We start from the raw sequence: 56,316 nt of genomic DNA on the forward strand, positions 1-56,316 counted from the left end.
TTCGGCGGGTGGCTTTGACGGCCGCATCGATTTCGGCCATGCCCTCATCAGGAGGAACGTCTTCAAACCCCTGTGCCAGGCGCTGGCTGAGTGCATCGAAGCGGCCCTGCATGCGCCGGATGCGCGCGAACAGGCGTGCGTCCACCAGCGCGGCGATGGGCTTGCCATCCTTGTTGATGACGATGCTGTCGCTGCGGTAGTGCACCTGGTTGAGCATGTCGCCCAGGTTCTGGCGGAAGGTCACGGCACTGGTTTCGGTGATCATGGCGAACTCCTCAAGAGAGGATCATTATGACCATATTGGTCATAATGATCAAATACTGAGCCACTTCAAGCCAGCCCGAACCGCTCCGCGCTCGCCCGTTCCCAGTACAGCGTGAACACCGCGTGCTGCGCGGCCAGGTCGGTGAGCAGGGCGCCCGGTGGCGTGCTGGGCAGCAGGTTGGCGAGCAGGCGCACTTCGTTCTCGCTCACGCGGCGCACCAGGTGGTGCGAGGTGATCTGGCGCGGGTGCTGCAGGCCGGCGGCCTGCACCAGTTCCTGCAGGGCCTTGAGCGTTTGCTGGTGGAAGTTGAACACGCGCTCGGCCTTGTCCGGCACCACCAGCGCCTGCTGGCGCACCGGGTCCTGCGTGGTCACGCCGGTGGGGCACTGGCCGGTGTGGCAGCTCTGCGCCTGGATGCAGCCCAGCGCGAACATGAAGCCGCGCGCGCTGTTGCACCAGTCCGCACCGATGGCCATGGCGCGCACGATGTCGAAGGCGCTCACCACCTTGCCCGCGCAGCCGATCCTGATGTGTTCGCGCAGGTTCACGCCCACCAGCGTGTTGTGCACCAGGCGCAGGCCTTCCTGCAGCGGCGCGCCCACGTGGTCGGTGAATTCCAGCGGTGCCGCGCCGGTGCCACCTTCGGCGCCGTCGACCACGATGAAGTCGGGGCGCACACCGGTCTCCAGCATCGCCTTGACGATGGCGAACCACTCCCAGGGGTGGCCGATGCAGAGCTTGAAGCCCACCGGCTTGCCACCCGAAAGTTCGCGCAGCTGGGCGATGAAGTGCATCAGCTCGATGGGCGTGTCAAACGCGCTGTGCGACGAGGGCGACACGCAGTCGATGCCCACCGGCACGCCGCGCGCGGCGGCGATCTCGGGCGTCACCTTCGGCCCGGGCAGCACGCCACCGTGGCCCGGCTTGGCGCCCTGGCTGAGCTTGATCTCGATCATCTTCACCTGCGGGTCCCGCGCATTCGCCTGGAAGCGCTCGGGGCTGAAGCGGCCGGTTTCGTCGCGGCACCCGAAGTAGCCCGAGCCGATCTCCCAGATCAGGTCGCCGCCGTGCAGCCGGTGCCAGTCGGAAATGGAGCCCTCGCCCGTGTCGTGCGCGAAGCCGCCGCGCTTCGCCCCGGCGTTGAGCGCCTGGACGGCGTTGGCCGAGAGCGCGCCGAAGCTCATGGCCGAGATGTTGAAGACGCTGGCGTCATAGGGCTGGGTGCAGGCGTCACCGCCGATGAGCACGCGAAAGTCGTGCGTGGCCAGCACACTGGGCTGCATCGAGTGGTTGAGCCACTCGTGGCCGTCGGCATTCATGTTCACCTGCGAACCGAAGGGACGCTTGTCGGTCTCGCCCTTGGCGCGCGCGTAGGCCAGGCTGCGCTGGCTGCGCGAGAACGGCGTGGCCTCGGTGTCGCTCTCCAGAAAGTACTGCCGGATCTCGGGCCGGATCTTCTCCAGCATGAAGCGCAGGTGGCCGATCACCGGGTAGTTGCGCAGCACCGAGCTCTTGGTCTGGCGCACATCCCACAGGCCCAGCAGCGAGAGGCCCGCGAACAGCAGGAACATGAACCCGGCTTCCCCAACGATCACCCAGGTGAACAGGCTCAGCAGCGCGCCCAGCACGCACAGCGCGAACACCGTGTAGCGCACGGGGTAGAGGGCGTTGAGGCGTTCGAGCATGCGGGCTTTCTGAAGGGGTGGCGGGAATACACTGCGGGGCATCATAGAACCCGGGCCCCACTGGCACATGACACCCACCGACAACCCCTCCGACACCCCTGCCGCCGCTGGCGCGCTGGACCACGAAGACTACGACGCGCTCGACACCATCCTGGACGACCTGCGCACCCGCGGCGAAGACGTGCCGCAATGGGAATTCTGCGAAGGCGCGATGGCCGCGCTGCTGTGCACGCGCCGCCCCATCGAGCCCGCCGAATGGCTGCCCGTGCTGCTGGGCACCGGCCCGCTGCCCACCGCGCCGCAGGACGACGGCACGCACTTCGCCAACACCGCGCAGTACGAGCGCTTCATGGCCCTGTGGGCACGCCGCCAGGCCGAGGTGACCGCCTCTCTGGCCGCTGCGGTGGACACGCTGGAAGACGAACGCAGCTACCACCCCGAACTGATGGATGTGCGCGGCGCCGTGGCCGCGCTGCCCGAGGCCGAGCGCGCCGACTTCAAGGACCAGGAACTGCCCGCCTACGCCCAGGTGTGGGCGCTGGGCTTCATGTTCGTGGTGGAGAACTGGGGCGAGGACTGGGAGCCCCCACGCGACAAGGAAACCGCAGCCTGGATCGACGAGGCGCTGGACCACGTGGTCACCCTGACCGAGGACGACACCGGCGCGCCCACCGTGAACATGCACGCCGAAGACGGCCCACCCAGCGTGAGCGACGACCGCCTCAACGCCTTCGGCGCCGCGATCTGGGCGGTCTACGACCTGCACCAGATCGGCAAGAGCCTGGGCCCGCGCGTGGAACCGGTGCGCAAGGGCGCCACGCCCGGGCGGAACGATCCTTGCCCTTGCGGGAGCGGGAAGAAGTACAAGAAGTGCCATGGGGCGTGATGGGTAGCCCCATATTCAGTACCTGCCGATACAGAAGGAGCAGCGCGTTCAGTGCCTGCCGGTGCGTGGTGGGCGCCACCCGCTTCTCGGTTGCAAGCATGCTGAGAAAATCTTCCACCTCGGCCTGCCCCATCTCGCGCGGATACCGGAAGCCGCCGCCACTGCGGGCCTTCCACAATACAAACGCTTTGGCCCAATAGACGTACACCTTTGCGGTCTGTAGGCTGTAGTGCAGGTAGCGAACCCGTTCACGCACCTGATCCAGCAGCTTGACGGACCGGGGAGGGACTCAGTCGGGTTTGTCGGATCTGCTTAGCGAAACACGATCATGGGAAAGAACGTAGTCATCGCAGTGCTGCTCTTGGCTGTTGTCTGGCTGGCAGCGACAGTCGCTCGCCTGGAGAATTTCCACTACGCGAGTGCAGTCGGTATGTGCGGTGAGTTCAACACACAGGACCCAATTCAAAACGCCAAGCGTCATAGCTGCTTGCATACCATCGAAACAAGGAGCAGTCCTCTTTGGCACCTGCTCTATGCCCTGCGCGGAGAGTAAACACAAGCAGGGCCACATGCGCACGGAATCGTTCACCATTAACCAGCGCCTAACTGGGCGGTCAAGCGGACGCCAACACAGGCCATGCCTTCGGCATTCTCATGGCCTGTGTTGGTGCCCTACGCACCTTCGGTGCTCCGGCGCCGCTTACTTTGGGTAGGCCTCACGAAAGACGTCATGCGCACCGCAACCATAATTGCCACGCTGTTTTGCCTGAGCGCTTCTTCTGCTGGTGCTACCGAGCAGTCCTCTAAAGAGCTGGCCTCTTTGGGCCTGACCACATGGTCTGCATTCGAGTGCACAAGCTGGGCGAGTGTGATGAAGGACGAGAAGCAGACTGAACGCCTCTTTGAGCTCGGGCTGTCCAGCGGTCGTCAATTCATTGAGTCGGTTCGTGCCGGCAAAGTCACGAGGGAAGACATATCCGCCGAGGTTCCCATTGGCCTGGTCATGCTTCTGCAGGGCCCATCCACGGACTTCATTCTCGGCCGCATCTTCGAGAGTGTGCAAGAGTACGCGCTTAAGGAAGTGGTGAAGTCCAAGGATGGAGTCAATGAAAAGCCAGTACAGGCCGTCATTGCGAGTAACATGTTTCGCGCCGCGAACTGCTCACTGCTGCGAGGTCGCTGAGCGGAGCAACGCGAGGCCTAACCCCTCGTATACGGACCCTCCCTCAACAGCAAGGGACTGACCGATTGGGGTTCACCGGGTAGAGCGCCTGCAGTGGTATATCCGGCATCTGGAGTGGGATCGTCAATGTCCCGTGCCTCTCCCGGTCCCTCAGTTCATCCGTTGACAGCATGACCCCAATCCATGTGCGCACCGCGACCGCAGAAGACATCGAGCGCCTCCCTGCCATCGAGCAAAGCGCCGCCGCACGATTCCCTTCGAACGACCTGCCCACCCACTGCGCTCAGACCACCCCGGTTGAGGAACTCCGCCAGGGGCTTGCGGCGAAGACGCTGTGGGTCGCGGAGGAGGGCACAACTGCGCAGGTGATCGGCTTCATGCTGTGCCGTGTGGAGGGGAGCAGCCTCCACATTGCGGAGATGGACGTGTTGCCGGACCGCGCAGGTCGCGGTGTCGGGAGCCAGCTTCTCGAGGCGGCGTTTGCGGCGGCCATCAGGATGGGGCTTCGCTCGGTGACGCTGACCACGTTCGAACACCTGGCCTGGAACGCTCCCTTCTACGCGCGGCGCGGCTTTCAGCCGGTGGCCCATCTGTCCGACTTTCCCCACCTCGGCGTGGCGCTCCAGGCGGAAGCGGCGATGGGTCTGCAGCGGCGGGTGGCCATGGTCTGGCATCCGGTCTGAGCTTTTTGCTCGAAGGCTGATTGACGGCTGAACATTCATTCGCTTAAGATCGCGCCCTCATGAAGCCCAAGGACGACGACAAGCTGCAGGCGATTGCCCGCGCCACGCTGGCGCTGGTGGAGCGCGTCGGCCTGAGCGGGTTGACCATGGCCGGCATCGCGCGCGAGGCGGGCCTGGCCACCGGCACGCTGTACGTCTACCACCGCTCCAAGGAAGACCTGCTCAACGCGCTGTACGAGCAGGTCAAGGGCGCGCTGGTGGCGCTGATCGACACCGGCATCGACCCCGCGACGCCGTTTCGCACCCGCTTCCAGCGGAACTGGACGCGGCTGTTGCGCCACCGCCTGGCGCACGGCCCGGAGGCGGTGTTCATGGACCAGTACTACAACTCGCCCTGGTTCAGCGAGGCGTCGCGCCAGTTTTCGGCGCGCTTTGCCGCTGGCTGCCTGGGCTTTTTCGACGAGGCGCGGGCGCAGCAGATCGTGAAGGACGTGCCGACCATGCTGCTGGCCGCGAGTTTCTTCGGCTCGGTGCGCGACACCGCCAGCCTGCTGCGCAGTGGCGACCTGCCCGACACCGAGGCAGCGCTGGCGCAGGCTTTCGGGATGTGCTGGGATGGGATCAAGGCCTGAAGGCATGTCCCTCCGCGCACCGCTTACCTTTCCAATTGAATGAATGTTCATTCGCCCAACAGCCCCGTTTCCCCACCCACCACAGGAGAAAACACCCATGCCGACCACGCTCAACATCAACGGCAAGGACGTGCGCGTCGATGCCGACGATTCCACCCCCATCCTCTGGGCCCTGCGCGACACGCTGGGCATGACGGGCACCAAGTTCGGCTGCGGCGTGGCCCTGTGCGGCGCCTGCACCGTGCACATGAACGGCGCGGCCATCCGTTCCTGCGTCACGCCGATCTCGGCCGCGGCCGGCCAGAAGATCACCACCATCGAAGCGCTGGAAACCGACCGCGTCGGCAAGGCGGTGCACCAGGCCTGGGTCCGGGCCGACGTGGCGCAGTGCGGCTACTGCCAGAGCGGCCAGATCATGAGCGCGACCGCGCTGCTCAAGGCCAACAACAAGCCGAGTGACGAAGACATCGACGCCGCCATGGCCGGCAACATCTGCCGCTGCGGCACTTACGCGCGCGTGCGCATCGCCATCAAGGACGCGGCCCGCACGCTGGCCTGAAGGAGAACACCATGCACCTGCAACACCACACGGCCGACGAGATCCTGGCCCACCTGCCGCCCGCGCTGGCGCACCGCCTGCGCGATGACGACCCCGGCACCGCCGCCGACGGCCATGGCGGGCTCGCGCGCCGCAGCTTCCTCAAGCTCGCCACGGCCTCCGGCTTCGCGCTCGGGGCCTACCCCATGCTTGCCCAGGCGCAGGACGGCAAAGCCGCTCCGGCGGCCGCCGGCCTCAAGGCCTTCCAGCAACCCGCCGCCTTCGTGAAGATCGCGCGCGACGGCGTGGTCACCGTTACCGTCAACCGGCTGGAGTTCGGCCAGGGCGTGCACACCGGCCTGGCCATGGTGCTGGCCGAGGAGCTCGATGCCGACTGGAGCCGCGTGCGCGCGGTGCACGGCGACGCCAACATGGCCTACGCCGACCCGGCCTTCGGCATGCACATCACCGGCGGCTCGACGTCGATGAAGCATTCCTATGCGCAGTACCGCGAACTCGGCGCGCGCACGCGCGCCATGCTGGTGGCGGCCGCCGCGAAGAAGTGGGGCGTGCCTGCCTCGTCGCTGGCCACCGCGCGCAGCGTCGTCATCGGCCCCGGCGGCCGGCGCCTGGGCTATGGCGCCCTGGCCGACGCCGCCATGCAGATGCCGGTGCCGGAACAGGTCGTTCTCAAGGACCCGAAGCGCTTCAAGCTGATCGGCCAGCCCGTGACGCGCCTGGACGCGCAGGCCAAGTCCAGCGGCAAGCAGGACTTCGGCATTGACGTGCGCCTGCCCGGCCTGCTCACGGCCGTGCTTGCGCACCCGCCGGTGTTCGGCAGCAAGCTCGCCGCGCTGGACGACAGCGCCGCGCGCGCCGTGCCCGGCGTGAAGGCCGTGCTGCGCGTGCCGCTGCACGACGGTGGCGAGGGCGTGGCCGTGGTGGCCGAGGGCTACTGGGCCGCGAAGCAGGGCCGCGACGCGCTCAAGCCGCAGTGGGACGACAGCGGCCGCGAGAAGGTGGACAGCGCGAAACAGCTCGCGAGCTACCGCGAACTCGCACGCAAGACGGGCCACGTCAAGCACGACGCCGACATGGCGCCGCTGGCCGGCGCACCGAACAGGATCAGCGCCGAGTTCGTCTTCCCCTACCTCGCGCACGCGCCCATGGAGCCACTGAACTGCACGGTGCAGATCACCGGCCAGGGCGCGGACGCGAAGGCGCAGCTCTGGGTCGGCACGCAGATGCCCGGCACCGACGCAGGCGCCGCCGCGCGCGTGCTCGGCATCAAGCCCGAGAACGTGACGATGCAGGTGCAGATGGCCGGTGGCGGCTTCGGCCGGCGCGCCATCCTCAGCAGCGACTACGTGGTCGAGGCCTGCAGCGTCGCCAGGGCGGCGCAGGCCGCGGGCCTGAGCGCGCCGGTGCGCACGCTGTGGAGCCGGGAAGACGATGTGCGCGGCGGCTACTACCGGCCCATGCACGTGCACCGGGCCGAGATCGGCTTCGACGCGCAGGGCAATGTGCTCGCGTGGGACCACGTCATCGTCGGCCAGTCCATCATGGCGGGCACCTTCTTCGAACCCATGATGGTCAAGAACGGTGTGGACGACACCGCCGTCGAAGGCATGGGCGAGCCCTACAAGGTGCCGATGCGCCTGTCGGCCCACCACCCGAAGCACAACGTGCCGGTGCTGTGGTGGCGCAGCGTGGGCTCCACCCACACCGGCTATGTGATGGAGACGCTGATCGACGACATCGCGCGCGCCACGAAGCAGGACCCGGTGGCCTACCGCATGAAGCTCATGGACGACAAGGCAGTTCGCCACCGCGCGGCGCTGCAGCTGGCGGTGGACAAAAGCGGTTATGGCAAGAAGACCCTGGAGGCCGGGCGCGCCTGGGGCGTGGCGGTGCACGAATCCTTCAGCACCGTGGTGGCCTACGTGGTGGAGGCATCGGTCGTCGACGGCACGCCCAAGCTGCACCAGGTCACGGCCGGCGTGCACTGCAACCTGGCGGTGAACCCGAAGAGCGTGGAGGCGCAGATGCAGGGCGGGGCGCTGATGGGCCTGTCCATGTGCCTGCCGGGCGCGGCCATCACGCTGAAGGACGGCGTGGTCGAGCAGGGCAACTTCAACGACTTCGTGGTGCCGCGCATCACCGATATGCCCGCCATCGCGGTGCACATCGTGCCCAGCGCGGACGCACCCACCGGCGTGGGCGAGCCGGGCGTGCCACCCCTGGCACCGGCGTTCGCCAACGCGATTGCCAGCCTCACCGGCAAGCCGCTGCGCGAGCTGCCGTTCAAGCTGGGGTGAGGGAGGCACCCCCCTGCGCCGCTGCGCGGCTTCCCCCCTCCGTGGCGCGCCTTCGGCGCTTCGAGGGGGGACGGCAGCTCGGGCCGGCGAAGCCGGACCCTTGATGCCTCTGGAGGGTGTTGTCTCGCTCCTCGGTGTGGGTTGTGTTTCGGTGCGGAAAAGCCGTGCCCGGTTTAGAACGTCGTGAGGTCGTACGGCCCGCCCTGTTCCAGCGCGCGCTGGTAGGCCGGCCGCTCGTGGATGCGGCGCAGCCAGTCGGCGAGCTTCGGGCGGTTCTTCAGCAGGCCGCGCGCAGCGGCGGCTTCGATGCCGAAGCTCATCTGCACGTCCGCCGCGCTGAACGAGCGCCCCACGAACCACGGGCCGTGTTCCGTCAGCTCGGCTTCGAGGTAGTCGAAATGCCGCTTGAGGTTGGGCGTGACCAGCAGGCCCTTGACCTGGGACGAGATCGCCTTGGCCACGGGCCGCACGATCAGCGGGCTCTTGCGCTCGATCTGGTCGAACACCAGCTGCAGCAGCAGCGGCGTGGCCAGCGAGCCTTCGGCGTAGTGCATCCAGTAGCGGTAGCGCAGGAAGGACGGCGTGCCGTGCTCGGGCGCGCACCGGCCTTCGCCGTACTGCTCCACGAGGTATTCCAGGATCGCGCCCGATTCGGCCACCGTGGCCTTGCCGTCGGTCACCACGGGCGACTTGCCCAGCGGGTGTACCTTGGTCAGCGAAGCCGGGGCCAGCATGGTCTTGCGGTCGCGCTCGTAGCGTTCGATCTGGTACGGCACGCCGAGCTCTTCGAGCAGCCAGAGCACGCGCTGCGAGCGCGAGTTGTTGAGGTGGTGGACGGTGAGCATCGTGGCGGCGCCTTTCGGTGGGAAGAACCCAAGTATGCGTGCGAGGAGGGCGGGTGGCGGATCGGTCAGGCCAGCGCAACCGGCACCGCCTGCGCGAGGAAGTCCCACACCTTGCGAATGCGCGGGTTGCTGCGGATCTCGCGGTGCACCGCCAGCCACACCGGCAGCGGCGGGATCGGCAGCATCGGCAGCAAGGACACCAGGTCGGGGTTGCGCCGCGCCACGTAGCGCGGCAGGAAGCCGACGCCCAGGCTCGCGTCCACCAGGGCCTGGTAGGCATTGAGGTCGTCGGTGCGCACGGCGAACTGTTCGCGCCCGACCCCATAGCCCATGGCCGCGAAGCCACGCACGATGTCGGTGTTGCGGTCGTCGCCCACCAGATCGTGCTGGAACAGGTCCTCGGGCACCCGCGGCGTGCCGCGCCGGCGCAGATAGTCGCGGTGCGCGTAGGTGCCGATGGCCACCTGCCCCACGCGCTTGCACAGCAGCGAAGCCTGGTCGGGTCGCACCATGCGCAACGCGATGTCGGCCTCGCGCTGCAGCAGGTTGCTCACCGCGTTGCTCGACACCAGTTCGATCTGGATGTCGGGCAGCGCCTGGCGCATCTGCAGCAACACCGGCGGCAGCAGCACACAGGTCACGGGCTGGCTGGCGCTGATGCGCACCGAGCCGCGCACCTCCTGCTGCGCGCCCGAGGCCTGGCGTGCCAGCTGGTCGGCCGCGCCGGCCATGGCGCGCGCCGCGCCGGCCAGCCGTTGCGCGTGTTCGGTGGGCACCAGGCCGCGGCCAGTGCGCTCGAACAGCAGCACACCCAGTTGCGTCTCCAGTTCGGCGATGTGCCGGCCCACGGTCGGTTGGGTGGTGGCGAGCGCCCGTGCGGCGGCCATCAGGCTGCCGCGGTCGAGCGCCGCGAGGAATGAGCGGATCAGCGCCCAGTTGAATTCACCGGTATGCATTTGTGCATGGCAGATGTTTGATGATCGTCAATTGTGTATGAGCGGGTGGCCTTCCACAATCCATCCCATGGCGCCGCGGTTCGGCGCGAACTGGAGAGATCCCATGCATGTCAGGACGCACGAAGTGGACCGCCGGCGCTTTATCCGGCTGATCGGCGGTGGCGCGATCGCGGCGGCCACCACCGGCGCACTGGGAGGCTGCAGCAGCGCGCTGCCACCTGAGGCCATCGCCGCCTGGCAGGGGCCGGGCGAGCAGGCCGATGTGCGGCGCTGGCTGGTGGGCCATGCGCTGCTCGCGCCGCATTCGCACAACCTGCAGTCCTGGCTGGTGGACCTGAGCGTGCCCGAAGAGATCACGCTGTTCATCGACCCTAACCGCCTGCTGCCCGAGACCGACCCGTTCTCGCGCCAGATGATGATGAGCCAGGGCACCTTCATCGAACTGCTGGATCTGTCCGCGCGCCAGAAGGGCTTGCGCGCCGAGATCGCGCTGTTCCCGCAGGGCGCCTTCGGCCCGACCACGCTGGACGCGCGGCCCACCGCGCGCATCCGTCTGCGACCCGACGCCACGGTGCAGACCGACCCGCTGTTCGCGCAGATCTTCCAGCGCCGCACCAACCGCGAGGCCTACGAGGCGCGCGAACCCGAGGCGGCGGCGCTGGCCGCCATCGCCGGCAGCGTGCAGCCCCATCCGTTCCGCGTGGGCTTTGTCGGCCACGCGCAGGCCAAGGCGCTGCGGGCGCACCGGCGCATCGCGAAGGAGGCCTGGCGCATCGAGCTGACGACGCCGCGCACCATCCTGGAGTCGTTCCATGTGTTGCGCGTGGGGCCGAAGGAGATTGCGCGCCACCGCGACGGCCTCTCTCTCAACGACCCGATGGTGCGCGCGCTCAACGCCGTGGGCCTGTTCGACCGCAGCGTCGCACCCGCCCCCGACAGCTTCGCGACCACCAGCCAGATCGAGGACTTCAACGCGAAGATCGACACCACGCCGGCGTTCTTCTGGCTGGTGACCGAGGGCAACGACCGCTTCACGCAGGTCAACGCGGGCCGCGCCTATGCGCGCGCGCAGCTGGCGGCGACGGCGGCGGGCTTGTCCATGCAGCCTTTGTCGCAGGCGCTGCAGGAGTACCCGGAGCAGGTTGTTCCCTACTCCGACATCCACCAACTGCTGGGGGCGCCCGCGCCGCGCTTCACGGTGCAGATGTGGGCCCGGCTGGGTTACGCGCCGGCCATCGAACCCTCGCCCCGGCGCGGGCTGGCCGCGCACATCCTGCCGGCGTGATCAGGCTTCGAGCTTGAATGCCGCCTCGGCCAGCGCCACGCCATTGACCAGCACCTCGATGCGGTGCGTGCCGGGGTAGAGCGTGCGCGTGGTCACGGGCTTGAGGCTGTGGCGCTTGTCCAGTGTGCGCGCCTCGCTGGCGCCGAGCGTGAGCTTCCAGCCCTTGAACACCTTGGGCGAGCTGCCGCCGTTGGCGCGAACGTGGTGCACCGCGTAGTCCACCACCAGTTGTTGCGGCTGGCGCGCGCTGGACTGCAGTTGCACGCGCAGGCCGATCTCGCCCCCCACGGCGGCACGCTTCGCCGACAGCGTCAGCGCCGCCTGGCCCTGGAGGCCGCTGGCCAGACCCCAGGCCGCCAGCGTGGGCGCGTGGCCGGCCTTGATGAGGCTGCGGCTGGCGTGGCGCAACAAGGCGCTGCGGGCGTCCGGCGCGCCCACCAGGTGCTCGCGCACCCAGGCCGCGACCAGGTCCGGGTGGTCCTTGGCGATGTCGTTGAGGTGGTTGGCCACGCTGCGGCGCACGTAGCTGCTGGGGTCGTCCTGCAGCGCGCGCAGCAGCGGCAGCGTGGGCGAGGGGTCGGCCACCAGGGCCTGCAGGCGCAGGCCCCAGGGCAGGCGCGGGCGGCTGCCTTCGCTCACCAGGCGGCGCACGTGCGCGCTCGGGTCGTTCTGCCACTGGCCCAGTGTGTCGAGTGACAGGCCGGGGTGTCGCTGGATGAAGGCGCGGATGGCGAACTCGGCGGTGAAGCGCTGCGTGACCGCATGCAGGCAGGCCAGGCCGCGCTGCGCATGCACCGCGTCGCGCACACCGCGCCGCGCGACGAACTCGCCCGCGGCCCACAACGCCCAGCCGGCGATGCCGCTGTCGGCCTGTGCCTCGCCCAGCTTCATCGGCTCGCCCTGCGCATCCAGCGCCAGCGGCGGTGCCAGGCTGGCCTCCAGGGTCTCGCAGGCGGCGTTGAAATCGTCGGGCAGCGTGGCTTCGAGCGCATCGGCCAGCTGCATGGCGCGCGCCTTGAACTCCAGGTTTTCAAGCCCGGTGGCGGCCTGCGCCTCGAAGCGTTTCTGATCGAAGCGCGGCCAGGCGCGCCGCAGGTGCCGGCCCGTGGTGGCGACGGTGTCGCGGTTGATGAGGTTCTTGAAGGGTTCCATGGGATTCAGGGATATGGCAGCCTTTGCAGCAGACCCGCCAGCGCGTGGCGCACCGTGGCCTGGCGCACGGCGGCGCGGTCGCCGTCGAAGCGCCGGTGTTCGCTGAACACGCCATCGGGCGTGGCCCAGCCGAACCAGACCGTGCCGACCGGCTTGTCGGCACTGCCGCCGGTGGGCCCGGCCACGCCGGTGACGGCCACGGCGAGCTGCGCGGGCGAATGCGCCAGCGCGCCCGATGCCATGGCGCGCGCCACCGGCTCGCTGACCGCGCCGTGCTGTTCGATCAGCGCCACCGGCACGCCCAGCAGCTCGTGCTTGGCGGCGTTGGAGTAGGTCACGAAGCCGCGCTCGAACCAGTCGCTGGAGCCCGACAGGTCGGTGCAGGCGCCGGCGATCAGCCCGCCGGTGCAGCTCTCGGCCGTGGCCATCATCAGGCCGCGTGCCTTGAGTTCGCGCGCGAGCGCGGTCACCAGATCAGGGATGTGATCCATGGTTCAGACGCGCCACAGGGCGATGACGATGAGCGTGCAGAAGGCAGCGGCAAAGTCGTCGAGCAGGATGCCGAAGCCGCCGCGCGGGCCGAAGCCCTTGAAGGTCTGGTCGGCCCAGGCCATGGGGCCGACCTTGACCATGTCGAACAGGCGGAAGATCAGGAACGCCGCGAGCTGGCCCCAGAAGTCCGTCGGCGAGACCAGCCAGAGCACGAGCCAGAAGGCGACCACTTCGTCCCACACGATGTGGCCCGAGTCGGCGATGTGCATGTGCCGCGCGGTGACGGTGCAGGCCCACCAGCCCACCAGCGTGGACGCGCCGATCAGCAGGGCCCAGCCCGGCGGCGTCAGCAGCGGCTCCAGCAGCAGGAAGGCCACCCAGGCCCAGAGCGTGCCGGCCGTGCCCGGCGCGAAACGGCTCAGGCCCGCGCCCGCGCCGAGCGCGATGAAGTGGGCCGGATGGGCCAGCAGGAAACGCCAGGTCGGGTGGGACACGGGGACGCCGGCGGGCAGCTCGGCGGAGGGGGTTTCGGGCATGGCGCGATTATCGGGGCGCCCGCTTGTGGGGCTGCGCGCGCGGCGCGATACTGCGCCGTTGCCGGGCACGCATCCGGCGCAGGGGGGAAGGGTATGGGCATGAACACCGGGGCGATCCTCACCGCGCTGATGCTGGGGGTGCTGCTCACCGCCCTGGCGTCCTGGGCCGTCTCGGGGCTGTACCGGCGCCGCATGCTCGCGCTGATGCGCGCCGCGCCCGCGCCCGATGACACGCGCACCACGGACGCACCCGCGGCCCAGGGCGTTGCACGGCCCACGGTCCGTCTGGACCTCTCTGCCAACCACCGCGCGGGCTGGCGCTACGCCCTCCTGCTGGGCGGCCTGAGCCTGCTGATCGGCATCACGCAGTCGGTGCTGGCGCTGCTGTTCGTGTACGGCGACCCGGGCCTGCTCAGCCCGGGCCGCGCGCTCACGCTGGGCGCCGTCTACGCCTGGCCGATGGCCCTGTGCTGGGGCCTGCTGCGGCGCTGGTCGTGGCTGCGCACGCTGGGCGCGATCGGCCTGTACCTGCTGGTCATGCTCGCGCTGGTCAGCTGGCGTTCGGTCTCGCCGCAGCCGCTGGCCGACGCGCTCACCTGGCTGGGCGGGCTGGTGCTGATCCCGGTGTCGATCACCCTGCTGATCGGCGCGAGCGGCCGCATCCGGGCCGTGGCGCCCTACCTGCTGCCGATCTGCCTGCTGCTGGCGGGCGCGTCGGTGCTGGCGCTGCAGATCCTGGTCAGCGGCGTGAACGACCCGCCGCGCTGGCTGATTGCGCTGGTGGGCAGCGTGGGTGCCGTGCCCGCCATCGCGCTGCTGGCGCTGGCGCCCTGGCTGCTGCTGGCCTGGCCGGCCTGGGCCATCGCGCGCGGTCTGGCCGGTGCCTACCGCGCCAAGCGCTTCTCCGATCTCTGGTACCTGATGGCGGCCTACTGGTTCGTGGTGCTGGCCGCGACCGCGCTGCCCGCGCTGCAGGGCGCGGGGCTGATCGCGCTCACGCAGCTGCTGCCGTGGTTGTGGATACCGCTGGCGGGCTGGGCGCTGCGCGGCTGGCTCGCGCCCGCGAACGCGGCGCCGCCCACGCTGCTGGTGCTGCGGGTGTTCCAGCAGGACGCGGGCGTGCAGGCGCTGTTCGACCGCGTGGTCGAGCGCTGGCGCCTCTCGGGCAACACGGTGCTGATCGCCGGCACCGACCTGCTCAGCCGCACGCTCGACCCCGACGACCTGTTCACCTTTCTCAACGGCCGGCTGGCGGACCGCTTCGTCGCCAGCGAAGCGCAGATCGGCGAGCGCCTGCGCGACTTCGACCTCGCGCCCGACCCCGACGGGCGCTACCGCGTCAACGAGTGCTACTGCTTCGACAGCACCTGGCAGCCGGCGCTGGCCGCACTGGTGCGCCAGGCCGACGTGGTGCTGATGGACCTGCGCGGCTTCCAGGCGCGCAACCAGGGCTGCCGCCACGAACTCGGTGTGCTCGCGGCAGCGTCGCATCTGCAGCGCGTGGTGTTGCTGTTTGATGGCACGACCGAGCGTGGGGTGGCCGAGGCCGATGTGGGGAAGGCACCCCCCGGGCGCTTCGTGTGGGTGGATGCGCAGCGGCTGGACCAGCGCAGGGTGCGCGAGATCAGCGCTGCGCTGCTGGGGGCCGCTCAGGCGAAGTGATCGAAGCTGCGCGCGGTGAAGGCAACCGTCTGGCCCGACGCGTCCAGCAGCCGCAGGCCTGGTGCGGCCACGATGCGGCCGATGCGCGCGACCGGTGTGCCACTGGCGGCCGAGGCTTGTGCGATGGCGCCGCGCGCCCCGGGCGCCGCGGTGAACAGCAGTTCGTAGTCGTCGCCACCGGCCAGCAGGCATTCGAGCCGCTGCGCCCCGGGCAGGTCCCGCAAGGCGGGCGCCACCGGCAGTGCAGCGAGCTCGATCTCGGCGCCCACGCCGCTGGCCTGCAGGACGTGGCCGAGGTCGCCGGCCAGGCCATCGCTGACATCGATCGCGGCGTGGGTGCCGTTCACCGCCGCCAGCGCGGTGCCAAGCGCGTTGCGCGGCGTCGGGCGCTCCAGCCGCTCGCGCAGCTCGGGGTGGCGCGCCGGCGCGTCCTTGCCGCAGGCGGCCACGGCCCAGTCGGTCCCGCGCATCAGCTCCAGCGCCAGCCGCGCCTCGCCGGTGCGCCCGCTCAGGTAGAGGTCATCACCCGCTTGCGCGGCATCGCGCCGCAGCGCATGGCCGGGCCGGACTTCGCCGAACACGGTGACGCACAGGTTGAGCGGGCCGCGCGTGGTGTCGCCGCCCACCAGCGGGCAGGCATGCGCGTCGGCCAGCGTGAACAGGCCTTGCGCAAATGCGGCGAGCCAGGCGTCGTTGGCTTGCGGCAGGGCCAGCGCGAGCGTGAAGCCCAGCGGGCGCGCGCCCATGGCGGCGAGGTCGCTCAGGTTCACGGCCAGCGCCTTGTGGCCGAGTGCGGCGGGGGCCACGTCGGCGAAGAAGTGCCGGCCTTCGACCAGCATGTCGCAGGAGACCGCGAGCTGGTGGCCCGCGCTGGGCTGCAGCAGGGCGCAATCGTCGCCGATGCCCAGCACGACCCCGGCGCCGCTGGCGGTCGCCCGCTGGAAGTGCCGCCGGATCAGGTCGAACTCACCCATGCGAAGCGGGCGCACCGGGCACCGGTTTGGCGTCGGGCGGTGGTGCCGCATCGTCTTCATCGACCACCGCGTTGCGCGGCGGCAGCACGAAGCTCAGCGGCGCAGAGCGGATGCGGCGCTTGATCGCGGCGCGGATGAGCTGGCGGTTGACCTCGCTGATGTTCTGCGCCCGCAGCGCCAGACGGAACGCGAGGTAGAAGCTCACGCCCAGGTTGATCGGCCCGATGGCGAGCACGCCGGCCACAGCCCACCAGAAGGCGGGCAAGGCCAGCACCTCCCAGCCCAGTGCCATCGCGGCGGCACTGACCTGGCCCGCCGAGAGCGTGACGTGGCGCACGTCCAGGCCGAGCCCGAAGAACACCGCGAACGCGGGCACCAGGCCGAGCATGAAGCCCAGCGAGATGTTGGCCGCCAGGCCCGAGATGTGGCGGCGCATGAAGTCGGCCCAGCGCGCGGCGCGTTCGCGCCCGAGCAGGGCGGTGACGCGCGGGTTGTGCGTCATGGCCGAGTCGAGCTTGTGGAACACGTACCAGTTCTCCACCCAGCCCGCCACGATGCTGGAGGCGAACAGCAGCACGCCGGTGAAGGCGGCGAACAGCACCGTGGGGCCGATCAGGTGCACGTCGTGCAGCACGTGGCGCGCCCTGGCTTCGTCCACCATGGTCTGACCGGTGAGGGCCTGCAGGCCCAGGCTGATGAGCGCCACCACCGGGATCACCAGGCCGATGTTGCCCACGATGGCGGCGATCTGCGAGCGGAACAGGTTGGCCACCTCGTCGACGAAGCGGCGCACCGCGCCGGGGGCCTTGAGGTCGCGCAGCTTGGCCACCATGGCCGGCGCGGTCACGGCGGGCTGCTTGGTGGCCACCGTGAGGTGCAGCAGCATGATGACCACGAACCAGAAGGCGTAGTTCAGGCCGTTGGCGAAGCCGCCCCAGAAGGCCGTGAGGCCCAGGCCGTACAGCGCGAACTTGATCCAGGTGGTGAGGCCCAGCAAGGCGCCACCGCCCGCGGCCTTGCGCAGCATCTCGCGGTATTCGGCGCTGTCGCGGGTGATGTAGTGCTCGCCGCTCTCGGCGCTGCGCTCGGCGACCTTGGCCGCGGTCAGATGCGAGCTGCTGGCGATCAGCGCGCGGATGCTGCGGTTGTCCAGCCCCACCTGGGCCAGGTCGGCCAGCAGCGCGGTGGCGGCGCGCTCGGGCCGGTCCGACTGCAGGCAGTCGAGCAGCTCCTTCACGCGCACGATGCGCTCGCGCAGCTGGCGCAGGCGGAACACGATGCCCACCGACACGCCATGCTCCTCCAGGTGCGAGTACACCGTGTAGGCCGCGTGGCGGCAAGCGTCGAGTTGCTGGCGCAGGACGTCGGCCGCCGCCAGTGCCTGCTCGCTGCGCGCGCCGTGCGCGAGGACCTGGCGGCGCAAGGTCTCGAAGTGGGTCGGCAGTTCGTGGAAGGGACGGCTGGCGCGTGCCTCGGGCGACATGCGTCCGCGGATCTCGTCGGCGAAACCGGTGGCGGTGATCTGGCTCACGCAGAACACCAGGGCGTCCATCAGCGCGGCGTGCCAGAAGCCGTCGGGTGAGGGCGCGGACCCTTCAGCGTGGGGCGCGCTTTCGGGCGGCGCGGCCAGCACGGTGCGCACGCGTTGCAGTGTGGCCGTGTCGAGCGCCTTGAGCCAGCGCACGTCGAAGCGCGAGGGCAGCAGCAGGTCGAACAGCTCCGCCATGTTCGTGGTTTCGGGCGTGCCCGGCAGCACCTTCTTGCGCAGGCGGTTGCCGAACTCGCTCAGGAAAGCGGTGCGTGGCGCGAATCCGTGGTCGGCCAGCAGCGGCGTCAGGTCCACCGTGCCGGTGAATCGGGCCCACCAGCGGCGCCAGCGCGCCCGGCCCACCGGGTTGGCCTCGACCGCATCGAGAAAGTCCCGCACCCGGGCCACGCTGGCCTGGGCGTCACTGCTGTCGCCGCGCACCCACTGCAGCGCGTCCATCAGCCAGAGGTGGCGGTGCGCCAGCGGCGCGTCCGGGTTCAGGCTGCCGAGCAGGGTGGCGGCGTCCATGGGCGAAGGGGGCGCGAAATCGCGTGCTCAGTGCAGCACGCGCGAAGGGGCCTGGCCCGCGCCGGGGGCGCGCAGGTCGAATTCGGGCACCGGGGCCTCGAAGCGTTCGCCGTCCTCGGCCACACAGAAGAAACTGCCGCGCATGCTGCCGGTGGGCGTGGCCAGGCGCGTGCCGCTGGTGTACTGGAACGATTCGCCCGGCCGCAGCAGCGGCTGGTGGCCGACCACGCCCAGGCCCTTGACCTGCTCGGTGTGGCCGCGTGCGTCGTCGATGATCCAGTGCCGCGCGATCAACTGCGCTGTCACCTCGCCCGCGTTGGTGATGGTGATGGTGTAGGCGAAGGCGTACTGGTCTTCCTCGGGCGACGACTGTTCGCTCAGGTACTGGGGTTCAACCTCGCAGGTGAACAGGTATTTCGGCATGGCAGGCATGTTACCGCGCCCCTGCGACGGTGCCGTGGCCCTGCGAGAATGGGGGCCTTCGCCTGAACCCGACACCCCACGCCCGCCTTCTGCCCATGTCCGAGTCCTCCACCCCGTACCGCATTGCCCCGTCCATCCTCTCCGCCGACTTCGCCCGCCTGGGCGAGGAAGTGAAGAACGTCATCGCCGCCGGCGCCGACTGGATCCATTTCGACGTGATGGACAACCACTACGTGCCCAATCTGACCTTCGGGCCCATGGTCTGCCAGGCGCTCAAACCGCACGCGAAAAAGCCCGACGGCACGCCGGTGCCGATCGACGTGCACCTGATGATCCAGCCGGTGGATGCGCTGGCCGGTGCGTTCATCGACGCCGGTGCCGACCTGGTGAGCTTTCATCCCGATGCGAGCGCCCACGTGCACCGCAGCGTGCAGGCCATCAAGGCCAGGGGCTGCAAGGCCGGCCTGACTTTCAACCCCGGCGCGCCGCTGGACGTGCTGGACTGGCTGATCGACGACATCGACCTGATCCTGATCATGAGCGTCAACCCCGGTTTTGGCGGCCAGAGCTTCATCGACTCGGCGCTGCGCAAGATCGAGGACGCACGCCGGCGCATCGAGGCCAGCGGCAAGGACATCCGGCTGGAAGTGGACGGCGGCATCAAGGCCGACAACATCCGCCGCGTGGCCGACGCGGGCGCCGACACCTTCGTGGCCGGCAGCGCGATCTTCGGCAAGCCGGACTACAAGGCGGTGATCGACCAGATGCGCGCCGCGTTGCTCTGATCTCTCCCCCGCGCCGCTTCGCGTCACCCCCCCTTTGGGGCGCTGCCTGTGGCCCGGCGAAGCCGGTTCCACGGCATCCCTGACGCGGACACGCGCTTCGGAAACAGCACCATGAACATTTCCGACATGCAGGCCGTGATCATCGACCTCGACGGCACGATGGTGGACACGCTGGGTGACTTCGACGTGGCTCTGAACGAGACGTTGAAGGATCTGGGCCGCCCGGGCGTCGCCCACACGGACATCGAACGCATGGTCGGCAAGGGTTCGGTGCACCTGATCCGGTCCGCGTTGTTGCATGGCGGTCTCGATGCCGATGAGGCAACCCGCGTGCAGCCCGAAGCCTGGGCGCGCTACCAGGCGCACTACCTCGCGATCAATGGCCGGCACAGTGCCGTCTACCCGGGCGTGGTCGAAGGCCTCACTGCCCTGCGCGGGCGCGGCCTTCCGCTGGCGTGCCTGACCAACAAGCCGCTGGCGTTCGCGCGCCCGCTGTTGCAGGCCAAGGGCCTGGCGGGCTTCTTCGCCCACGTCTTCGGTGGCGACAGCTTCGAGCGCGGCAAGCCCGACCCGCTGCCCTTGCTCAAGACCTGCGAGGCCCTGGGCAGTGAGCCCGCGCAGACGCTGATGGTGGGCGATTCGCAAAACGATGCCCTCGCTGCCCGAGCCGCCAGCTGCCCGGTGGTGCTGGTCACCTACGGCTACAACCACGGCGAACCGGTGCGGCAGGTGGACGCCGATGCCTTCGTCGAGCGACTCGACGACTTGCCCGGCCTGCTGGCGGCGCGGCGCTGAGCGCGGCCGCGATCAGTACAGCAGCTTGCCGTCGCCGGACACCACGCCGATGTCCACCCAGCTGCTGCCCAGGTTGCTCCTGGCGAAATTGACGCGGAAGCCGCCGAGGTCGACCTCGGCCATGCTGTGCAGTGCCTGCGCGATGCCGGTGGGCGTGAGGCTGCGGCTGCGCCGGGCGGCTTCGGCGAACACGCGCGCCGTGACATAGCCTTCCATGTGGAAGGTGGTGTAGGCCGTCAGCGTGGGGTGGGCCTTGGCCATCGCGGCGCGGAAATCGCGTTGCAAAGGCAGTGTGGCGCCACGGGGATTGGGGTAGGTCTGGGCGATGCCCACGCCGCGTGCGCCCTCGCCGGCGAACTTTACCAGCGCCGGCGCCGGGAGGTAGGACAGGGTGAAGATCTGCTGCGAAATCCCCGCGGCGCGCAGCGCGGCAATGCTCTCACCAACAAACTTGGGCGCGCCCACCACCAGGGCCGACTGCGGGTTGGCCGCCGCCAGGGTGCTGGCCGCCTTCGCGATCGCGGCGGCGTCGGTGGAGGAGGCCGCGTCCACGATGTCGATGCCACCCAGCTCTGCGGCAGCGGCACGTGCCGAGGCCAGGCCCGAAGAGCCGATCGGGATGTTCTGGTACAGCACGCCCATGGAGCGGATGTTGAGTGTGCGGGCGTGGTTCACGATCTTGTGGATCTGCTGCTCGTCGCCGGCGCGGATGTGGAACAGCTTGGGATGCCCTGGCGCGCGCAGCACACTCGCGCCGGGCACGGCGTTGAGGATCACGATGTCGGTGTTGTCGAGCAGCTTGCTGTCGAGCACCCCCTTGAGTGTGGCCGAGCCCAGCGGGGTCAGCAAAGCCACCGGCTTCTTCTCCATGGCGACCGCCAGCTGCTGGCGAAAGCCGTCGAAGGTGTAGGTGTCGTCCAGGCTGACCAGCGACACCCGGCGACCCTGGATGCCACCGCGGCCGTTGATCTCGTCCAGCGCGGCCCTGATGCCTTCGTTGAGTTCCCTGGGGTCCGGCGCCGGCAGGACGGTGAAGGGGCCGATCTGCGCCACCACGATATCGCCGGCCTGGATGGTGTTCTGGGACAGGGCGGCGGCGGGCAGGAGGGCGGCGGCCAATGTGGCCACCAGGGTGCGAAGGATCATGGCGCTATGAATTTGAGGGCAAGAACCTGCATTCTGGCGCGCTCGATGGCCCGTTCGGCACCGCCAGGTGCCCGCGTGTCGCAGAGTTGGCTCAGCGCGCCTTGCCGAGCAGGGCGTCCTTGAGCTGCCAGTCGGCCGGCTTTGGCCCCAGCCAGATGCGCATGAGGGCGTCGAAGAACTCGGGTTCCTTGAAGGGCGCGCCCTCGACCTGGCCCTTGATGGTGAGCACCGTGCCGGTGCCAGGTACCCAGTCCACCAGGAAGGTATCGCCTTCCCGGAGCTTCTTGTGGTCGCTGAACACCTGACTCATGCGCAGCACGCCAGGGATGAGCTTCGAGAAGGCGCTGCGGTCCATGTTGTCTTCCATGCCGCGCGAGAACAGCTTGCCCAGTTCGGCCGAGTCGATGTCGCGCAGCATGGTGATGCGCATGCGCTTGGGGCCGGTGGTGGCCAGCACCGCTTCGGTGGTCGATGCCTTCTGGCCCAGATACAGGCCGGCGGTGTAGACCTTGAACACGGCCTTGTAGCGGATGCCCGCACCATTGAGCAGCAGGGGGCTGCCAGCCACGGTGATGCGCTCTTCGAGCTGGACGCCGGCGAGCTCGACGGCAGCCGCCCGGCCGGGCGCGCTGCCCAACAGCAGCAGGGAGGCCAGCGCCAGGACGGGCGCGCAGCGGGGCAGCGAGAACATGGAGTGCGTTTTCATGGGCGGAACTCTGATGGGACGGAAACAGGACGGGCGTAAAAAAACGAACACCCGTTCGCTTTTTCGGATTGTCCCGGCAAGAACGGTTCGCGACATCAGGGTTTGGCCGTAAAACCAAAGCTTGGGGGCGTGACACGGCGCACGCGCCCGACGGCTTTGCTACACTGCGCCTTCCATGTTGAACCCACGCACATCCTCATCAGGTGTTCTGCCGCGCCGCAATGGCCGGGGAGCCTGGCCCTGGCGCAAGCCAGCGTAAACGTGCACCTTCCCCCGGGGTCTGTACAGTCCGCGCGCCACACGCCGCCACTGTCGCCCCACGCAGAGCCCGGCAGCTGCCTGACCGGATGACGAGGAACCCGGCGCCAAGCCCCCTGTGTCGATGAACGACCTGCGGTGAGGCCGATGGAAAGCATCAACATGATCACGGAACTGGAATTCAAGAGCCTGGCCCAGCAGGGCTACAACCGCATCCCGCTGATGGCCGAGGCCTTCGCGGACCTCGAAACCCCGCTCTCGCTCTACCTCAAGCTCGCGCACGGGCGCGGCGACGGCAAGCACAGCTTCCTGCTCGAATCGGTGGTGGGTGGCGAGCGCTTCGGGCGCTACAGCTTCATAGGGCTGCCCGCGCGCACGCTGCTGCGCGCCACGGGCTTTGGCGCCGAGGCGAGAACCGAGGTGGTGCGCGACGGCCTGGTGGTGGAGACCCACCACGGCAACCCGCTGGACTTCATCGCGGCGTACCAGCAGCGTTTCAAGGTGGCGCTGCGCCCGGGCCTGCCGCGTTTTTGCGGTGGCCTGGCCGGCTACTTCGGCTACGACGCCGTGCGCCACATCGAAAGGAAGCTCGAGAAGACCTGCCCGCCCGACACCCTGGGCTGCCCCGACATCCTTCTGTTGCAGTGCGAAGAGCTGGCAGTGATCGACAACCTCTCGGGCAAGCTCTATCTGATCGTCTACGCCGACCCGGCCCAGCCCGAGGCCTATGCCAGCGCCAAGAAGCGGCTGCGCGAACTGCGCGAGGCACTGAAGTATTCGGTGAGCGCGCCGGTGGTCAAACCCAGCCAGGGGTACCCGGCCGAGCGCGACTTTGCCAAGGCCGACTACCTCGCCGCCGTCGATCGCGCCAAGGAGCTCATCGCTGCCGGCGACTTCATGCAGGTGCAGGTGGGCCAGCGCATCAAGAAGCGCTATACCGAGTCGCCGCTGAGCCTGTACCGCGCGCTGCGCTCGCTCAACCCCTCGCCCTACATGTACTACTACCACTTCGGGGACTTCCACGTCGTGGGGGCGTCGCCCGAGATCCTGGTGCGGCAGGAGAACACGCCCGAGGGTCAGAAGATCACCATACGCCCGCTGGCCGGCACGCGCCCTCGTGGCGCCACACCCGAGCTGGACAAGGCGACGGAGATCGAACTGGTCAACGACCCCAAGGAGCGCGCCGAGCACGTGATGCTCATTGACCTGGCGCGCAACGACATCGGTCGCATTGCGAAGACCGGCACGGTCAAGGTGACCGAGGCCTTCGCGGTGGAACGCTACAGCCATGTGATGCACATCGTGAGCAACGTCGAGGGTGTGCTGGTGGACGGCATGACCAGCATGGACGTGCTCAAGGCCACCTTCCCGGCCGGCACGCTGACCGGCGCGCCCAAGGTGCACGCCATGGAGGTGATCGACCAACTGGAGCCGACCAAGCGTGGCATCTACGGCGGCGCCTGCGGCTACCTCAGCTACGCCGGAGACATGGACGTGGCGATCGCCATCCGCACCGGCATCATCAAGGACCAGACGCTCTACGTGCAGGCGGCCGCCGGCGTGGTGGCCGACTCGGTGCCCGAGATGGAGTGGAGGGAGACCGAGCACAAGGCGCGCGCGCTGCTGCGCGCGGCCGAACTGGTCGAGGAGGGTCTGGAATGAAACCCGTGCGCCTGCTGATGGTCGACAACTACGACTCGTTCACCTACAACATCGTGCAGTACTTCGGTGAGCTGGGCGCCGACGTGAGCGTGTTCCGCAACGACGAAATCACCGTGGCGGACATCCAGGCGCGGCTGGATGCTGGTCAGCTCGACCGCCTGGTGATCTCGCCGGGCCCGTGTTCGCCGGCCGAGGCCGGCATCTCGGTCGCTGCCATCCAGCACTTCGCGGGCAAGCTGCCCATCCTCGGCGTGTGCCTCGGGCACCAGAGCATTGGCGCGGCTTTCGGCGGCCGGATCATCCGGGCGAAGGAACTGATGCATGGCAAGACTTCGCAGATCACGACCACACAACAAGGCGTGTTTGCTCACCTGCCCGCCCAGTTCACCGTGAACCGCTACCACTCGCTGTCCATCGAGCGCGCGAGCTGCCCCGACTGCCTCGACGTCACGGCCTGGACACCCGACGGCGAGATCATGGGCGTGAAGCACAAGACCCTGGCGATCGAAGGTGTGCAGTTCCACCCCGAGAGCATCCTCACCGAACACGGGCACGCGATGCTCAAGAAATTTCTGGAACAAAACGTATGAACCCCCACGTTCCACCGCTACGCGGGTCACTGCCCCCCGAGGGGGCTGATCCGGCTTGGGGCGGCCCGGCGCCAGATCGCATGAAAACCGTTGACCTGCGCAGCGACACTGTCACGCAACCCACGGCCGCCATGCGCGAGGCCATGATGGCCGCGCCGCTGGGCGACGACGTGTTCGGTGACGACCCGTCGGTGCAGGCGTTGCAGGAACGCGTCGCTGCCATTACCGGCAAGGAGGCCGCGCTGTTCATGCCCAGCGGCACGCAAAGCAACTTGTGCGCGATGCTGTCGCACTGCGAGCGCGGCGACGAATACATCGTGGGCCAGAACGCGCACACCTACCGCTACGAAGGCGGCGGTGCCGCCGTGCTCGGCAGCATCCAGCCGCAGCCGCTCGCGCAGGATGCCGGTGGGCAGATGCGGCTGGCCGACATCGCCGCCGCCATCAAACCCGACGATCCGCACTTCGCGCGCACACGGCTGCTGTGCCTGGAGAACACCTGGAACGGCCACCCCATGCCGGCGGACTACCTGGACCAGGCGACGGCGCTGGCGCGCGAACACGGCCTGGCGGTGCACCTGGACGGTGCTCGCGTGTTCAACGCGGCGGTGGCCGCGGGCGGTGATCCGTACACCGCGGTGCGCGGCATCGTGGACCGTTTCGACAGCGTCTCGGTGTGCTTCAGCAAGGGCCTGGGGGCGCCTGTGGGCTCGGCACTGTGCGGCTCGAAAGACCTGATCCGCCGCGCGCTGCGCTGGCGCAAGATGCTCGGCGGCGGGTTGCGCCAGTCGGGCCTGCTCGCGGCCGCGGCGCACCACGCGCTGGACCACCACGTGCGCCGCCTCGCCGCTGACCATGTGCTGGCACAGCGCCTGGCGCAAGGGCTGGCCGGCATCGATGGCCTGGTGGTTCGCTCGGCGCAGACCAACATCGTGTTCGTTGACGTGGCGAACGGGCGTGGCCCCGATCTGCTGGCCCACCTGGCGCGCGACGGCGTGCTCGCCACCGGTCTGATCGGCTTGCGCTTCGTCACCCACCTGGACGTGGATGCGGCCGGCATCAACCGTTCGATCGCCAGCGTCAAGGCCTTCTTCGCGCAGGGCGCCATCCCTGCCACCACGCGGCCAGCAGGTTCCGCCGTCTACTAAGGGGGAGGCGCCCATGCCCGAACTGCCGCAACTCCTGCTGTTCATCGTGGCCGGCTGGCTGCTCAACCTCACGCCAGGCCCGGACGTGCTCTACATCGTCACGAACGCGCTCAGGAGCGGCGTGCGCGCCGGCGTCGTGGCGGCCCTGGGCATTGTCAGCGGCTGTTTCGTGCACGTGTTCGCCGCCGCCATCGGCGTGAGCGCGCTGCTGGCCACATCGGCCACCGCGTTCACCGTGCTCAAGTGGATCGGTGCGGCCTACCTGCTCTGGATGGGCGTGCGCCTGCTGTTCTCGAAGGCGACGCCGCTGAACCTGAGCGCGGGCACGACCGAGGTGAACCTCTGGCGCGTGTACCGGCGCGGCTTCCTCACCAACGTGCTCAACCCCAAGGTCGCGCTGTTCTTCCTGGCCTTCGTACCCCAGTTCATCGCGCCCGAGGCGCCGAACAAGGCACTTGTTTTCCTGCTGCTGGGTCTGGTCTTCAACCTCAACTCGTTGCCGATCAACTTCGGTTACGCCTGGCTGGCTGCCTGGGCCGCGCGCCGCGTTGACGCCGTGCAGCGCGCCATGCACTGGATGGACCGTGCCGCCGGCCTGCTCTTCGTCGGCTTCGGCCTGCGACTGGCCATGACCGACAATCCCGCCCAATAAAGGATACGGAGACCCCATGTCGCCCACCACCGCACACAAGATCACCCCGCAGGAAGCGCTGCAGCGCACCATCGAGCACCGAGAGATCTTTCACGACGAGATGCTGCACCTCATGCGTCTCATCATGAGCGGAGAGATGTCGCCGGTCATGATGGCGGCCTTCATCACCGGCCTGCGCGTGAAGAAGGAAACCATCGGCGAGATCACCGCCGCCGCGCAGGTGATGCGCGAGTTCTCGACCAAGGTGCACGTGGCCGACAAGACGCATCTGGTCGACATCGTCGGCACCGGTGGCGACGGCTCGCACACCTTCAACATCTCCACCTGCAGCATGTTCGTGGCGGCCGCCGCCGGCGCGCGCGTGAGCAAGCACGGCGGGCGCAGCGTCTCCAGCAAGAGCGGCAGCGCCGACGTGCTGGAGAGCCTGGGCATCAACATCAACCTGGCGCCCGAGCAGATCGCGCGCTGCATCGAGCAGGTGGGCGTGGGCTTCATGTTCGCGCCCAACCACCATCCGGCCATGAAGAACGTGGCTCCGGTGCGGCGCGAACTCGGCATCAAGACCATCTTCAACATCCTGGGTCCGCTCACCAACCCGGCGTCCGCGCCCAACATCCTCATGGGCGTGTTCCATCCCGATCTGGTGGGCATCCAGGTGCGTGCGCTGCAGCGTCTGGGCGCCGAACATGCCGTGGTGGTCTACGGCCGCGACGGTATGGACGAGGTCTCGCTGGGTGCGGCCACGCTGGTCGGCGAGCTCAAGGACGGCGAGATCACGGAGTACGAAATCCACCCCGAGGATTTCGGCATGACCATGGCCAGCAGCCGCGCTCTGCGCGTGGAAACACCGGAGGCCTCGCGCCAGATGCTGATGGGCGTGCTGGAGAACCGCGACGACCCGGCGTTCAAGGCCGCCGGCGAGATCGTCTCGCTCAACGCCGGCGTGGCGCTGTACGCCGCCAACGTGGTGGACGACATGAGCGAGGGCATCGCACTGGCGCGGCGCACGCTAGCCTGTGGCGCGGCGCTGACCAAACTCGAGCAGCTCAAGGCCTTCGTGGCCTGACCCGGAACGACGACATGAGTGACATCCTCCAGAAGATCGTGGCCGTCAAGCACGAGGAAATCGCCGCCGCGCAGCGCAAGAAGCCGCTCGACGTGGTGCGCTTCGATGCCGAGAGCCGCGTGCTCACGCGCGATTTCGAAGGCGCACTGCGCGCGAAGATCGCCGCCGGCCAGGCCGCGGTGATCGCGGAAGTGAAGAAGGCCAGCCCGAGCAAGGGCGTGCTGCGGGAGGATTTCATTCCCGCCGACATCGCCCAGAGCTACGCCGAAGGTGACGGTGTCGTGAGCGCGGCCTGCCTGTCGGTGCTGACCGATCGCCAGTTTTTTCAGGGCAGCCCCGACTTCCTCAAGCAGGCGCGCGCCAGTTGCGATCTGCCGGTGCTGCGCAAGGACTTCATGGTCGATCCCTATCAGGTCTACGAGGCGCGGGCCATGGGCGCCGACGCGATCCTGCTCATTGCCGCCTGCCTGGACGACACCCGCATGGCCGAGCTCGAGGCCCTGGCGATGGGCCTGAACATGGCGGTGCTGGTGGAGGTGCACGACCGCGACGAATTGCAGCGCGCCCTGAGGCTGAGGACGCCGCTGCTGGGCATCAACAACCGCAACCTGCGAAGCTTCGAGGTGACGCTGCAGACCACGCTCGACATGCTGCCGGACGTGCCGGCGGATCGATTGCTGATCACCGAGTCCGGCATCCTCGGTCGCGAGGATGTGCAGACCATGCGCGCCGCAGGGGTTCACGCCTTCCTGGTGGGCGAGGCCTTCATGCGGGCACCCGAGCCGGGGCTGGCGCTGGCCGAGCTGTTTGCCTGAGGTGGCGATGCAGGCGGGCTTTGACTGGCAGGCGCCGCGCCTGACCTCGGCCGATCCGGCGAACTGGCCGGTCCAGTCCGGCTGGTCGGACCTGGTGTCGCGCTTCTGGGCGGCGCCGGAGGGCCGGAACCTGTGTCGATTCCTGGATGAGCGGTTGACCCAGGGCGCGGTGATCTACCCGGCCCAGCCGCTGCGTGCCCTGGAGCTCACCGCTCCCGGCGCGGTGCGCGTGGTCATCCTCGGGCAGGACCCTTACCACGGCCCGGGGCAGGCCGAGGGCCTGGCGTTTTCCGTGGCGCCAGGCGTCAGGGTGCCGCCCAGTTTGCGCAACATGTTTCAGGAACTGGAGCGCGATCTGGGCATTCCAGCGCCGGCCGATGGCTCATTGACCCGCTGGGCCCGGCAGGGTGTGTTGTTGCTGAACACCGGCCTGAGTGTGGAAGAAGGGCTGCCCGCCAGCCATGCGGGCAGGGGCTGGGAGACCTTGACCGATGCGCTGATCCGCCAGTGCAGCGAATCCGGTGGTCCCAAGGTATTCCTGCTCTGGGGCGCCCATGCCCAGAAGAAGGCGGCGCTGATCAAGGGTGTGCGCCACCTTGTGCTGTGTGCCAACCACCCCTCGCCGCTCTCGGCGCGGCGCCCCCCGGTGCCGTTCGTCGGCTGTGGCCATTTCGGGGAGGTCAACCGCTGGCTGGCCGGACAGGGCCTGCAGCCGGTGGACTGGTGATGGAGAAGGTCGCCGGGTCTGCTGCGCGACTGCCATGAAACCATGGCATAATCGCGGGCTGCGCTATGGAGGGGTGGCCGAGTGGTTAAAGGCAGCAGACTGTAAATCTGCCCGCTTACGCGTACGCTGGTTCGAATCCAGCCTCCTCCACCAGCGACCGATGTGATGTGCGTGCGAATGGGAAGTCGCGCCCTGTGTTCCGGCGCCGTGTGGTGCCGGTTTGTTCGGGCGGGAGTAGTTCAATGGTAGAACCCCAGCCTTCCAAGCTGATGACGCGGGTTCGATTCCCGTCTCCCGCTCCATGTCCCTTCGGTGTCGGTTTGAATTTCGGGGTGATCGGTGTGTCGATCACCTTGGCCCTTGTGGCTCAGTGGTAGAGCACTCCCTTGGTAAGGGAGAGGTCGCGGGTCCGATTCCCGCCAAGGGCACCAGTTGTTGGCAGATGTTTGGTTGTTTCGGCAGTTTTGATTTGGAGCTGAAAAATGGCAAAAGAGAAATTTGAGCGGACCAAGCCGCACGTGAACGTGGGCACGATCGGACACGTTGACCACGGCAAGACGACGCTGACGGCGGCGATCACGACGGTGCTGGCGTCCAAGTTCGGTGGTGCGGCCAAGGCCTACGATCAGATTGACGCGGCTCCGGAAGAGAAGGCGCGCGGCATCACGATCAACACCGCGCACGTGGAATACGAGACGGCCAACCGCCACTACGCTCACGTGGACTGCCCCGGCCACGCCGACTATGTGAAGAACATGATCACCGGCGCGGCCCAGATGGACGGCGCCATTCTGGTGTGCTCGGCCGCTGACGGCCCGATGCCCCAGACGCGCGAGCACATCCTGCTGGCGCGCCAGGTGGGCGTGCCCTACATCATCGTGTTCCTGAACAAGTGCGACATGGTCGACGACGCCGAGCTGCTCGAGCTCGTCGAGATGGAAGTGCGCGAGCTGCTGGACAAGTACGAATTCCCGGGAGATGCCACCCCCATCATCCACGGCTCGGCCAAGCTCGCCCTCGAAGGCGACAAGGGCAAGCTGGGCGAAGAGGCCATTATGAAGCTGGCCGAGGCGCTGGACACCTACATTCCCACGCCCGAGCGCGCGGTGGACGGTGCTTTCCTGATGCCGGTGGAAGACGTGTTCTCCATCTCGGGTCGTGGCACCGTGGTGACGGGCCGTATCGAGCGTGGCATCGTCAAGGTGGGCGAGGAAATCGAGATCGTGGGTATCTCCACGACGCAGAAGACCACCTGCACGGGCGTGGAGATGTTCCGCAAGCTGCTCGACCAGGGCCAGGCTGGTGACAACGTGGGCATTCTGCTGCGCGGCACCAAGCGCGAAGACGTGCAGCGCGGCCAGGTGCTGTGCAAGCCCGGCTCGATCAAGCCGCACACGCACTTCACCGGCGAGGTGTACGTGCTGAGCAAGGACGAAGGGGGCCGTCACACGCCGTTCTTCAACAACTACCGTCCGCAGTTCTACTTCCGCACGACCGACGTGACCGGCTCGATCGAGCTGCCCGAAGGCAAGGAGATGGTGATGCCGGGTGACAACGTGTCGATCACGGTCAAGCTGATTGCGCCGATCGCCATGGAAGAAGGCCTGCGCTTTGCCATCCGCGAAGGCGGCCGCACCGTCGGCGCCGGCGTCGTCGCCAAGATCATTGAATAAGGACCTTGTGGGTCAGACCACTCGCGCAGCGACGTGCTCTGACCCCAACTGAATAATTGCCCGTGGGGCATCGCCAGTAGGGGTATAGCTCAATTGGCAGAGCGTCGGTCTCCAAAACCGAAGGTTGTAGGTTCGATTCCTACTGCCCCTGCCACCCGACAGGATGCGCAAGCAAGCTGAGTCCGTTCTGTCGAGTGGTTGAAAACAAGCCCGCCGAAGTCGCGAAGACCTCTGGTGGGCTTGCGTGTCTCAAGCTTTCGGGTTTCGGGCGCGCTTTTTGATACGTATTGTCTGGATCCTCATGGCCTCTTCCGAAGTTCAAACCGTCCACACCGGCGCCGACAAGGCCAAGCTGGCGGCGGCCATCGTCCTGCTGTTGGGCGCCTTCGTGGCGTTCTACCTGCTGTCCTCGCGCGGCGCGCTGGCGCAGTGGGGAGCCTTGATCGGGGGTCTCGTGGCGGCGGTGGTCGTGTTTGCCGTGTCCGAGTCCGGCAAGCAGCTGATTGCCTTCGGTCGCGACGCCTGGCGCGAGGTGAAGAAGGTGGTGTGGCCTGCCCGCAAGGAGGCCATCCAGATGACGGCCTACGTGTTCGCCTTCGTGTTCGTGATGGCCCTGTTCCTGTGGCTGACCGACAAGACCGTCGAATGGCTGTTTTACGACCTGATCCTGGGCTGGAGAAAATAAATGACCGAGCAGAACAGTCCCGTGACCGATGGCGTGGCCGCTGAAGGCATGCGCTGGTACGTGGTCCATGCCTACTCGGGCATGGAGAAGGCGGCCGAGCGCAACATCATCGAGCGCATCAATCGCGCCGGCATGCAGGACAAATTCGGCCGCATCCTGGTCCCCACCGAAGAAGTGGTGGAGATGAAGAACGGTCAGAAGCGCACCACCGAGCGCAAGTTCTTCCCTGGCTACGTGCTGGTGGAAATGGTGATGGACGACGACACCTGGCATCTGGTCAAGCACACCAACAAGGTCACCGGCTTTGTGGGTGGCGCAAAGAACCGCCCGGCGCCCATTTCCGAGGAAGACGTTCAGAAGATCGTCAACCAGATGCAGGAAGGCACCGACAAGCCGCGCCACAAGGTGGAATTCGTCGTGGGTGAGTACGTGCGCGTCAAGGAAGGCCCGTTCACCGACTTCAATGGCACGGTCGAGGAAGTCAACTACGAGAAGAACAAGATGCGCGTGTCGGTGACCATCTTCGGCCGCGCCACGCCGGTCGAACTCGAATTCAGCCAGGTCGAGAAGACCTGAGTTTTCCGTGGTGCAGGCGGGTCGGCCCGACGCCTGCGCCATCTGATGTTTCCCGGGTCCCCAACCGCGAGGAGGTTGTCCATGTGGCAACCGTCTGCACTCGCAGGAGCAAAAAATGGCGAAAAAAATCGTCGGCTTCATCAAGCTGCAAGTGCCAGCTGGTAAGGCCAACCCCTCTCCCCCGATCGGTCCGGCGCTGGGTCAGCGCGGCTTGAACATCATGGAATTCTGCAAGGCGTTCAACGCCCAGACCCAGGGCGTCGAGCCCGGTCTGCCGCTGCCCGTGGTGATCACCGCCTTCGCGGACAAGAGCTTCACCTTCATCATCAAGACGCCGCCCGCGACGACTTTGATCAAGAAGGCCATCAAGCTCGACAAGGGCTCACCCGTGCCCAACAAGAACAAGGTCGGCAAGATCACGCGAGCCCAGCTCGAGGAAATCGCCAAGACCAAGATGAAGGACATGACCGCTGCCGATGTGGACGCCGCCGTGCGCACCATCGCCGGTTCGGCCCGCTCGATGGGCGTGATTGTGGAGGGCGTGTAAATGGCCAAGCTGACCAAAAAACAGAAGGCCTTCGAAGGCAAGGTCGACAGCAACAAGCTGTACGCCCTGACCGAGGCCATCGCGATCGTCAAGGATTGCGCCAACGCCAAGTTCGATGAATCCATCGACGTGGCCGTGCAACTGGGCGTGGATGCGAAGAAGTCCGATCAGGTGGTGCGTGGCGCCGTCGTGATGCCCAACGGCACCGGCAAGACCAAGCGCGTGGCCGTGTTCGCCCAGGGTGCCAAGGCCGAAGAAGCCAAAGCCGCTGGCGCCGACATCGTCGGTATGGATGACCTCGCAGCCGACATCAAGGCCGGCAACATGAATTTCGACGTGGTGATTGCCTCGCCGGACGCGATGCGCATCGTCGGTACTCTGGGTCAGGTGCTCGGCCCGCGTGGCCTGATGCCCAACCCCAAGGTCGGGACCGTGACGCCCGACGTGGCGCAAGCCGTGCGCAACGCCAAGGCCGGCCAGGTGCAGTTCCGCGTCGACAAGGCAGGCATCGTGCATGGCACGATCGGCCGTCGCTCATTTGATGCCGACAAGCTCCAGGGCAACCTGGTGGCGCTGCTGGACGCGCTGACCAAGGCCAAGCCGGCCACCAGCAAGGGCGTGTACCTGCGCAAAGTGGCCGTGTCGTCAACCATGGGCATTGGCGTTCGCGTCGACATGCAATCCATCTCGGCGTGATCGCCGGATAGGCGCGAAGAAGAATTCGGGTGGCCTCGGTCGCCCGGGTGTGGTGGGTCCGCCAGGCGGTTGAAGAACCGGTTGGCGGGGCCATCCAAGACCGTTGGTGTCGGGTGAATTCCTCCGGGATGCCGCCAGACTTAATTGTGAAAAGCCAACGCAGATGGCGATCCCGCTGCAGATGGAATCCGTTCCAAAACAGTTGGTCGCTGCAATGAGGCGTGCTTCAGGCCCTGACCGGCCGGGGGCACATTTAAGGAGTAGACCTTGAGTCTGAATCGCAGTGAGAAAGAAGCGGTCATTTCCGAAGTGACCAGCCTCGCCGCAAAAGCTCAAACGCTCGTGATGGCGGAATACCGTGGCATCACGGTCGCGAACATGGACAAACTGCGCGTGACAGCCCGCAGCAACGGTGTGAGCCTGAGTGTGTTGAAGAACACCCTGGCCCGCCGTGCAGTGGCTGGCAGCCCGTTTGAAGTGGCCGCTGACCAGATGACCGGCCCGCTGATCTATGGCTTCTCTGAAGACGCCGTTGCCGCCGCGAAGGTGGTGGCCGAGTTCGCGAAAACCAACGACAAGCTGGTGATTCGCGGTGGCGTGTACGGAGGCAAGGCCCTGGACGTCAATGGCGTGAAGACGCTTGCCAGCATCCCTTCCAAGGAAATCCTGCTGGCGCAGCTGTGTGGCTTGCTGAAGTCGCCCATTTCGCGCACGGCCGTTGTGCTGGGCGCTCTGGCGGCGAAAAAAGGCGAAGGCGCTGCCGCACCGGCAGCAGAGGCGGCCGCCGCCTGAGTGGCGCGGCACGTTCGTTCAACCCAATTGTTAGGAAATCAAAATGGCATTCGATAAAGACGCATTTCTGACCGCGCTGGACAGCATGACGGTCATGGAACTCAACGACCTGGTGAAAGCCATCGAAGAGAAGTTTGGCGTGAGCGCTGCGGCCATGGCCGCACCCGCAGCCGGTGGTGGTGGCGCCGCAGCCGCTGCTGCTGAAGAGAAGACCGAATTCAACGTCGTGCTGCTCGAAGCCGGCGCGAACAAGGTCTCCGTCATCAAGGCCGTGCGCGAAATCACCGGCCTGGGCCTCAAGGAAGCCAAGGACCTGGTGGACGGTGCTCCGAAGAACGTCAAGGAAGGCATTGCCAAGGCCGATGCCGACGCCGCCGTGAAGAAGCTGGTGGAAGCCGGCGCCAAGGCCGAGCTGAAGTAATTCGCTCGCCTACAGGGGCTGGAGCGCTCGACAGGGCCTCCAGCCTTTGGTGCTTTCAGAGCACACCCAAAAACCGGTGGTCTGACCGGTTTCCGATGACCTCGCGGTCCACGGAAATCTTCCATACCACGGCTTTTGAGTGTCTTCTGACCCCGACTGCAGAAGACGACTTGGTTCGGGCCTGTGTGCAACGCACGGGCCGTCCGCCAAGGTTGGTAGAGGCCAGCCACCAAGCAAGCCACCGGGTAGCCCCACCCGTTCGGCCAGACAGTCGCCAAAGAGCTCACCCGGAGATCTCATGGCCTCAGCATCGAAATACTCATACACCGAACGCAAGCGCATCCGCAAGAGTTTTGGCACCCGCGAAAACGTCCTCGCGATCCCCTACCTCCTGCAGATGCAGAAAGACGCCTATACCGCGTTCCTGCAAGCCGACAGCGCCCCCAGGAAACGCACCAACGAAGGCCTGCAGGCGGCGTTCGAAGCCGCTTTCCCGATCGTCTCCCACAACGGCTTCGTGGAGATGAAGTTCGTCGAGTACAACCTGGCCAAGCCGGCGTTCGATGTGCGCGAGTGCCAGACCCGCGGCCTGACGTTCGCGTCGGCCGTGCGCGCCCGCGTCCAGCTCATCATCTATGACCGCGAGTCCTCGACCGCGCAATCCAAGGTGATCAAGGAGGTGAAAGAGCAGGAGGTCTACATGGGCGAAGTGCCTCTGATGACCGAGAAGGGCTCTTTCATCATCAACGGCACCGAGCGCGTGATCGTGTCTCAGTTGCACCGTTCGCCGGGTGTGTTCTTCGAGCACGACAAGGGCAAGACGCACAGCTCGGGCAAGCTGCTGTTCTCGGCCCGCATCATCCCCTACCGCGGTTCCTGGCTCGACTTCGAGTTCGATCCCAAGGACGTGCTGTTCTTCCGCGTCGACCGCCGCCGCAAGATGCCGGTCACCATCCTGCTCAAGGCCATCGGCCTGACGCCGGAGACCATCCTGGCCAACTTCTTTGTCAACGACCACTTCCGCCTGATGGACAGCGGCGCGCAGATGGCCTTCGTGCCCGAGCGCCTGCGCGGCGAGGTGGCCCGTTTCGACATCACCGACAAGAGTGGCAAGGTCGTGGTGGCGAAGGACAAGCGCATCACCGTGCGCCACACCCGTGAGCTGGAGCAGTCGGGCACCACGCACATCAGCGTGCCTGAAGACTTCATGATCGGCCGTGTCGTCGCCCGCAACATCGTGGACGAGGACACCGGCGAGATCATTGCCAAGGCCAATGAAGAGCTGACCGAGGCCCTGCTGAAGAAGCTGCGCACCGCCGGTGTGCAGGACTTGCAGTGCCTCTACACCAACGAACTCGACCAGGGCGCCTACATCTCGCAAACCCTGCGCAGCGACGAAACCGCTGACGAGTTCGCCGCGCGCGTGGCCATCTACCGCATGATGCGCCCCGGCGAGCCGCCGACCGAGGACGCGGTGCAGGCCCTGTTCCACCGCCTGTTCTACAACCCGGACACGTACGACCTCTCGCGCGTGGGCCGCATGAAGTTCAATGCCCGCGTGGGTCGCGACGAGTCCACCGGCCCCATGGTGCTGTCCAACGACGACATCCTGGCCGTGGTCAAGATCCTGGTGGATCTGCGCAATGGCCGCGGCGAGGTCGATGACATCGACCACCTGGGCAACCGCCGTGTGCGCTGCGTGGGCGAACTGGCCGAGAACCAGTACCGCACCGGTCTGGCGCGCATCGAGAAGGCCGTGAAGGAGCGTCTGGGCCAGGCGGAGCAGGAGCCGCTGATGCCGCACGACCTGATCAACTCCAAGCCGATCTCCGCGGCACTCAAGGAGTTCTTCGGCGCGTCCCAGCTCTCGCAGTTCATGGACCAGACCAACCCGCTGGCGGAAATCACGCACAAGCGCCGCGTGTCGGCCCTGGGCCCGGGTGGTCTGACCCGCGAACGCGCCGGCTTCGAGGTGCGCGACGTGCACGTGACCCACTACGGTCGTGTCTGCCCGATCGAAACGCCCGAAGGCCCGAACATCGGCCTGATCAACTCGCTGGCGCTGTACGCGCGCCTGAACGAATACGGTTTCATCGAGACGCCGTACCGCCGCGTGGTCGATGGCAAGGTCACGAACCAGATCGACTACCTCTCCGCCATCGAGGAAGGCAAGTACGTCATCGCGCAGGCCAACGCCGCGCTCGACGCCGAAGGTCGCCTCAGTGGCGACCTGGTCTCCGCCCGTGAGAAGGGCGAGTCGATCCTGACCCCGGCCGACACCATCCAGTACATGGACGTGTCGCCCGCGCAGATCGTCTCTGTGGCCGCCTCACTTGTGCCCTTCCTGGAGCACGACGATGCGAACCGCGCGCTGATGGGCGCCAACATGTCGCGCCAGGCCGTGCCCGTGCTGCGTCCCGAAAAGCCCCTGGTGGGGACCGGCATCGAGCGCGTCGCCGCGATCGACTCCGGCACCGTCGTGACCGCTCGGCGCGGTGGTGTGGTCGACTACGTGGACGCGACCCGCATCGTCATCCGCGTGAACGACGCCGAGGCCGTGGCCGGTGAAGTGGGCGTGGACATCTACAACCTCATCAAGTACCAGCGCTCCAACCAGAACACCAACATCCACCAGCGACCCATCGTCAAGAAGGGCGACAAGCTGGCGGCGGGTGACGTGATCGCCGACGGCGCTTCCACCGATCTGGGCGAGATCTCGATTGGCCAGAACATGCTGATCGCCTTCATGCCCTGGAACGGCTACAACTTCGAAGACTCGATCCTGATCTCCGAACGCGTTGTGGCCGACGACCGCTACACCTCGATCCACATCGAGGAACTGGTGGTGATGGCGCGCGACACCAAGCTGGGAGCGGAAGAAATCACCCGCGACATCCCCAACCTGGCCGAGCAGCAGCTCAACCGCCTGGACGACTCCGGCATCATCTACGTGGGTGCCGAAGTCCTGCCCGGCGACGTGCTGGTGGGCAAGGTCACGCCCAAGGGCGAGACCACGCTGACGCCAGAAGAGAAGCTGTTGCGTGCCATCTTCGGCGAGAAGGCGTCCGATGTGAAGGACACCTCGCTGCGGGTGGACCAGGGCTCGCAGGGCACCGTGATCGACGTGCAGGTCTTCACGCGTGAAGGCATCACGCGCGACAAGCGCGCCCAGCAGATCATCGACGACGAACTCAAGCGCTTCCGCCTGGACCTCAACGACCAGCTGCGCATCGTCGAGGCCGACGCCTTCGACCGCATCGAGAAGCTGCTGATCGGCAAGACCGCCAACGGTGGTCCGAAGAAGCTGTCCAAAGGCACGACCATCGACAAGGCCTACCTGGACGATGTCGAGAAGTACCACTGGTTCGACATCCGCCCGGCGGACGACACCGTGGCTGCGCAACTCGAGTCGATCAAGAACTCGATGGAGCAGACGCGTCACAGCTTCGACCTCGCGTTCGAAGAGAAGCGCAAGAAGCTCACGCAGGGCGACGAGCTGCCTGCCGGCGTGCTCAAGATGGTCAAGGTCTACCTGGCCGTCAAGCGCCGCCTGCAGCCCGGTGACAAGATGGCCGGCCGCCACGGCAACAAGGGCGTGGTCTCCAAGATCGTGCCCGTGGAAGACATGCCGCACATGGCCGACGGCACCCCCGCCGACATCGTGCTCAACCCGCTGGGCGTGCCTTCGCGCATGAACGTGGGCCAGGTGCTGGAAGTGCATCTGGGCTGGGCCGCCAAGGGCCTGGGCCAGCGCATCGGCGACATGCTGCAGGCCGAGGCCAAGGTGGCCGAGTTGCGCAAGTTCCTCGAGAGCATCTACAACCAGGCCGGCAAGAAGGAAACCCTGGGCGCGCTGAGCGACGCCGAGGTGATCGAGATGGCCGAGAACCTGCAGACCGGCGTGCCGTTCGCCACCCCGGTGTTCGATGGCGCCTCGGAAGACGAGATCCGTGCCATGCTCAAGCTGGCCTACCCGGACGACATTGCGCAGGTCAAGGGCCTCACCGAGACCCGCACCCAGGCGCAGCTGTACGACGGACGCACGGGCGACGCCTTCGAGCGCAAGACCACAGTGGGCTACATGCACTTCCTGAAGCTGCACCACCTGGTCGACGACAAGATGCACGCCCGCTCCACCGGCCCGTACTCGCTCGTCACCCAGCAGCCGCTGGGCGGCAAGGCGCAGTTCGGTGGCCAGCGCTTCGGCGAGATGGAAGTGTGGGCACTGGAGGCCTACGGCGCTTCGTACATCCTGCAGGAGATGCTCACTGTCAAGTCCGACGACGTGCAGGGCCGCACCAAGGTGTACGAGTCCATCGTCAAGGGCGAGCACACCATCGATGCCGGCATGCCCGAGTCGTTCAACGTGCTGGTCAAGGAGATCCGTTCGCTCGGTATCGACATCGAACTGGAACGCTCCTAATTCGCCGCCAAGACAAGGATTGAACCCATGAAATCACTACTCGACCTGTTCAAGCAGTTCACGCCCGACGAGCATTTCGATGCCATCCGCATCGGCCTGGCTTCGCCGGAAAAAATCCGTTCGTGGTCTTTCGGCGAAGTCAAGAAGCCCGAGACCATCAACTACCGCACCTTCAAGCCCGAGCGCGACGGTCTGTTCTGCGCCAAGATCTTCGGCCCCATCAAGGACTACGAATGCCTGTGCGGCAAGTACAAGCGCCTCAAGCACCGCGGCGTGATCTGCGAGAAGTGCGGCGTTGAAGTCACGCAGACGAAGGTGCGTCGCGAGCGCATGGGTCACATCGACCTGGCCGCGCCTTGCGCGCACATCTGGTTCCTGAAGTCGCTGCCTTCGCGTCTGGGCCTGATCCTGGACATGACGCTGCGCGACATCGAGCGCGTGCTGTACTTCGAAGCCTATGTGATCGTCGACCCGGGCATGACCCCGCTGAAGAAATTCGCGATCATGAGCGAGGACGACTACGACGCCAAACGCAAGGAATTCGGTGACGAATTCATCGCCAAGATGGGCGCCGAGGGCATCAAGGAACTGCTGCAGGCCATCGACCTCGATATCGAGATCGAAAAGCTGCGCAACGACCTGACCGGCTCCGAGCTCAAGATCAAGAAGAACGCCAAGCGCCTCAAGGTGCTGGAAGCCTTCAAGAAGTCGGGCATCAAGCCCGAGTGGATGGTGCTCGACGTGCTGCCCGTGCTGCCGCCGGACCTGCGTCCGCTCGTTCCCCTGGACGGCGGCCGCTTCGCGACCTCCGACCTGAACGACCTGTACCGCCGCGTCATCAACCGCAACAGCCGCCTGCGCCGCCTGCTCGAGCTCAAGGCGCCCGAGATCATTGCGCGCAACGAGAAGCGCATGCTCCAGGAGGCCGTCGACAGCCTGCTCGACAACGGCCGCCGTGGCAAGGCCATGACGGGTGCGAACAAGCGTGCGCTCAAGTCCCTGGCCGACATGATCAAGGGCAAGAGCGGCCGCTTCCGCCAGAACCTGCTGGGCAAGCGCGTCGACTACTCGGGCCGTTCGGTCATCGTGGTCGGCCCCACGCTCAAGCTGCACCAGTGCGGTCTGCCCAAACTGATGGCGCTGGAGCTGTTCAAGCCGTTCATCTTCTCGCGCCTGGAAGCCATGGGCATCGCAACGACGATCAAGGCTGCCAAGAAGGAAGTGGAAGCCGGCACGCCGGTGGTTTGGGACATCCTGGAAGAGGTGATCAAGGAACACCCGGTGATGCTCAACCGCGCACCGACGCTGCACCGCCTGGGCATCCAGGCGTTCGAGCCGATCCTGATCGAAGGCAAGGCGATCCAGCTGCACCCGCTCGTTTGCGCGGCTTTCAACGCCGACTTCGACGGCGACCAGATGGCCGTTCACGTCCCGCTGTCGGTGGAGGCGCAACTGGAGGCGCGCACCCTGATGCTGGCCTCGAACAACATCCTGTTCCCCGCCAACGGTGAACCCTCCATCGTGCCCTCGCAGGACGTGGTGCTGGGCCTGTACTACGCCACGCGCGAGAAGATCAACGCCACGGGCGAAGGCATGATGTTCGCTGATCTGTCCGAGCTGCAGCGCGCTCTGGACAACGGCGTGGTCGAGATCACCGCCAGGATCAGCGTGCGCCTGACCCAGCACCTGCTGGACAAGGCGAGCGGCGAATTCGTGGCCTCCACCACGCTGGTGGACACCACGGTTGGCCGGGCGCTGCTGTCGGAAATCCTGCCCAAGGGTCTGCCGTTCGACGTGCTGAACAAGGCACTCAAGAAGAAGGAAATCTCGCGCCTGATCAACGCCTCGTTCCGCAAGTGCGGCCTGAAGGAAACCGTGGTCTTCGCCGACAAGCTGCTGCAGAACGGCTTTCGCCTGGCCACGCGCGCGGGCATCTCGATCGCTGTCGACGACATGCTGGTGCCGAAGGAGAAGCCCACCATCATCGACCGCGCCGAGAACGAGGTGAAGGAAATCGCCCAGCAGTACGCCTCCGGTCTGGTGACCGCGGGCGAGCGCTACAACAAGGTGGTCGACATCTGGGGCAAGGCAGGCGACGAGATCTCCAAGGTCATGATGGCCCAGCTGGCCAAGCAGAAGACCACCGATCGCAACGGCAAGGAAGTGGACCAGGAGTCGTTCAACTCCATCTACATGATGGCCGACTCGGGTGCGCGCGGTTCCGCTGCGCAGATCCGCCAGCTCGCCGGCATGCGCGGCCTGATGGCCAAGCCCGACGGCTCCATCATCGAGACCCCCATCACGGCGAACTTCCGTGAAGGCCTCAACGTGCTGCAGTACTTCATCTCCACGCACGGTGCGCGCAAGGGTCTGGCCGATACGGCGCTGAAGACGGCGAACTCGGGTTACCTCACGCGCCGCCTGGTGGACGTGACGCAGGATCTGGTGGTCAACCAGCAGGATTGCGGCACCACCAACGGCACGCTGATGCGCGCCATCGTCGAAGGTGGTGAAGTCATCGAGTCGCTGCGTGACCGCATCCTGGGCCGCACCACGGCCGAGGAAGTGATCCACCCGGAAACCCGCGCGGTGCTGGTGCCCGCCGGCGAGATGCTCGACGAGGACCTGCTCGACGTGCTCGAGACCGCGGCGGTGGACGAGGTGAAGGTGCGTACCGCGCTGACCTGCGAAACCCGCTTCGGCATCTGCGCCAAGTGCTATGGCCGTGACCTCGGCCGCGGTGGCCTGGTGAACATCGGCGAAGCCGTGGGTGTGATCGCCGCTCAGTCGATCGGCGAACCCGGCACGCAGCTGACCATGCGCACCTTCCACATCGGTGGTGCGGCATCGCGCGCGGCGGTGGCTTCCAGCGTGGAAGCGAAGTCCAGCGGCGTGATCGGCTTCAACGCCACCATGCGCTACGTGACCAACACCAAGGGCGAGCTGGTGGTGATCGCGCGCTCCGGCGAGATCGTGATTCATGACGAACACGGCCGCGAGCGCGAGCGCCACAAGGTTCCCTACGGCGCCATTCTGGCGGTCAAGGCCGATCAACAGATCAAGGCGGGTGCAATCCTGGCGAACTGGGATCCGCTGACCCGACCCATCATCACGGAATTCGCCGGTCAGGTGAAGTTCGAGAACGTGGAAGAGGGCTTGACGGTGGCCAAGCAGGTCAACGACGTGACCGGTCTTTCGTCGCTGGTGGTGATCGATCCCAAGCACCGCGGCTCGGCCAAGGTGGTGCGCCCGCTGGTGAAGTTGCTGGATGCGTCCGGCAACGAAGTGAAGATTCCGGGCACCGACCACTCGGTAACCGTGGGCTTCCAGATCGGCGCGCTGCTGGAAGTGCGCGACGGTCAGGACGTGGGTCCAGGCCATGTGCTGGCACGCATCCCTGTCGAAGGCCAGAAGACCCGCGACATCACCGGGGGTCTGCCACGCGTGGCCGAGTTGTTCGAGGCCCGCAGCCCGAAGGACAAGGGCATGCTGGCCGAGATGACCGGAACCGTGTCGTTCGGCAAGGAGACCAAGGGCAAGGTTCGCCTGCAGATCACCGATCCGGAAGGCAAGGTCTGGGACGACCTCATCCCCAAGGAGAAGAACATCCTGGTGCACGAAGGCCAGGTGGTCAACAAGGGCGAGAGCGTGGTGGACGGTCCGGCCGATCCGCAGGACATCCTGCGCCTGCTGGGCATGGAAGAGCTGGCGCGCTACATCGTCGACGAGGTGCAGGACGTCTACCGCCTGCAGGGCGTGAAGATCAACGACAAGCACATCGAGGTGATCGTGCGCCAGATGCTGCGCCGCGTGGTCGTCGACAGCGTGGGCGATTCGAGCTACATCGCCGGTGAGCAGGTCGAGCGTTCCGAGATCCTCAACACCAACGACGCGCTGCGTGCCGAAGGCAAGCTGCCGGCGGTGTTCAGCAACATCCTGCTGGGTATCACCAAGGCTTCGCTGTCCACCGACTCGTTCATCTCGGCGGCCTCCTTCCAGGAGACCACCCGGGTGCTGACCGAGGCGGCCATCATGGGCAAGCGCGACGAACTGCGTGGCCTGAAGGAGAACGTGATCGTGGGTCGCCTGATCCCGGCCGGGACTGGCATGGCCTATCACGAGGCGCGCAAGGTCAAGGAGAAGATGGACGACGAAGAGCGTCGCGCCATTGCCGAGGCCGACGCGATCTCGCTGGCCGCCGACCAGGCGGACGCATCGAGCAGCGCGAACGAAGCGACGGAGTAAGAGTCCACTGCCTGCGGCGCCGCGCGCCGCTGACCCATACAAAGCCCCCGGTCATCCGACCAGGGGCTTTTTTCATTGGACCCTGCGTCACGTCAACGGTGGTGCGCAGGGTATATTGGTCGCGCCTGCCGGGAGAGCCGGTGTTGTACAGAAGGAGTTGCAAACATGTCCGTCTCGTTGTGGGTGGTGCTGGTGCTGGGTCTGATGGTGTTCTTCTGGGCGGTGGGCGCCTACAACCGGCTGGTGCGCCTGAAGAACGCGATCGCCAACGCCTTTGGCCAGATCGACGTGCAGCTCAAACGCCGTTACGACCTGATTCCCAACCTGGTGGAGGTGGCGCGCCGCTACCTCGCGCACGAAGCGCAAACGCTTGAAGCCGTGATCGCCGCGCGCAACCAGGCCCGTACGGCTGAGCAGACGGCCGCCGGGAACCCACTCAACGCAGGTGCGCTCGGTGCGCTCGCCGGGGCCGAGCAACTGCTGGGCGGGGCCCTGGGCAAGCTGTTCGCGGTGGTCGAGGACTACCCCGAACTCAAGGCCGACCAGAACATGCGCGAACTCAGCGAAGAGCTGACCAGCACCGAGAACCGTGTCGGGTTCGCTCGCCAGGCCTATAACGACCATGTGCTGGAGTACAACGATGCCGCAGCCCAGTTCCCCGCGCTGATCATCGCGCGCCTGTTCGGCTTCCAGCCCCAGGCCATGCTGGAATCGACCGTCAGCGAAGCCGAGCGCGAGACCCTGCGCATCACGCTGTGACATGCGTTTCTTCGAATTCCAGCGCGATGCCCGGGGCGAGACCCGGCGCCTGCTGCTTGCCTTCGGTCTCACCGTGGTCCTGCTGCTGGTCGCGGTCAATGCCGCGCTGGCGCTGGCCTGGGGGCTCACCTGGGGTTTCTGGATGCCTGGGGAGCTCGGTTTTCCGCGCCACTTCTTCGCCGTCAACACCGGCGTAACGCTGCTCTTCGTGCTCGGTGGCTGGTGGGTGGAGACCTCGCGCCTGGCCGATGGCGGAGGTCCGCGGCTGGCCGAGCAGATGGGCGCGCGGGCGGCGCGACCTTCCGGTGATTTCGACGAGCAGCGCTTCTGCAACATCGTCGAGGAGATGGCCATCTCCTCGGGCATGAAGCGCCCGCAGCCCATGGTGCTTGCGCGCGACCAGGGCATCAACGCCTTCGCCGCCGGCTGGGACGAGGACGACGCCGTGGTCGCCGTGACGCAGGGCGCGCTGATGCATCTCACCCGCGAGGAACTGCAGGGACTGGTGGCGCACGAATTCAGCCACATCGGCGAAGGCGACACGCGGCTGAACATGCGCCTGGTCGGCATGGTGTTCGGGCTGGAGATGCTGTTCCGCATGGGCCAGGACCTGTTCCAGCCAGACACCCGCGACCGCCGCACCGCGGCGGCCTTGATCGGCCTGGCCGTCATGGCCGCGGGCTGGCTGGGCTGGCTCGCGGGCCATGCGCTGCAGGCGGCGGTCTCGCGCCAGCGCGAATACCTGGCCGACGCGCGCGCCGTGCAGTGGACGCGCAGCCGCGACGGTCTGGGCGGCGTGCTGCGCAAGGTGCTGAACCAGCGCCGCGAAGGCGTGGTGGCACAGCGCGCGGGCTCTTCGGTGCAGCACATGCTGCTGGTGGCCAACCAGGGCACCGGGAGCCAGACGGAACACTGGCTCGACTCGCATCCGCCGCTGGCGCTGCGCATCCGCCGCATCTATGGCCGCGACATGGGGCCGCTGCCCCTGCTGCGCGAGGAGCCCGAATCCGCCGCGACCACGGCAACCCCTGTGGCAGCGACGACGACCGGCGACAACGCAGCGGGCTGGACCCTAAGCTGAACGCGCCGGCTGGCGTATGTGACACTCGCCGTCTCTGCCGCTGATCGACCCTTGTCCCGGAAGCTTCCGCCTTGACCGCCCAGGCTCCCTCTTCGCCCTCTTCGAATACCCCGCCACCCGTGCCCCATGGCCCGACCCTGGCGACCCAGTTGCGCCATACCGCGGCCTGCGTCCAGGCGGTTGTGGAGGGCCGATCGCTCAGCGAGGTGCTGCCCGCGCTGCCACCCGCGCTGCGCCCCGGTGTGCAGGCCCTGAGCTTCCATGTGCTGCGCCACCTGGGCACGGCACGCGCGCTTGTGGCCCTGCTGGCGCAGCGCAAGCCGGCGCCCGCGGTGCAGGCCCTGCTGTGCAGCGCGGTCGCCTTGTTGCTGGACGAGGCCGAAGGGCAGGGGGCTCCGCGCTACGCGCCCCACACGGTGGTCAACCAGGCGGTGGAAGCCGCCCGGCAGGCGCGGCCTACCGAACGCCAGGCTTCCTTCGTCAACGCCTGCCTGCGTCGCTTCCTGCGCGAACGCGCCGACCTGCTGGCCGAGATCGGGAACGACCTGGTTGCACGCTGGAACCACCCCTTGTGGTGGATCCAGCGCCTGCAGCACGACCACCCCGGGCACTGGCAGGCCATCCTGGTCGCCTGCAATCAACCAGGACCGATGGCGCTGCGCGTGAACCGCCGCCGCACCGATCGCGCCACGTACCAACAGGCCCTGCAGGCGATCGGCCTGGCGTCGCATCCAGCGGGCAGTGACGGCCTCGTGCTGGAGGCGCCGCAGCCGGTCGAGCGCCTGCCCGGTTTCGCCGAAGGCCATTGTTCGGTGCAGGACACGGCAGCGCAGGTGGCGGCCGACCTGCTGCTCGGCGGGCGTGCCTGGGCGCCGACCGACCGCGTGCTCGACGCTTGCGCTGCCCCCGGTGGCAAGACTGCCCACCTGCTCGAACGCGCCGAGCTGAACCTGCTCGCGATCGACGTCGACCCGCGCCGCTGCGAGCGCATCGAAGACACGTTGCGGCGCCTGCGCCTGCGCGCCGAGGTGCGCTGTGCCGACGCTGCGCAGCCAGCCGCCTGGTGGGATGGCCAGCCCTTCAACGCCATCCTTCTCGACGCGCCTTGCACCGCCTCGGGCATCGTGCGGCGCCATCCGGACGTTCGCTGGCTGCGCCGCGCCAGCGACGTTGACGCGCTCGTGGCTACGCAGCGCGCGCTGCTCGAAGCCCTCTGGCCCCTGCTCAAACCCGGGGGCCGGCTGGTCTACGCCACCTGCTCGGTGTTCCGTGCCGAGGGGGCAGAGCAGGTGCAGGCGTTCCTTGTGCACCACACTGATGCACGCCAAGGGCCCTCGCCCGGTCATTTGCTGCCGGGTGCGGCGGCCCCGTCCGGGGAGTTCAACGACAATCATCCGGGTGGACACGACGGATTCTTTTACGCCTGCCTCGACAAGGCCCCGCCTTGAGCCAGGCCACGCCATGAGGGGCTGGCCCCGTTTTTTCCTGGGTCTGGTGCTGTCGCTGCTCGCGCTCTGGCCGGCGCATGCCCAGGCTCCCCAGGTGGAGCAACTGGTCCTGCAGCGCACGCCCGAAGCCCTGCTCCTCTCTGCCCGCATGGCACTTCAACCCTCGCCAGTGGTGGAAGACGCCCTGTACAAGGCCGTTCCGCTCTATTTCGTGTGGCATGCCGACGTGTACCGCCAGCGTTGGTACTGGATCGACAAGCGCGTGGCCAGCGCCACACGCACCCTGCGCCTGGCCTACCAGCCGCTCACGCGGCGCTGGCGGGTGAGCCTGTCCAACGAAGCCGCAGCCACCTCGGGCGGCGCCAGCCTGCAGTACGCCCTGCACCAGAACTTCGACTCTCTCAACGAGGCCCTGGCCGGTGTCGGGCGGGTGGTGCGCTGGCGGCTGGCCGACGGCGCGCAACTGGACCCCGAGGCCAAGCACGAGGTGGAGTTTTCGTTCCGGCTCGATCTCTCCCTGCTGCCGCGGCCGTTCCAGATCGGCATGGGCGACCAGCCCGAGTGGACGGTCGAGCTGCGGCAGGCGCTGCCGGTGCCCGGCCAGGCCGAGCCCGACCGCAGCCCGGACGTCGGCGCGGCCGTTCAGGCCGTCGAGCTCACGGGCGAAGCCACCGTGAGCGAGCCCGCGCGCTGAACGATCATGGCCAGCGCGCACGGCCCCCTCGGCCCGGATCCCACGCTCAAACCGGTGCACACCACGCCGCCACGGACCAAGCCCGCGGCCGTGCGCTGGGCCGTTGGCGCCGGACTGGTGTTCATGACCGGCCTGGGCATGGTGCTGCTGTTCCTGCTGACGCTGGCGACGAACAACCGCGCGTTCTACGAGCAGAACTTCCCCTGGCTGGTCGGCATCAACGTGACCGTCGCGGCTTTCCTGCTGCTGGTCATCCTGTGGCTGGCGCTGCGACTGGCCTTGCGCCTCAAGCGCGGCAAATTCGGCAGCCGGCTGCTGATCAAGCTCGCCGCCATCATCGGCCTGGTGGGCATCCTTCCGGGCCTGCTGATCTACACCGTGTCGTACCAGTTCGTCTCTCGTTCGATCGAGAGCTGGTTCGACGTGCGTGTGGAGTCCGCGCTGGTCGCTGGACTCAACCTCGGGCGAACCACACTCGACATCCTGACCGCCGACCTCAGCGCCAAGACCCGCGTGGCCGCAGACGGTCTCTCGCGCGTGCCCAACGCCTCAGCCGTGCTGGCGCTGGAACGCCTGCGCGAGCAACTCGGCGTGACCGATCTCGTGCTCTGGAGCGCCAACGGCCAGGCCCTGGGCAGCGCGGGCCTGTCCCGCTTCGACATCAACCCCGAGCGCCCCACCGCCACCCAGTTGCGCAGCACGCGCAGCTCGCGCGTGCTGGCACAGATCGAAGGGCTGGAGGAAAGCGGAGGCGACGAGCTCGAGGCCCTGGTGGCGGCCACCCAGGCGCGCATCAAGGTGCTGGCCGTGGTCACGCCGCCGAGCTTCGGGTTCAACGCCGAGCCGCGCTACCTGCAGGTCATCATGCCCCTGCCGGGTGCGCTCGTCACCGACGCGCTGGCCGTGCAGGTGGCCAACCGCGAATACCAGGAGCGTGCGCTCACCCGTGAGGGCCTGCGCCGCATGTACATCGGCACGCTCACGCTGGCGCTGTTCCTCGCCGTGTTTGGCGCGGTGTTGCTGGCGGTACTGCTGGGCAACCAGCTGGTGCGTCCCCTGCTGGTGCTGGCCGAGGGCATGCGCGAGGTGGCTGCGGGGAACCTCGCACCCAAGACCGCGCTGGCCTCGCGCGACGAACTCGCCAGCCTCACGCGCACTTTCGCGCACATGACGCAGGACCTGTCGGATGCCCGCGCCGCCGTCCAGAAGAGCATGGAGCAGGTGGATGCCGCGCGCGATAACCTGCAGACCATCCTGGACAACCTCACCGCCGGCGTGGTGGTGCTCGACGAGCAGGGCTGCGTGCACAGCGTCAACCCCGGCGCGGCGCGCATCCTGCACACGCCGCTGGCGCTGCACCTGGGCCAGCCGCTGGCACAGGTGCCGGGGCTGGAGACCTTTGCCTCCGGCGTGCTGCAGCAGTTCGAACGTTTCCTCTCCGAGCAGACGCCGCACGAGGGCGGCTACTGGCAACAGTCGTTCGAGCTGGGCGCCAACGGCAACACACCCTTCGAGGAGGGCATCACCCTGATCGCACGTGGCGCGCTGCTGCCCAACAACGAGCGCCTGCTGGTGTTCGACGACGTGTCCGAGATGGTCTCGGCCCAGCGCGCCAAGGCCTGGGGCGAGGTGGCGCGCCGCCTCGCGCACGAGATCAAGAACCCTCTCACACCGATCCAGCTCTCGGCCGAGCGCCTGGCCATGAAGCTCGAAGGCAAGGTGCAGGCGCCCGAGCAGGCCATCCTCAACAAATCGGTGCGCACCATCGTCGACCAGGTCGATGCGATGAAGCGCCTGGTCAATGAGTTTCGCGACTACGCGCGCCTGCCGGCGGCGCAGCTCGTGCCCACCGATCTCAACGCACTGGTGCGCGACATCGTCGGCCTGTACGACCACGCGGCCGTGCCGGTGCGCCTGGAACTCGCCGACGACCTGCCCCCGGCAAAGGCCGATCCGCAGCAGGTGCGCCAGACCCTGCACAACCTCGTGCAGAACGCGCAGGACGCCATGGCCGGCGTGCCCGAGGCCCAGGTGGTGCTGCGCACGCGGCGCTCGGACTCCGGCCAGTGGGTGCGCCTGTCCGTGCTCGACCAGGGCCCCGGCTTCGCCGAGCACATCCTCAAGCGCGCCTTCGAACCCTACGTCACCACCAAGGTCAAGGGCACCGGCCTGGGACTGGCGGTGGTCAAGAAAATCATGGACGAACACGGCGGCCGCGTCGATCTGAGCAACCGCGTGACCGAAGGCAGGGTCATCGGTGCCCAAGTGTCGTTATCATTCGCAGTTGCAAATTGACAACACGCTCCGAGGGAAGCACTCCGCGCCATGGCAACTATTCTGGTCGTAGACGATGAACTGGGTATCCGGGATCTGCTCTCCGAGATCCTGAACGACGAGGGTCACACGGTCGAACTGGCCGAAAACGCCGCGCAGGCCCGCGCCGTGCGCGCCCAGTTGCGCCCGGACCTTGTGTTGCTCGACATCTGGATGCCCGACACCGATGGCGTGACGCTGCTCAAGGAGTGGTCCAGCAACGGCCTGCTGTCCATGCCCGTGATCATGATGAGTGGCCACGCCACGATCGACACAGCGGTTGAAGCCACGCGCATCGGTGCCACGGCCTTCCTGGAAAAGCCCATCACCATGGCCAAGCTGCTCAAGGCGGTGGACCAGGGCCTCAACAAGGCTCCCGCCAAACCCAACCACGCGGCCCCCGCCATGGCCCTGCGCATGGGAGGCACCGTGCTGTCGGCGGAGTTCACCGTGGAGAACGCGATGACCGGCGGCGCGCTGCCCGAGCCGGTGATGGACCTCGGCCCGCAGTGTCTTCAATCGTTCAACCTGGACGGCCCGCTGCGCGAAGCGCGCGACGAATTCGAGAAGGCCTACTTCGAATACCACCTGGCACGGGAGTCCGGCTCCATGACCCGTGTGGCCGAAAAAACCGGCCTCGAACGCACCCACCTCTACCGCAAGCTCAAGCAGCTCGGCGTGGACCTCGCGCGCAGCAAACGCAACGCGCTCTAAGCCCTTTCGCCGGGGAAACGGGCCGCTGGAAGCTGCTACAATCTCGCTTCTTCCAAAGGCCCGGTAGCTCAGTTGGTAGAGCAGCGGATTGAAAATCCGCGTGTCGGTGGTTCGATTCCGCCCCAGGCCACCAGAACATCGTTTCTCCCTCGTCGGCAGAGGGAAAACACCCCCCAAAAAGCGGCCTCCACAACAGGCCGCTTTTTTGTTTTTCGGCGTACCGAAACGCGGGTTTTCTGGCGCAGTTGCCGTCGCTTCCTGGCGAGGCTGCACGCATGGTGCCGCAGGGCGCATGGCTGCGGACCTTGCGGCTGGGAAGCCGTTCGCGCAAACCCCGAAAGCAGCTCACTGCACCCGCAGCACCGCCAGGACAGCCTGTCTCCGGCACCCGGGATTACCCGATCGGAGATCAAAAACATTATGCTCATAATGTAATCAAGGAAAGCAACCATGACCCGAACCCTTCACCAGCTTCGCAGTGAACAGACGCGCGAGCGCCTGCTCGATGCAGCGCTTGTTGTCATGCAGACCAAAGGCCACGGGCAGGTATCGGTGCATGAAGTGGCCCGCGTGGCCGGCATGACCGCTGGCGCGGTTCAGCACCATTTCGATTCCAAGGCGGCGTTGATGCTGGAGACGATCACCCGCCTGATTGCCCAGCTTGAGGATTCGGCCGATTTCTGGCCCCCCGCGCATTGGGTGCTCAAGCGCCGTGCGGATCATTTTGTCCAGCAGGCCTGGGCCCGGCTTTATGGTCAACCGCGTTTCAGCGTAGCCTGGTCGGCCTATCTGGCCGCGCGGGAAGACGCGCAGATGGTGGCGCACATCGTGGAGCGCCGCAGCCATCTCAATGCCCGCATGCAGATCCGCATGACCGAGTGCTTCCCGGAGATGTGCCATGGGCCGCGGGCGGCGGCGCGGGTGCAGTTCGTACTGTCTGCCCTGCGGGGCATGGGCCTGCTGGCCCCGTTTGCGCCCGACGCCGCCATTCCCTCGCAGTTGCGCGTGCTGTCGGATTACCTCCAATCGTTCAACTCCCAGGAGCGCTGATATGAAAAAGTCCCTGCTGACCTTGCTGCTGTGCAGCTTCGCCTGCCTGTCCCACGCAGCCTTTCCCGAGAGGGCCATCACCTTGATCGTGCCCTACCCGGCAGGCGGGGCCACCGACACGCTGGCGCGCAAGATCGCCGGACCGCTCGGCCAGAGACTGGGGCAGACTGTCATCGTGGAAAACAGGGCCGGTGCGGGCACGGCCATTGGCGCGGCGGCCATTGCGCGCTCGCCTGCCGACGGCTACACGCTGCTGATTTCCTCGAACACCACGTTCACGGTCAATGCCGCTCTCAAGAACAACCTGCCGTACGACCCGCAGACAGACTTCGAGTCCATTGGCCTGATCGGAACTTCGCCGCTGGTGTTGCTGGCGAATCCCAAGGTGGAGGCCAACACCGTCAAGGAGCTGCAGGCCCTGGCCAAGCGCACGCCGACAGGTCTGAACTTCGGCTCCTTCGGCGTGGGCACCAGCGCGCACCTGGCCGGCGAGATGTTCAAGGTCATGACAGGAACGAACCTGGTGCATGTGGCCTACAAGGGCAGTGCGCCCGCCATGAACGACCTGATCGGTGGCCAGATTCCCCTGAGCTTCGACACCACCGTGGCAGCCATGCCGCAGATGGCCGCGGGCAAGGTCAAGGCGATCGCCGTGACCTCGGGCCAACGCACTCCCCAGATGCCCCAGGTGCCCACGGTGGCGGAGGCCGGGTACCCCGACTATGAAATGGTGCCCTGGATCGCGCTGGTTGCGCGGCGTGGCATGGCGCCAGAGGTCAGTGCCCGCCTGACCAAAGCCCTGCGCGACTGCATCAACGACCCCGTCGTCAAGGCCGACCTGCAGAAAACCGGCCTGGATGTGAACTACCAGCCGGGCAAGGTGTACGACCAGCGCGTCGCGCAGGAGTTGCCCCTGCTGCGTGCCTACGTGCACCGCGCCAACATCCCGGTGCAGTGAGCGCGATGTCGCTGGTCGAACTCGGTGCGGTGGAGATGCGCCGCCGCATTGGCACCGGTGAACTCTCGCCGGTCGAAATCCTGCGGGCCTGCGTGGAACAGATCGAACGCCACAACCCGGCGGTCAACGCGGTCTGCGCCACCGACTTCGAGCGCGCGATGGTGGCGGCCCGGGAGGCCGAAGCCCGGGTGCGGCGCAGCGAATCGTTGCCGTTGCTGCACGGGCTGCCGCTAGGTGTGAAAGACCTGCAGGCCACGGCGGGACTGCTGACCACCAGCGGCAACGTCCGCCTGCGTGGGCATGTGCCCAGTGCAGATGTCTCGCTGGTGGCGCGCCTGCGGCAGGCCGGCGCCATCGTGACCGCCAAGACCAACACACCCGACATGGGCGCCGGGGCCAATACCCGCAACCCGGTCTGGGGTGCCACCGGCAATCCGTTCGATCCCTCGCTCAACGCAGGCGGTTCGTCGGGCGGCTCTGCTGCAGCGCTGGCCTGCGACATGCTGCCCTTGTGCACCGGTTCGGACACGGGCGGCTCCCTGCGCATACCGGCAGCCCTGTGTGGCGTGGTGGGTTTGCGGCCCTCGCCCGGGCTCGTGGCCAATGACATGCGGCCGCTGGGCTGGTCGGTGATTTCCGTGCTCGGCCCCATGGGGCGCGACGTGGCCGATACCGCCTTCATGATGCAGGCCTGCGCGGGGCCGCACCCGATGGACCCGTTGAGCATGGGCGTGCGGCACGACACGTACTGGCCACTCCAGCCGGTGGATCTGCGCCCGCTGCGGGTGGCTTATACCGAAGACTTCGGCACCTGCGCTGTCGATCCGATGATTCGCCAGACTTTCCGCGACAGGGTGCAGGCGCTCGCGCGCGAGGTGGCCGTGTGCGAGCCGCTGGACTGGGCTCTGAAGGGTGGCCACCGCTGCTTCGACGTCCTGCGCGCGGAGAGCTTCGTGGCCGCGTTCGACGACATCCACCGGACCCAGCCCGAGACGCTGGGTCCGAACGTGCGGGCCAACGTGGAAATGGCCGCGAACATCCGTCTGGCCGACCGGGCCTGGGCGCACCTGGAGCAGACGCGCATCTCGCGGCAGTTCCAGCGCATGTTCGAGCGCTACGACCTGATCATCGCGCCGGTCACACCGGTGTCGCCCTTTCCGTGGACGCAGTTGTACGCCGACGTCATCGACGGCCAGCCGCAGCGCAACTACTACGAGTGGCTGAGCCTGACCTACCTCGTGACGCTGGCCACCAACCCGGCGCTGGCGCTGCCTTGCGGGCGGGATGCGGCGGGCATGCCCTTCGGCCTGCAGCTCATCGGCCCGCTGCATGGCGATGCCCGGTTGTTGTCCATGGCCGGCGCGATCGAGCAATGGAGTTCGACCCAACCGGGCATGGGGCGCCCGCGGCCTGACCTGGCTGGCATCTGGCCGCCGCACCCCGGCTTGCGCAGCATCGTGACCCACCCCCCCGTGTTGCAGCCCGGTGCCGGTGCCGTTGATGGAGTGGCCAACGCAGTCTGAGGGCCGCGGCAGGCGCGGCGCGCGTGGCCTTACACTTCCCTGGTCCACCGATCCCCCCAGCGGGATCACCCGACATTTCGCACAGGGGCCCATCCACCGCGATGGGCCTTTGCTTTTCCGGGCCGCGCACGCTGGCCGCCGGGCCAGTGCCCGGTTCTCTTCTTCGGGATTCCACATGAACACCAACCACCCCACGCCCGGGCGCGACGAGCTGCTCGCCCGTTTCCTGCCGGGGCTCAGTACCCGCACGATGCGCCAGGTGGCCGAGGAAGCGCGCCTGGACGGTGAGAGCCTGAACGATCTGGTGGCGCGGTACGAGATCGACTTTGCGTGGCATGTGCTGGCGGCCGATCGCACGCGCGACGCCGTACTGACCGTGATGGAGCTCCGGCTCGGTCAACCCGTCGACGATGCGCAGCGGGCGGATGTGCGCGAGGTGCTGCAGGCGGCCTCGGCCGCCGTGTCCACGGAACTGCTGATGAGCTTCGACAACGACGTGCCGGCGCAACTGGCCCGGCTGCTCTGCGAGGGCTTCGACCGCCAGTCGGCACAGGTCGCACAGGCTGCTTGACGGCCCGGGACGGGGCGCGAGAATGGCGACCATGAACGGTTGCAGAACACTCCCTGTCATGCTGGCCCTGTCGGTGCTGGTCGTGCTGGCTGCCTGCGGCGTCGAAACCGCGGGCACCGCCGCCACGGCGGGTGCCATCAAGAAGAACGAGATCGAACAGGGGCGGGCCACGCAGGAACAGGTGCGGCAGCAACTGCAGAAGTCCATGGAGCAGTCGCAGCAGCGGGCCGCCGATCCGCTGGCCGACGGCTACTGAGTACCACCCCGCCTCTCAGCGCCAGCCGGGCGCTTTCTTCAGCACGAAGCCCATCACCGGATCGCCGCTGGCGCGGCCTTCGGCAGGGCGGCGCACGCCGCGCAGTTCCTGCCCGCAGCCGCTGGCGGTGACCTCACCCTCCCAGACCGCGTCCATGGTCAGGCCGTCGGCCGATTCGTCGAGGTGGAACTCGCCACCGTTCGTGACGTCGCCGACCACCTGCGCCTGCCGGTCGTTGCCGCTCGTGCTGCGCTTGAGGCTGCCGCGCACGCTGCCCGGGTGTTCGGGGTGGCGCTCGAACAGCAGCGCGCCGGTCGAGGCCGGGGCGGATTCGCGGCCGCCGTCGCTCGGCCACAGGGTGAGCTGCCACAGGCCGTAGAGCTGTTGTGGTGCGAAGTCGCCTGGCTGCGTGCAGACCGGCATCGGTGTCGCGGCGGGCTGTGCGGCCGCGGGCAGGGACAGCGCCGCGCATGCCAGGACGAGAAGCGGCAGCCGGTGTGTCATGGCGCGATGTCCGCCGCCTTTTGCGCGGCCTGTTCGGTGGCGCGCTGGGCGAACTCGGCACGCAGCGCGCGCAGCTTCTCGCGCGGGTCTTCCTTGACCGTGTTCTGGTCCAGCGCCATTTCCTGGATGAAGCGGCTGGCCTGGCCGGGAATGCTCTCACGCCCCTTCTTGCGCCGCTTGAGCCAGCTCACCGCCAGCGTGCGCTGCGCGCGCGTGATGCCCACGTACATCAGGCGGCGCTCTTCCTGCAGGCGCTGCGCCATGTTTTCCGCGGCGGCGTCGCTCTGGCCCGGCTCCTCGTCCATCTTGAAGGGCAGCAGGCCTTCGTTCACGCCGACCAGCATCACGTGCGGCCATTCCAGTCCCTTGGAGGCGTGCAGGGTGGAGAGCGTCACCACGTTCTGGTCCTGCTCGCGTTCGCTCAGCGTGGACAACAGTGCAATCGTCTGTACCACTTCCAGCAGGCTCTTGCGCGCGGTCTCCACCTGCACGCCGGCCTCGTCCTCGATCTTGCCGCCACAGCGCCCGGCCACCCAGTCGCAGAAGTCCATCACGTTGGTCCAGCGCGCGGCGGCGACCTTTTCGTTGTCCTCGCTGTCGTACAGGTGCTTCTCGTAGGCGATGTCCTTGAGCCAGTCGTTGAGGAAGGCGCGCGCGGCCTCGTGGCCCACCGTGCTCTTCGCGCGGTACTCCAGGTCGTTCACCGCGCGACCGAACTCGTGCAGCGTGGCCACGGCGCGCGCGGGCAGGGCGGTGCCGAGCGAGTTCGAGAACAGCGCCTCGAACAGACTGAGCCTGTACTGCGTGGCAAAGGTGCCGAGTTGCTGCAGTGTGGTGTGGCCGATGCCGCGCTTGGGCGTGGTGGCCGAGCGCAGGAAGGCCGGGTCGTCGTCGTTGTTGACCAGCAGGCGCAGCCAGGCGCAGAGGTCGCGGATCTCGGCGCGGTCGAAGAAGCTCTGGCCTCCGGAGACCTTGTAGGCGATGTTGGCCTTGCGCAGCGACTGCTCGAAGGCGCGCGCCATGTGGTTGGCGCGGTAGAGGATGGCGAAGTCGCGCAGCTCCTTGTGCTGCGAGCTCGCGCGCAGGCTCTGGATGCGCGCCACCGCGCGCTCGGCCTCGTGCTCTTCGTTGTCCGCGTCGACCACGCGCACCGGCTCGCCTTCGCCCAGGTCGCTCCACAGCGTCTTCGGGAACAGCTTGGGGTTGGGCCCGATCACATTGTTGGCCGCGCGCAGGATCGCGCTGGTGGAGCGGTAGTTCTGCTCCAGCTTGATGACCTTGAGCTCGGGGAAGTCCTGGGGCAGACGCTTGAGGTTGTCCAGGGTCGCGCCGCGCCAGCCATAGATGGACTGGTCGTCGTCGCCCACCGCGGTGAAGCGTGCGCGCTCGCCCACCAGCAGCTTGAGCAGTTCGTACTGCGTGGCATTGGTGTCCTGGTACTCGTCCACCAGCACGTGACCCATCTT

The 56,316-nt window shown here is 67.3% G+C and carries 51 protein-coding genes, 5 tRNA genes and 1 pseudogene (2 of these 57 only partly in view); 42 read left to right on the forward strand and 15 right to left on the reverse strand.

The annotated features are described in order from the left end of the window. Nucleotides 1–265 carry the 5' portion of a type II toxin-antitoxin system prevent-host-death family antitoxin gene (locus K5880_RS13385; protein ID WP_297652991.1) on the reverse strand. The gene continues 11 nt to the left of window position 1, outside the view, so 265 of the gene's 276 nt are visible here — the first part of the coding sequence; its start codon is at nt 263–265; its stop codon lies off the left edge, out of view. A 65-nt stretch (nt 266–330) separates the two neighbouring features. After that, nucleotides 331–1,950: an FMN-binding glutamate synthase family protein gene (locus tag K5880_RS13390; RefSeq protein ID WP_297652994.1), complete on the reverse strand. Its 1,620-nt coding sequence runs from the start codon at nt 1,948–1,950 to the stop codon at nt 331–333. A 67-nt stretch (nt 1,951–2,017) separates the two neighbouring features. Here K5880_RS13390 and K5880_RS13395 point away from each other — a divergent pair, with 67 nt between their 5' ends. Next, entirely contained in the window at nt 2,018–2,836 is an 819-nt protein-coding gene (locus K5880_RS13395) for a UPF0149 family protein (RefSeq protein ID WP_297652997.1), read from the forward strand. Nucleotides 2,837–2,858: 22 nt separating this feature from the next. Here K5880_RS13395 and K5880_RS13400 read toward each other — a convergent pair. Next, a pseudogene (locus K5880_RS13400) lies at nt 2,859–3,092 on the reverse strand (phage integrase N-terminal SAM-like domain-containing protein); the annotation flags it as partial. Nucleotides 3,093–3,566: 474 nt separating this feature from the next. Between K5880_RS13400 and K5880_RS13405 the strand changes: the two are divergent. From K5880_RS13405 to K5880_RS13425, 5 genes are all read left to right on the forward strand, one after another. Continuing rightward, on the forward strand, nt 3,567–4,019 hold the full coding sequence (locus K5880_RS13405) for a hypothetical protein (protein WP_297653000.1): 453 nt from the start codon (nt 3,567–3,569) through the stop codon (nt 4,017–4,019). A 170-nt stretch (nt 4,020–4,189) separates the two neighbouring features. Further along, on the forward strand, nt 4,190–4,702 hold the full coding sequence (locus K5880_RS13410; RefSeq protein WP_297653004.1) for a GNAT family N-acetyltransferase: 513 nt from the start codon (nt 4,190–4,192) through the stop codon (nt 4,700–4,702). 59 nt (nt 4,703–4,761) lie between these two features. After that, a complete protein-coding gene (locus K5880_RS13415) occupies nt 4,762–5,334 on the forward strand; it encodes a TetR/AcrR family transcriptional regulator (RefSeq protein ID WP_297653007.1) in 573 nt (190 codons plus the stop codon). 97 nt (nt 5,335–5,431) lie between these two features. Then, a complete protein-coding gene (locus tag K5880_RS13420) occupies nt 5,432–5,893 on the forward strand; it encodes a (2Fe-2S)-binding protein (protein ID WP_297653010.1) in 462 nt (153 codons plus the stop codon). A gap of 11 nt (nt 5,894–5,904) precedes the next feature. Then, complete coding sequence (locus tag K5880_RS13425) at nt 5,905–8,190, forward strand: xanthine dehydrogenase family protein molybdopterin-binding subunit (protein ID WP_297653013.1); 2,286 nt, start codon at nt 5,905–5,907, stop codon at nt 8,188–8,190. 173 nt (nt 8,191–8,363) lie between these two features. On the opposite strand, the gene K5880_RS13430 is transcribed toward K5880_RS13425, so the two are convergent. Together K5880_RS13430 and K5880_RS13435 are read right to left on the reverse strand one after the other, a co-directional pair. Then, nucleotides 8,364–9,035: a glutathione S-transferase gene (locus tag K5880_RS13430; protein WP_297653015.1), complete on the reverse strand. Its 672-nt coding sequence runs from the start codon at nt 9,033–9,035 to the stop codon at nt 8,364–8,366. Nucleotides 9,036–9,100: 65 nt separating this feature from the next. Next, a complete protein-coding gene (locus K5880_RS13435; RefSeq protein WP_297653018.1) occupies nt 9,101–9,991 on the reverse strand; it encodes a LysR family transcriptional regulator in 891 nt (296 codons plus the stop codon). Nucleotides 9,992–10,094: 103 nt separating this feature from the next. Here K5880_RS13435 and K5880_RS13440 point away from each other — a divergent pair, with 103 nt between their 5' ends. Further along, a complete protein-coding gene (locus K5880_RS13440; RefSeq protein WP_297653025.1) occupies nt 10,095–11,276 on the forward strand; it encodes a nitroreductase family protein in 1,182 nt (393 codons plus the stop codon). On the opposite strand, the gene K5880_RS13445 is transcribed toward K5880_RS13440, so the two are convergent. Genes K5880_RS13445 through K5880_RS13455 form a run of 3 tightly spaced genes read right to left on the reverse strand, consistent with a single transcriptional unit; the run spans nt 11,277 to nt 13,456 of the window. After that, a complete protein-coding gene (locus K5880_RS13445) occupies nt 11,277–12,428 on the reverse strand; it encodes a DNA alkylation repair protein (RefSeq protein ID WP_297653028.1) in 1,152 nt (383 codons plus the stop codon). Nucleotides 12,429–12,433: 5 nt separating this feature from the next. Further along, entirely contained in the window at nt 12,434–12,919 is a 486-nt protein-coding gene (locus K5880_RS13450) for a CinA family protein (protein ID WP_297653032.1), read from the reverse strand. A 3-nt stretch (nt 12,920–12,922) separates the two neighbouring features. After that, on the reverse strand, nt 12,923–13,456 hold the full coding sequence (locus tag K5880_RS13455) for a phosphatidylglycerophosphatase A (RefSeq protein ID WP_297653035.1): 534 nt from the start codon (nt 13,454–13,456) through the stop codon (nt 12,923–12,925). A 99-nt stretch (nt 13,457–13,555) separates the two neighbouring features. Between K5880_RS13455 and K5880_RS13460 the strand changes: the two genes are divergently transcribed. Then, entirely contained in the window at nt 13,556–15,118 is a 1,563-nt protein-coding gene (locus K5880_RS13460; protein WP_297653038.1) for a hypothetical protein, read from the forward strand. Here the strand turns inward: K5880_RS13460 and thiL are convergent. Genes thiL through apaG form a run of 3 tightly spaced genes read right to left on the reverse strand, consistent with a single transcriptional unit; the run spans nt 15,106 to nt 18,571 of the window. Continuing rightward, nucleotides 15,106–16,092, reverse strand: coding sequence for a thiamine-phosphate kinase (thiL, locus tag K5880_RS13465; protein WP_297653041.1), 987 nt, complete (start codon nt 16,090–16,092; stop codon nt 15,106–15,108). The genes K5880_RS13460 and thiL overlap by 13 nt on opposite strands. Continuing rightward, nucleotides 16,085–18,148, reverse strand: a complete 2,064-nt coding sequence (locus K5880_RS13470; protein WP_297653044.1) for a site-specific recombinase — start codon at nt 18,146–18,148, stop codon at nt 16,085–16,087. The genes thiL and K5880_RS13470 overlap by 8 nt, the downstream gene beginning before the upstream one ends. A 27-nt stretch (nt 18,149–18,175) precedes the next feature. After that, nucleotides 18,176–18,571 carry a Co2+/Mg2+ efflux protein ApaG gene (apaG, locus tag K5880_RS13475; RefSeq protein ID WP_297653047.1) on the reverse strand — a complete coding sequence of 132 codons (396 nt, stop codon included), beginning with the start codon at nt 18,569–18,571 and terminating at the stop codon, nt 18,176–18,178. Nucleotides 18,572–18,666: 95 nt separating this feature from the next. On the opposite strand from apaG, the gene rpe reads away from it, so the two are divergent. After that, nucleotides 18,667–19,356 (forward strand): ribulose-phosphate 3-epimerase, encoded by a 690-nt coding sequence (gene rpe, locus K5880_RS13480; RefSeq protein ID WP_297653050.1) that lies wholly within the window; start codon nt 18,667–18,669, stop codon nt 19,354–19,356. A gap of 111 nt (nt 19,357–19,467) precedes the next feature. Further along, nucleotides 19,468–20,151: a phosphoglycolate phosphatase gene (gph, locus tag K5880_RS13485; protein WP_297653053.1), complete on the forward strand. Its 684-nt coding sequence runs from the start codon at nt 19,468–19,470 to the stop codon at nt 20,149–20,151. 12 nt (nt 20,152–20,163) lie between these two features. On the opposite strand, the gene K5880_RS13490 is transcribed toward gph, so the two are convergent. Then, complete coding sequence (locus K5880_RS13490; RefSeq protein WP_297653054.1) at nt 20,164–21,297, reverse strand: ABC transporter substrate-binding protein; 1,134 nt, start codon at nt 21,295–21,297, stop codon at nt 20,164–20,166. A 91-nt stretch (nt 21,298–21,388) separates the two neighbouring features. After that, nucleotides 21,389–21,988 carry a chalcone isomerase family protein gene (locus K5880_RS13495; RefSeq protein ID WP_297653218.1) on the reverse strand — a complete coding sequence of 200 codons (600 nt, stop codon included), beginning with the start codon at nt 21,986–21,988 and terminating at the stop codon, nt 21,389–21,391. A 435-nt stretch (nt 21,989–22,423) separates the two neighbouring features. Here K5880_RS13495 and trpE point away from each other — a divergent pair, with 435 nt between their 5' ends. The 32 genes from trpE (at nt 22,424) to K5880_RS13655 (ending at nt 54,346) form a co-directional block, all read left to right on the forward strand. Next, nucleotides 22,424–23,923 carry an anthranilate synthase component I gene (gene trpE, locus K5880_RS13500; protein ID WP_297653057.1) on the forward strand — a complete coding sequence of 500 codons (1,500 nt, stop codon included), beginning with the start codon at nt 22,424–22,426 and terminating at the stop codon, nt 23,921–23,923. Next, the gene (locus K5880_RS13505) at nt 23,920–24,513 is read left to right on the forward strand and encodes an aminodeoxychorismate/anthranilate synthase component II (RefSeq protein ID WP_297653060.1); all 594 of its coding nucleotides are present in this window, start codon (nt 23,920–23,922) and stop codon (nt 24,511–24,513) included. The genes trpE and K5880_RS13505 overlap by 4 nt, the downstream gene beginning before the upstream one ends. Before the next feature lie 80 nt (nt 24,514–24,593). Beyond that, on the forward strand, nt 24,594–25,661 hold the full coding sequence (gene ltaE / locus K5880_RS13510) for a low-specificity L-threonine aldolase (protein WP_297653063.1): 1,068 nt from the start codon (nt 24,594–24,596) through the stop codon (nt 25,659–25,661). Nucleotides 25,662–25,674: 13 nt separating this feature from the next. Further along, nucleotides 25,675–26,313 carry a LysE family translocator gene (locus K5880_RS13515; protein ID WP_297653066.1) on the forward strand — a complete coding sequence of 213 codons (639 nt, stop codon included), beginning with the start codon at nt 25,675–25,677 and terminating at the stop codon, nt 26,311–26,313. A 16-nt stretch (nt 26,314–26,329) separates the two neighbouring features. Beyond that, a complete protein-coding gene (trpD, locus tag K5880_RS13520) occupies nt 26,330–27,379 on the forward strand; it encodes an anthranilate phosphoribosyltransferase (RefSeq protein ID WP_297653069.1) in 1,050 nt (349 codons plus the stop codon). Between the two features lie 14 nt (nt 27,380–27,393). After that, on the forward strand, nt 27,394–28,194 hold the full coding sequence (gene trpC / locus K5880_RS13525; protein WP_297653072.1) for an indole-3-glycerol phosphate synthase TrpC: 801 nt from the start codon (nt 27,394–27,396) through the stop codon (nt 28,192–28,194). Between the two features lie 7 nt (nt 28,195–28,201). Beyond that, complete coding sequence (locus K5880_RS13530; RefSeq protein WP_297653074.1) at nt 28,202–28,921, forward strand: uracil-DNA glycosylase; 720 nt, start codon at nt 28,202–28,204, stop codon at nt 28,919–28,921. A 67-nt stretch (nt 28,922–28,988) separates the two neighbouring features. Then, a tRNA-Tyr gene (locus tag K5880_RS13535) sits at nt 28,989–29,074 on the forward strand. Between the two features lie 75 nt (nt 29,075–29,149). After that, nucleotides 29,150–29,223, forward strand: a tRNA-Gly gene (locus K5880_RS13540). Nucleotides 29,224–29,277: 54 nt separating this feature from the next. Beyond that, nucleotides 29,278–29,352 (forward strand) — tRNA-Thr (locus K5880_RS13545). A 51-nt stretch (nt 29,353–29,403) separates the two neighbouring features. Beyond that, nucleotides 29,404–30,594: an elongation factor Tu gene (gene tuf / locus K5880_RS13550; RefSeq protein ID WP_297652702.1), complete on the forward strand. Its 1,191-nt coding sequence runs from the start codon at nt 29,404–29,406 to the stop codon at nt 30,592–30,594. A 78-nt stretch (nt 30,595–30,672) separates the two neighbouring features. Continuing rightward, a tRNA-Trp gene (locus K5880_RS13555) sits at nt 30,673–30,748 on the forward strand. 147 nt (nt 30,749–30,895) lie between these two features. Next, entirely contained in the window at nt 30,896–31,279 is a 384-nt protein-coding gene (gene secE, locus K5880_RS13560) for a preprotein translocase subunit SecE (protein ID WP_297653077.1), read from the forward strand. Continuing rightward, nucleotides 31,280–31,855 (forward strand): transcription termination/antitermination protein NusG, encoded by a 576-nt coding sequence (gene nusG, locus K5880_RS13565; RefSeq protein ID WP_297653082.1) that lies wholly within the window; start codon nt 31,280–31,282, stop codon nt 31,853–31,855. Between the two features lie 115 nt (nt 31,856–31,970). Then, nucleotides 31,971–32,402 carry a 50S ribosomal protein L11 gene (gene rplK / locus K5880_RS13570; protein WP_297653085.1) on the forward strand — a complete coding sequence of 144 codons (432 nt, stop codon included), beginning with the start codon at nt 31,971–31,973 and terminating at the stop codon, nt 32,400–32,402. Continuing rightward, on the forward strand, nt 32,403–33,098 hold the full coding sequence (gene rplA, locus K5880_RS13575) for a 50S ribosomal protein L1 (RefSeq protein ID WP_297653087.1): 696 nt from the start codon (nt 32,403–32,405) through the stop codon (nt 33,096–33,098). A 267-nt stretch (nt 33,099–33,365) separates the two neighbouring features. Continuing rightward, nucleotides 33,366–33,890: a 50S ribosomal protein L10 gene (gene rplJ, locus K5880_RS13580; RefSeq protein WP_297653089.1), complete on the forward strand. Its 525-nt coding sequence runs from the start codon at nt 33,366–33,368 to the stop codon at nt 33,888–33,890. Between the two features lie 43 nt (nt 33,891–33,933). Next, nucleotides 33,934–34,311: a 50S ribosomal protein L7/L12 gene (gene rplL, locus K5880_RS13585; protein ID WP_297653094.1), complete on the forward strand. Its 378-nt coding sequence runs from the start codon at nt 33,934–33,936 to the stop codon at nt 34,309–34,311. A gap of 298 nt (nt 34,312–34,609) precedes the next feature. Next, nucleotides 34,610–38,734, forward strand: coding sequence for a DNA-directed RNA polymerase subunit beta (gene rpoB, locus K5880_RS13590; RefSeq protein ID WP_297653096.1), 4,125 nt, complete (start codon nt 34,610–34,612; stop codon nt 38,732–38,734). Nucleotides 38,735–38,761: 27 nt separating this feature from the next. Further along, the gene (gene rpoC, locus K5880_RS13595; protein ID WP_297653099.1) at nt 38,762–42,979 is read left to right on the forward strand and encodes a DNA-directed RNA polymerase subunit beta'; all 4,218 of its coding nucleotides are present in this window, start codon (nt 38,762–38,764) and stop codon (nt 42,977–42,979) included. Between the two features lie 165 nt (nt 42,980–43,144). Then, on the forward strand, nt 43,145–43,738 hold the full coding sequence (locus K5880_RS13600; protein WP_297653102.1) for a LemA family protein: 594 nt from the start codon (nt 43,145–43,147) through the stop codon (nt 43,736–43,738). Nucleotide 43,739: 1 nt separating this feature from the next. After that, nucleotides 43,740–44,819, forward strand: a complete 1,080-nt coding sequence (locus K5880_RS13605; RefSeq protein WP_297653105.1) for a M48 family metalloprotease — start codon at nt 43,740–43,742, stop codon at nt 44,817–44,819. Between the two features lie 119 nt (nt 44,820–44,938). Beyond that, on the forward strand, nt 44,939–46,267 hold the full coding sequence (gene rsmB / locus K5880_RS13610) for a 16S rRNA (cytosine(967)-C(5))-methyltransferase RsmB (RefSeq protein ID WP_297653108.1): 1,329 nt from the start codon (nt 44,939–44,941) through the stop codon (nt 46,265–46,267). A gap of 13 nt (nt 46,268–46,280) precedes the next feature. Continuing rightward, nucleotides 46,281–46,961, forward strand: coding sequence for a DUF4390 domain-containing protein (locus K5880_RS13615; RefSeq protein ID WP_297653112.1), 681 nt, complete (start codon nt 46,281–46,283; stop codon nt 46,959–46,961). Between the two features lie 6 nt (nt 46,962–46,967). Next, nucleotides 46,968–49,256, forward strand: a complete 2,289-nt coding sequence (locus K5880_RS13620) for an ATP-binding protein (protein ID WP_297653115.1) — start codon at nt 46,968–46,970, stop codon at nt 49,254–49,256. Nucleotides 49,257–49,286: 30 nt separating this feature from the next. Continuing rightward, entirely contained in the window at nt 49,287–49,988 is a 702-nt protein-coding gene (locus K5880_RS13625; RefSeq protein WP_297653118.1) for a response regulator, read from the forward strand. A gap of 57 nt (nt 49,989–50,045) precedes the next feature. Next, nucleotides 50,046–50,121: transfer RNA gene (locus K5880_RS13630), tRNA-Phe, on the forward strand. 317 nt (nt 50,122–50,438) lie between these two features. Next, nucleotides 50,439–51,038, forward strand: a complete 600-nt coding sequence (locus K5880_RS13635; protein ID WP_297653121.1) for a TetR/AcrR family transcriptional regulator — start codon at nt 50,439–50,441, stop codon at nt 51,036–51,038. 1 nt (nt 51,039) lies between these two features. After that, nucleotides 51,040–51,996 carry a tripartite tricarboxylate transporter substrate binding protein gene (locus K5880_RS13640; protein ID WP_297653124.1) on the forward strand — a complete coding sequence of 319 codons (957 nt, stop codon included), beginning with the start codon at nt 51,040–51,042 and terminating at the stop codon, nt 51,994–51,996. 5 nt (nt 51,997–52,001) lie between these two features. Continuing rightward, nucleotides 52,002–53,519, forward strand: coding sequence for an amidase (locus K5880_RS13645; protein ID WP_297653221.1), 1,518 nt, complete (start codon nt 52,002–52,004; stop codon nt 53,517–53,519). 175 nt (nt 53,520–53,694) lie between these two features. Beyond that, nucleotides 53,695–54,090, forward strand: a complete 396-nt coding sequence (locus tag K5880_RS13650) for a hypothetical protein (RefSeq protein ID WP_297653127.1) — start codon at nt 53,695–53,697, stop codon at nt 54,088–54,090. A 58-nt stretch (nt 54,091–54,148) separates the two neighbouring features. Next, nucleotides 54,149–54,346, forward strand: a complete 198-nt coding sequence (locus K5880_RS13655; RefSeq protein ID WP_297653129.1) for a hypothetical protein — start codon at nt 54,149–54,151, stop codon at nt 54,344–54,346. Between the two features lie 15 nt (nt 54,347–54,361). Here K5880_RS13655 and K5880_RS13660 read toward each other — a convergent pair whose 3' ends face one another. Both K5880_RS13660 and K5880_RS13665 read right to left on the reverse strand, forming a co-directional pair. Next, nucleotides 54,362–54,850: a hypothetical protein gene (locus K5880_RS13660; RefSeq protein ID WP_297653132.1), complete on the reverse strand. Its 489-nt coding sequence runs from the start codon at nt 54,848–54,850 to the stop codon at nt 54,362–54,364. Beyond that, nucleotides 54,847–56,316 carry the 3' portion of an ATP-dependent helicase gene (locus K5880_RS13665; RefSeq protein ID WP_297653135.1) on the reverse strand. The gene runs 609 nt beyond the window's last position, so only the last 1,470 of its 2,079 coding nucleotides appear in the window; its start codon lies beyond the right edge, outside the window — the gene reads right to left on this strand; it ends in the stop codon at nt 54,847–54,849. The genes K5880_RS13660 and K5880_RS13665 overlap by 4 nt, the downstream gene beginning before the upstream one ends.

This window comes from Hydrogenophaga sp., assembly GCF_025699295.1.
In the GTDB taxonomy this organism is placed as follows: domain Bacteria; phylum Pseudomonadota; class Gammaproteobacteria; order Burkholderiales; family Burkholderiaceae_C; genus Hydrogenophaga.

Excerpts from the sequence above, each read along its gene's own strand:
- K5880_RS13615 (WP_297653112.1), top strand. The coding sequence starts at position 46,281 with ATGAGGGGCTGGCCCCGTTTTTTCCTGGGTCTGGTGCTGTCGCTGCTC.
- K5880_RS13435 (WP_297653018.1), bottom strand. The coding sequence starts at position 9,991 with ATGCATACCGGTGAATTCAACTGGGCGCTGATCCGCTCATTCCTCGCG.
- K5880_RS13405 (WP_297653000.1), top strand. The coding sequence starts at position 3,567 with ATGCGCACCGCAACCATAATTGCCACGCTGTTTTGCCTGAGCGCTTCT.
- K5880_RS13650 (WP_297653127.1), top strand. The coding sequence starts at position 53,695 with ATGAACACCAACCACCCCACGCCCGGGCGCGACGAGCTGCTCGCCCGT.
- tuf (WP_297652702.1), top strand. The coding sequence starts at position 29,404 with ATGGCAAAAGAGAAATTTGAGCGGACCAAGCCGCACGTGAACGTGGGC.
- K5880_RS13620 (WP_297653115.1), top strand. The coding sequence starts at position 46,968 with ATGGCCAGCGCGCACGGCCCCCTCGGCCCGGATCCCACGCTCAAACCG.
- K5880_RS13505 (WP_297653060.1), top strand. The coding sequence starts at position 23,920 with ATGAAACCCGTGCGCCTGCTGATGGTCGACAACTACGACTCGTTCACC.
- K5880_RS13460 (WP_297653038.1), top strand. The coding sequence starts at position 13,556 with ATGAACACCGGGGCGATCCTCACCGCGCTGATGCTGGGGGTGCTGCTC.
- trpD (WP_297653069.1), top strand. The coding sequence starts at position 26,330 with ATGTCGCCCACCACCGCACACAAGATCACCCCGCAGGAAGCGCTGCAG.
- rplK (WP_297653085.1), top strand. The coding sequence starts at position 31,971 with ATGGCGAAAAAAATCGTCGGCTTCATCAAGCTGCAAGTGCCAGCTGGT.
- rplL (WP_297653094.1), top strand. The coding sequence starts at position 33,934 with ATGGCATTCGATAAAGACGCATTTCTGACCGCGCTGGACAGCATGACG.
- rpe (WP_297653050.1), top strand. The coding sequence starts at position 18,667 with ATGTCCGAGTCCTCCACCCCGTACCGCATTGCCCCGTCCATCCTCTCC.
- K5880_RS13660 (WP_297653132.1), bottom strand. The coding sequence starts at position 54,850 with ATGACACACCGGCTGCCGCTTCTCGTCCTGGCATGCGCGGCGCTGTCC.
- K5880_RS13430 (WP_297653015.1), bottom strand. The coding sequence starts at position 9,035 with ATGCTCACCGTCCACCACCTCAACAACTCGCGCTCGCAGCGCGTGCTC.
- K5880_RS13600 (WP_297653102.1), top strand. The coding sequence starts at position 43,145 with ATGTCCGTCTCGTTGTGGGTGGTGCTGGTGCTGGGTCTGATGGTGTTC.
- K5880_RS13515 (WP_297653066.1), top strand. The coding sequence starts at position 25,675 with ATGCCCGAACTGCCGCAACTCCTGCTGTTCATCGTGGCCGGCTGGCTG.
- K5880_RS13640 (WP_297653124.1), top strand. The coding sequence starts at position 51,040 with ATGAAAAAGTCCCTGCTGACCTTGCTGCTGTGCAGCTTCGCCTGCCTG.
- nusG (WP_297653082.1), top strand. The coding sequence starts at position 31,280 with ATGACCGAGCAGAACAGTCCCGTGACCGATGGCGTGGCCGCTGAAGGC.
- K5880_RS13530 (WP_297653074.1), top strand. The coding sequence starts at position 28,202 with ATGCAGGCGGGCTTTGACTGGCAGGCGCCGCGCCTGACCTCGGCCGAT.
- rplA (WP_297653087.1), top strand. The coding sequence starts at position 32,403 with ATGGCCAAGCTGACCAAAAAACAGAAGGCCTTCGAAGGCAAGGTCGAC.
- K5880_RS13450 (WP_297653032.1), bottom strand. The coding sequence starts at position 12,919 with ATGGATCACATCCCTGATCTGGTGACCGCGCTCGCGCGCGAACTCAAG.
- trpC (WP_297653072.1), top strand. The coding sequence starts at position 27,394 with ATGAGTGACATCCTCCAGAAGATCGTGGCCGTCAAGCACGAGGAAATC.
- K5880_RS13445 (WP_297653028.1), bottom strand. The coding sequence starts at position 12,428 with ATGGAACCCTTCAAGAACCTCATCAACCGCGACACCGTCGCCACCACG.
- K5880_RS13390 (WP_297652994.1), bottom strand. The coding sequence starts at position 1,950 with ATGCTCGAACGCCTCAACGCCCTCTACCCCGTGCGCTACACGGTGTTC.
- K5880_RS13645 (WP_297653221.1), top strand. The coding sequence starts at position 52,002 with ATGTCGCTGGTCGAACTCGGTGCGGTGGAGATGCGCCGCCGCATTGGC.
- rpoB (WP_297653096.1), top strand. The coding sequence starts at position 34,610 with ATGGCCTCAGCATCGAAATACTCATACACCGAACGCAAGCGCATCCGC.
- K5880_RS13420 (WP_297653010.1), top strand. The coding sequence starts at position 5,432 with ATGCCGACCACGCTCAACATCAACGGCAAGGACGTGCGCGTCGATGCC.
- rpoC (WP_297653099.1), top strand. The coding sequence starts at position 38,762 with ATGAAATCACTACTCGACCTGTTCAAGCAGTTCACGCCCGACGAGCAT.
- K5880_RS13455 (WP_297653035.1), bottom strand. The coding sequence starts at position 13,456 with ATGCCCGAAACCCCCTCCGCCGAGCTGCCCGCCGGCGTCCCCGTGTCC.
- K5880_RS13470 (WP_297653044.1), bottom strand. The coding sequence starts at position 18,148 with ATGGACGCCGCCACCCTGCTCGGCAGCCTGAACCCGGACGCGCCGCTG.
- K5880_RS13395 (WP_297652997.1), top strand. The coding sequence starts at position 2,018 with ATGACACCCACCGACAACCCCTCCGACACCCCTGCCGCCGCTGGCGCG.
- K5880_RS13415 (WP_297653007.1), top strand. The coding sequence starts at position 4,762 with ATGAAGCCCAAGGACGACGACAAGCTGCAGGCGATTGCCCGCGCCACG.
- secE (WP_297653077.1), top strand. The coding sequence starts at position 30,896 with ATGGCCTCTTCCGAAGTTCAAACCGTCCACACCGGCGCCGACAAGGCC.
- trpE (WP_297653057.1), top strand. The coding sequence starts at position 22,424 with ATGATCACGGAACTGGAATTCAAGAGCCTGGCCCAGCAGGGCTACAAC.
- apaG (WP_297653047.1), bottom strand. The coding sequence starts at position 18,571 with ATGCCGAAATACCTGTTCACCTGCGAGGTTGAACCCCAGTACCTGAGC.
- K5880_RS13625 (WP_297653118.1), top strand. The coding sequence starts at position 49,287 with ATGGCAACTATTCTGGTCGTAGACGATGAACTGGGTATCCGGGATCTG.
- thiL (WP_297653041.1), bottom strand. The coding sequence starts at position 16,092 with ATGGGTGAGTTCGACCTGATCCGGCGGCACTTCCAGCGGGCGACCGCC.
- K5880_RS13490 (WP_297653054.1), bottom strand. The coding sequence starts at position 21,297 with ATGATCCTTCGCACCCTGGTGGCCACATTGGCCGCCGCCCTCCTGCCC.
- K5880_RS13440 (WP_297653025.1), top strand. The coding sequence starts at position 10,095 with ATGCATGTCAGGACGCACGAAGTGGACCGCCGGCGCTTTATCCGGCTG.
- K5880_RS13605 (WP_297653105.1), top strand. The coding sequence starts at position 43,740 with ATGCGTTTCTTCGAATTCCAGCGCGATGCCCGGGGCGAGACCCGGCGC.
- ltaE (WP_297653063.1), top strand. The coding sequence starts at position 24,594 with ATGAAAACCGTTGACCTGCGCAGCGACACTGTCACGCAACCCACGGCC.
- K5880_RS13425 (WP_297653013.1), top strand. The coding sequence starts at position 5,905 with ATGCACCTGCAACACCACACGGCCGACGAGATCCTGGCCCACCTGCCG.
- K5880_RS13655 (WP_297653129.1), top strand. The coding sequence starts at position 54,149 with ATGCTGGCCCTGTCGGTGCTGGTCGTGCTGGCTGCCTGCGGCGTCGAA.
- gph (WP_297653053.1), top strand. The coding sequence starts at position 19,468 with ATGAACATTTCCGACATGCAGGCCGTGATCATCGACCTCGACGGCACG.
- K5880_RS13635 (WP_297653121.1), top strand. The coding sequence starts at position 50,439 with ATGACCCGAACCCTTCACCAGCTTCGCAGTGAACAGACGCGCGAGCGC.
- K5880_RS13495 (WP_297653218.1), bottom strand. The coding sequence starts at position 21,988 with ATGTTCTCGCTGCCCCGCTGCGCGCCCGTCCTGGCGCTGGCCTCCCTG.
- K5880_RS13410 (WP_297653004.1), top strand. The coding sequence starts at position 4,190 with ATGACCCCAATCCATGTGCGCACCGCGACCGCAGAAGACATCGAGCGC.